This window comes from Azospirillum sp. NS33 (assembly GCF_059703765.1).
The window spans coordinates 1-55,987 of the sequence record NZ_BAAKJB010000010.1 but is presented as its reverse complement, the minus strand read 5'-3'; the positions used below and the strand labels follow the sequence as shown (position 1 = coordinate 55,987).

55 protein-coding genes (1 of these 55 cut by a window edge) are annotated in these 55,987 nt (G+C 71.3%); 26 read left to right on the top strand and 29 right to left on the bottom strand.

The window, feature by feature from the left end; all coding sequences use genetic code 11:
* The 11 genes in view from urtB to ureG are tightly spaced (at most 49 nt apart) and all read left to right on the top strand, a layout consistent with a single transcriptional unit that may run on beyond the window.
* A protein-coding gene (gene urtB / locus AC6H2I_RS11105) for an urea ABC transporter permease subunit UrtB (RefSeq protein ID WP_497500692.1) crosses the window boundary here: on the top strand, nucleotides 1-220 show its 3' portion. It extends 1,403 nt beyond the left edge of the window; 220 of the gene's 1,623 nt are visible here — the last part of the coding sequence; its start codon lies beyond the left edge, outside the window; it ends in the stop codon at nucleotides 218-220.
* 49 nt (nucleotides 221-269) lie between these two features.
* Nucleotides 270-1,409, top strand: coding sequence for an urea ABC transporter permease subunit UrtC (urtC, locus tag AC6H2I_RS11100; RefSeq protein WP_497500691.1), 1,140 nt, complete (start codon nucleotides 270-272; stop codon nucleotides 1,407-1,409).
* Between the two features lie 19 nt (nucleotides 1,410-1,428).
* On the top strand, nucleotides 1,429-2,223 hold the full coding sequence (urtD, locus tag AC6H2I_RS11095; RefSeq protein ID WP_497500794.1) for an urea ABC transporter ATP-binding protein UrtD: 795 nt from the start codon (nucleotides 1,429-1,431) through the stop codon (nucleotides 2,221-2,223).
* 4 nt (nucleotides 2,224-2,227) lie between these two features.
* The gene (gene urtE, locus AC6H2I_RS11090) at nucleotides 2,228-2,923 is read left to right on the top strand and encodes an urea ABC transporter ATP-binding subunit UrtE (RefSeq protein ID WP_497500690.1); all 696 of its coding nucleotides are present in this window, start codon (nucleotides 2,228-2,230) and stop codon (nucleotides 2,921-2,923) included.
* A 16-nt stretch (nucleotides 2,924-2,939) separates the two neighbouring features.
* Nucleotides 2,940-3,824: an urease accessory protein UreD gene (locus tag AC6H2I_RS11085; RefSeq protein WP_497500689.1), complete on the top strand. Its 885-nt coding sequence runs from the start codon at nucleotides 2,940-2,942 to the stop codon at nucleotides 3,822-3,824.
* Between the two features lie 16 nt (nucleotides 3,825-3,840).
* Nucleotides 3,841-4,143 (top strand): urease subunit gamma, encoded by a 303-nt coding sequence (locus AC6H2I_RS11080; protein WP_497500688.1) that lies wholly within the window; start codon nucleotides 3,841-3,843, stop codon nucleotides 4,141-4,143.
* Nucleotides 4,144-4,152: 9 nt separating this feature from the next.
* Nucleotides 4,153-4,458, top strand: a complete 306-nt coding sequence (locus tag AC6H2I_RS11075; RefSeq protein ID WP_497500687.1) for an urease subunit beta — start codon at nucleotides 4,153-4,155, stop codon at nucleotides 4,456-4,458.
* A 23-nt stretch (nucleotides 4,459-4,481) separates the two neighbouring features.
* Nucleotides 4,482-6,191: an urease subunit alpha gene (gene ureC / locus AC6H2I_RS11070; RefSeq protein WP_497500686.1), complete on the top strand. Its 1,710-nt coding sequence runs from the start codon at nucleotides 4,482-4,484 to the stop codon at nucleotides 6,189-6,191.
* A 14-nt stretch (nucleotides 6,192-6,205) separates the two neighbouring features.
* A complete protein-coding gene (gene ureE, locus AC6H2I_RS11065; RefSeq protein ID WP_497500685.1) occupies nucleotides 6,206-6,718 on the top strand; it encodes an urease accessory protein UreE in 513 nt (170 codons plus the stop codon).
* Nucleotides 6,708-7,436 carry an urease accessory protein UreF gene (locus AC6H2I_RS11060; RefSeq protein ID WP_497500684.1) on the top strand — a complete coding sequence of 243 codons (729 nt, stop codon included), beginning with the start codon at nucleotides 6,708-6,710 and terminating at the stop codon, nucleotides 7,434-7,436. Before ureE ends, AC6H2I_RS11060 begins: the two co-directional genes overlap by 11 nt.
* Entirely contained in the window at nucleotides 7,433-8,080 is a 648-nt protein-coding gene (ureG, locus tag AC6H2I_RS11055; RefSeq protein WP_497500683.1) for an urease accessory protein UreG, read from the top strand. The genes AC6H2I_RS11060 and ureG overlap by 4 nt, the downstream gene beginning before the upstream one ends.
* Here ureG and AC6H2I_RS11050 read toward each other — a convergent pair.
* The 7 genes from AC6H2I_RS11050 to AC6H2I_RS11020 form a co-directional block, all read right to left on the bottom strand.
* Nucleotides 8,046-9,185: an ABC transporter ATP-binding protein gene (locus AC6H2I_RS11050; RefSeq protein ID WP_497500682.1), complete on the bottom strand. Its 1,140-nt coding sequence runs from the start codon at nucleotides 9,183-9,185 to the stop codon at nucleotides 8,046-8,048. The genes ureG and AC6H2I_RS11050 overlap by 35 nt on opposite strands.
* A 5-nt stretch (nucleotides 9,186-9,190) precedes the next feature.
* Complete coding sequence (locus AC6H2I_RS11045) at nucleotides 9,191-10,039, bottom strand: carbohydrate ABC transporter permease (RefSeq protein WP_497500681.1); 849 nt, start codon at nucleotides 10,037-10,039, stop codon at nucleotides 9,191-9,193.
* Nucleotides 10,040-10,930, bottom strand: a complete 891-nt coding sequence (locus tag AC6H2I_RS11040; protein ID WP_497500680.1) for a carbohydrate ABC transporter permease — start codon at nucleotides 10,928-10,930, stop codon at nucleotides 10,040-10,042.
* Nucleotides 10,924-12,234 (bottom strand): ABC transporter substrate-binding protein, encoded by a 1,311-nt coding sequence (locus tag AC6H2I_RS11035; RefSeq protein ID WP_497500679.1) that lies wholly within the window; start codon nucleotides 12,232-12,234, stop codon nucleotides 10,924-10,926. The genes AC6H2I_RS11040 and AC6H2I_RS11035 overlap by 7 nt, the downstream gene beginning before the upstream one ends.
* 84 nt (nucleotides 12,235-12,318) lie before the next feature.
* Nucleotides 12,319-12,786: an L-2-amino-thiazoline-4-carboxylic acid hydrolase gene (locus AC6H2I_RS11030; protein WP_497500678.1), complete on the bottom strand. Its 468-nt coding sequence runs from the start codon at nucleotides 12,784-12,786 to the stop codon at nucleotides 12,319-12,321.
* Complete coding sequence (locus AC6H2I_RS11025) at nucleotides 12,783-13,958, bottom strand: M20 aminoacylase family protein (protein WP_497500677.1); 1,176 nt, start codon at nucleotides 13,956-13,958, stop codon at nucleotides 12,783-12,785. Before AC6H2I_RS11025 ends, AC6H2I_RS11030 begins: the two co-directional genes overlap by 4 nt.
* Before the next feature lie 154 nt (nucleotides 13,959-14,112).
* Nucleotides 14,113-14,799, bottom strand: a complete 687-nt coding sequence (locus AC6H2I_RS11020) for a CBS domain-containing protein (RefSeq protein WP_497500676.1) — start codon at nucleotides 14,797-14,799, stop codon at nucleotides 14,113-14,115.
* Between the two features lie 258 nt (nucleotides 14,800-15,057).
* Between AC6H2I_RS11020 and AC6H2I_RS11015 the strand changes: the two genes are divergently transcribed.
* The 5 genes from AC6H2I_RS11015 (at nucleotide 15,058) to AC6H2I_RS10995 (ending at nucleotide 21,543) form a co-directional block, all read left to right on the top strand.
* Nucleotides 15,058-16,407 carry an aspartate aminotransferase family protein gene (locus AC6H2I_RS11015; protein ID WP_497500675.1) on the top strand — a complete coding sequence of 450 codons (1,350 nt, stop codon included), beginning with the start codon at nucleotides 15,058-15,060 and terminating at the stop codon, nucleotides 16,405-16,407.
* Between the two features lie 68 nt (nucleotides 16,408-16,475).
* Entirely contained in the window at nucleotides 16,476-17,306 is an 831-nt protein-coding gene (locus AC6H2I_RS11010) for a beta-keto acid cleavage family enzyme (protein ID WP_497500674.1), read from the top strand.
* A gap of 127 nt (nucleotides 17,307-17,433) precedes the next feature.
* Entirely contained in the window at nucleotides 17,434-18,417 is a 984-nt protein-coding gene (locus AC6H2I_RS11005) for a TAXI family TRAP transporter solute-binding subunit (protein ID WP_497500673.1), read from the top strand.
* 94 nt (nucleotides 18,418-18,511) lie between these two features.
* Entirely contained in the window at nucleotides 18,512-21,121 is a 2,610-nt protein-coding gene (locus tag AC6H2I_RS11000; RefSeq protein WP_497500672.1) for a TRAP transporter permease, read from the top strand.
* Entirely contained in the window at nucleotides 21,118-21,543 is a 426-nt protein-coding gene (locus AC6H2I_RS10995; protein ID WP_497500671.1) for a universal stress protein, read from the top strand. Before AC6H2I_RS11000 ends, AC6H2I_RS10995 begins: the two co-directional genes overlap by 4 nt.
* A 3-nt stretch (nucleotides 21,544-21,546) precedes the next feature.
* Here AC6H2I_RS10995 and AC6H2I_RS10990 read toward each other — a convergent pair whose 3' ends face one another.
* From AC6H2I_RS10990 to AC6H2I_RS10970, 5 genes are all read right to left on the bottom strand, one after another.
* Complete coding sequence (locus tag AC6H2I_RS10990; RefSeq protein ID WP_497500670.1) at nucleotides 21,547-22,176, bottom strand: ABC transporter ATP-binding protein; 630 nt, start codon at nucleotides 22,174-22,176, stop codon at nucleotides 21,547-21,549.
* Between the two features lie 52 nt (nucleotides 22,177-22,228).
* Nucleotides 22,229-22,945, bottom strand: coding sequence for an ABC transporter permease (locus AC6H2I_RS10985; protein WP_497500669.1), 717 nt, complete (start codon nucleotides 22,943-22,945; stop codon nucleotides 22,229-22,231).
* A 35-nt stretch (nucleotides 22,946-22,980) separates the two neighbouring features.
* Entirely contained in the window at nucleotides 22,981-23,997 is a 1,017-nt protein-coding gene (locus tag AC6H2I_RS10980; RefSeq protein WP_497500668.1) for an ABC transporter substrate-binding protein, read from the bottom strand.
* 106 nt (nucleotides 23,998-24,103) lie between these two features.
* Complete coding sequence (locus tag AC6H2I_RS10975; RefSeq protein WP_497500667.1) at nucleotides 24,104-24,406, bottom strand: DUF3072 domain-containing protein; 303 nt, start codon at nucleotides 24,404-24,406, stop codon at nucleotides 24,104-24,106.
* Between the two features lie 83 nt (nucleotides 24,407-24,489).
* A complete protein-coding gene (locus AC6H2I_RS10970; protein ID WP_497500666.1) occupies nucleotides 24,490-24,807 on the bottom strand; it encodes an HWE histidine kinase domain-containing protein in 318 nt (105 codons plus the stop codon).
* Between the two features lie 98 nt (nucleotides 24,808-24,905).
* Between AC6H2I_RS10970 and AC6H2I_RS10965 the strand changes: the two genes are divergently transcribed.
* Nucleotides 24,906-26,075 carry a hypothetical protein gene (locus AC6H2I_RS10965; protein ID WP_497500665.1) on the top strand — a complete coding sequence of 390 codons (1,170 nt, stop codon included), beginning with the start codon at nucleotides 24,906-24,908 and terminating at the stop codon, nucleotides 26,073-26,075.
* Here AC6H2I_RS10965 and ychF read toward each other — a convergent pair.
* The 3 genes from ychF to AC6H2I_RS10950 form a co-directional block, all read right to left on the bottom strand.
* Entirely contained in the window at nucleotides 26,065-27,165 is a 1,101-nt protein-coding gene (ychF, locus tag AC6H2I_RS10960) for a redox-regulated ATPase YchF (RefSeq protein ID WP_497500664.1), read from the bottom strand. The genes AC6H2I_RS10965 and ychF overlap by 11 nt on opposite strands.
* An 88-nt stretch (nucleotides 27,166-27,253) precedes the next feature.
* Nucleotides 27,254-28,396, bottom strand: a complete 1,143-nt coding sequence (locus tag AC6H2I_RS10955) for a GGDEF domain-containing protein (RefSeq protein ID WP_497500663.1) — start codon at nucleotides 28,394-28,396, stop codon at nucleotides 27,254-27,256.
* Between the two features lie 139 nt (nucleotides 28,397-28,535).
* Nucleotides 28,536-31,865, bottom strand: coding sequence for a transglutaminase family protein (locus tag AC6H2I_RS10950; protein ID WP_497500662.1), 3,330 nt, complete (start codon nucleotides 31,863-31,865; stop codon nucleotides 28,536-28,538).
* A gap of 304 nt (nucleotides 31,866-32,169) precedes the next feature.
* On the opposite strand from AC6H2I_RS10950, the gene AC6H2I_RS10945 reads away from it, so the two are divergent.
* The 4 genes from AC6H2I_RS10945 to AC6H2I_RS10930 all read left to right on the top strand — a co-directional run bounded on the left by AC6H2I_RS10945 (nucleotide 32,170) and on the right by AC6H2I_RS10930 (nucleotide 35,911).
* A complete protein-coding gene (locus AC6H2I_RS10945) occupies nucleotides 32,170-33,069 on the top strand; it encodes a hypothetical protein (RefSeq protein WP_497500661.1) in 900 nt (299 codons plus the stop codon).
* A gap of 88 nt (nucleotides 33,070-33,157) precedes the next feature.
* Entirely contained in the window at nucleotides 33,158-34,288 is a 1,131-nt protein-coding gene (gene lptF / locus AC6H2I_RS10940; RefSeq protein ID WP_497500660.1) for an LPS export ABC transporter permease LptF, read from the top strand.
* 12 nt (nucleotides 34,289-34,300) lie between these two features.
* A complete protein-coding gene (locus tag AC6H2I_RS10935; RefSeq protein WP_497500659.1) occupies nucleotides 34,301-35,308 on the top strand; it encodes a glycosyltransferase family 9 protein in 1,008 nt (335 codons plus the stop codon).
* 105 nt (nucleotides 35,309-35,413) lie between these two features.
* Nucleotides 35,414-35,911, top strand: coding sequence for a flagellar biosynthesis regulator FlaF (locus tag AC6H2I_RS10930; protein WP_497500658.1), 498 nt, complete (start codon nucleotides 35,414-35,416; stop codon nucleotides 35,909-35,911).
* 130 nt (nucleotides 35,912-36,041) lie between these two features.
* Here AC6H2I_RS10930 and AC6H2I_RS10925 read toward each other — a convergent pair whose 3' ends face one another.
* The 4 genes from AC6H2I_RS10925 to AC6H2I_RS10910 all read right to left on the bottom strand — a co-directional run bounded on the left by AC6H2I_RS10925 (nucleotide 36,042) and on the right by AC6H2I_RS10910 (nucleotide 43,643).
* Entirely contained in the window at nucleotides 36,042-38,084 is a 2,043-nt protein-coding gene (locus AC6H2I_RS10925; RefSeq protein ID WP_497500657.1) for a flagellin family protein, read from the bottom strand.
* A complete protein-coding gene (flgK, locus tag AC6H2I_RS10920; protein ID WP_497500656.1) occupies nucleotides 38,081-39,490 on the bottom strand; it encodes a flagellar hook-associated protein FlgK in 1,410 nt (469 codons plus the stop codon). Before flgK ends, AC6H2I_RS10925 begins: the two co-directional genes overlap by 4 nt.
* A 107-nt stretch (nucleotides 39,491-39,597) precedes the next feature.
* A complete protein-coding gene (locus AC6H2I_RS10915) occupies nucleotides 39,598-41,982 on the bottom strand; it encodes a flagellar hook-basal body complex protein (RefSeq protein WP_497500655.1) in 2,385 nt (794 codons plus the stop codon).
* Nucleotides 41,983-42,143: 161 nt separating this feature from the next.
* On the bottom strand, nucleotides 42,144-43,643 hold the full coding sequence (locus AC6H2I_RS10910; protein ID WP_497500654.1) for a tetratricopeptide repeat protein: 1,500 nt from the start codon (nucleotides 43,641-43,643) through the stop codon (nucleotides 42,144-42,146).
* Between the two features lie 55 nt (nucleotides 43,644-43,698).
* Between AC6H2I_RS10910 and AC6H2I_RS10905 the strand changes: the two genes are divergently transcribed.
* Together AC6H2I_RS10905 and AC6H2I_RS10900 are read left to right on the top strand one after the other, a co-directional pair.
* On the top strand, nucleotides 43,699-44,031 hold the full coding sequence (locus tag AC6H2I_RS10905; protein ID WP_497500653.1) for a DUF1491 family protein: 333 nt from the start codon (nucleotides 43,699-43,701) through the stop codon (nucleotides 44,029-44,031).
* Nucleotides 44,028-44,549 (top strand): hypothetical protein, encoded by a 522-nt coding sequence (locus AC6H2I_RS10900; protein ID WP_497500652.1) that lies wholly within the window; start codon nucleotides 44,028-44,030, stop codon nucleotides 44,547-44,549. Before AC6H2I_RS10905 ends, AC6H2I_RS10900 begins: the two co-directional genes overlap by 4 nt.
* Here the strand turns inward: AC6H2I_RS10900 and AC6H2I_RS10895 are convergent.
* The gene (locus AC6H2I_RS10895) at nucleotides 44,495-45,073 is read right to left on the bottom strand and encodes a hypothetical protein (RefSeq protein WP_497500651.1); all 579 of its coding nucleotides are present in this window, start codon (nucleotides 45,071-45,073) and stop codon (nucleotides 44,495-44,497) included. The two genes, AC6H2I_RS10900 and AC6H2I_RS10895, sit on opposite strands and share 55 nt — an antisense overlap.
* A 177-nt stretch (nucleotides 45,074-45,250) precedes the next feature.
* On the opposite strand from AC6H2I_RS10895, the gene mazG reads away from it, so the two are divergent.
* Nucleotides 45,251-46,066, top strand: a complete 816-nt coding sequence (gene mazG / locus AC6H2I_RS10890) for a nucleoside triphosphate pyrophosphohydrolase (protein WP_497500650.1) — start codon at nucleotides 45,251-45,253, stop codon at nucleotides 46,064-46,066.
* Here the strand turns inward: mazG and AC6H2I_RS10885 are convergent.
* Nucleotides 46,063-46,956, bottom strand: a complete 894-nt coding sequence (locus tag AC6H2I_RS10885; RefSeq protein ID WP_497500649.1) for an alpha/beta fold hydrolase — start codon at nucleotides 46,954-46,956, stop codon at nucleotides 46,063-46,065. The two genes, mazG and AC6H2I_RS10885, sit on opposite strands and share 4 nt — an antisense overlap.
* Nucleotides 46,957-47,055: 99 nt before the next feature.
* Here AC6H2I_RS10885 and AC6H2I_RS10880 point away from each other — a divergent pair, with 99 nt between their 5' ends.
* The gene (locus tag AC6H2I_RS10880; protein ID WP_497500648.1) at nucleotides 47,056-47,430 is read left to right on the top strand and encodes a winged helix-turn-helix transcriptional regulator; all 375 of its coding nucleotides are present in this window, start codon (nucleotides 47,056-47,058) and stop codon (nucleotides 47,428-47,430) included.
* A gap of 75 nt (nucleotides 47,431-47,505) precedes the next feature.
* Here AC6H2I_RS10880 and AC6H2I_RS10875 read toward each other — a convergent pair whose 3' ends face one another.
* The 8 genes from AC6H2I_RS10875 to trkA form a co-directional block, all read right to left on the bottom strand.
* Nucleotides 47,506-48,333, bottom strand: a complete 828-nt coding sequence (locus AC6H2I_RS10875; protein ID WP_497500647.1) for an inositol monophosphatase family protein — start codon at nucleotides 48,331-48,333, stop codon at nucleotides 47,506-47,508.
* On the bottom strand, nucleotides 48,330-48,869 hold the full coding sequence (locus tag AC6H2I_RS10870) for a hypothetical protein (protein WP_497500646.1): 540 nt from the start codon (nucleotides 48,867-48,869) through the stop codon (nucleotides 48,330-48,332). Before AC6H2I_RS10870 ends, AC6H2I_RS10875 begins: the two co-directional genes overlap by 4 nt.
* Before the next feature lie 148 nt (nucleotides 48,870-49,017).
* Nucleotides 49,018-49,281: a hypothetical protein gene (locus AC6H2I_RS10865; RefSeq protein WP_497500645.1), complete on the bottom strand. Its 264-nt coding sequence runs from the start codon at nucleotides 49,279-49,281 to the stop codon at nucleotides 49,018-49,020.
* 104 nt (nucleotides 49,282-49,385) lie between these two features.
* Nucleotides 49,386-50,645 carry a GTPase HflX gene (gene hflX / locus AC6H2I_RS10860; protein ID WP_497500644.1) on the bottom strand — a complete coding sequence of 420 codons (1,260 nt, stop codon included), beginning with the start codon at nucleotides 50,643-50,645 and terminating at the stop codon, nucleotides 49,386-49,388.
* A gap of 52 nt (nucleotides 50,646-50,697) precedes the next feature.
* Nucleotides 50,698-50,946, bottom strand: a complete 249-nt coding sequence (gene hfq / locus AC6H2I_RS10855; RefSeq protein ID WP_029007945.1) for an RNA chaperone Hfq — start codon at nucleotides 50,944-50,946, stop codon at nucleotides 50,698-50,700.
* Nucleotides 50,947-51,014: 68 nt separating this feature from the next.
* Entirely contained in the window at nucleotides 51,015-51,662 is a 648-nt protein-coding gene (locus AC6H2I_RS10850; RefSeq protein WP_497500793.1) for an HAD family hydrolase, read from the bottom strand.
* Between the two features lie 110 nt (nucleotides 51,663-51,772).
* Nucleotides 51,773-52,651 (bottom strand): D-amino-acid transaminase, encoded by an 879-nt coding sequence (locus tag AC6H2I_RS10845; protein WP_497500643.1) that lies wholly within the window; start codon nucleotides 52,649-52,651, stop codon nucleotides 51,773-51,775.
* Nucleotides 52,652-52,686: 35 nt separating this feature from the next.
* Nucleotides 52,687-54,063, bottom strand: a complete 1,377-nt coding sequence (trkA, locus tag AC6H2I_RS10840; RefSeq protein WP_497500642.1) for a Trk system potassium transporter TrkA — start codon at nucleotides 54,061-54,063, stop codon at nucleotides 52,687-52,689.
* Between the two features lie 517 nt (nucleotides 54,064-54,580).
* On the opposite strand from trkA, the gene AC6H2I_RS10835 reads away from it, so the two are divergent.
* The coding region (locus tag AC6H2I_RS10835) for a heparin lyase I family protein (RefSeq protein ID WP_497500641.1) at nucleotides 54,581-55,987 on the top strand (1,407 nt) is incomplete at its 3' end.

Sequence of the window (55,987 nt, the reverse complement as noted above, 5' to 3'; positions counted from 1 at the left end):
CTACATCATCGACAGCTTCATGGTGGTGGTGTTCGGCGGCGTCGGCAGCCTGTGGGGGGTGCTGGCCGGGGCCATGAGCCTGGGCATCCTCAACAAGATCCTGGAGCCCTACGCCGGCGCCATGCTCGGCAAGATCCTGGTGCTGGTCTTCATCATCCTGTTCATCCAGAAGCGTCCGCGGGGCCTGTTCGCCCTGAAGGGCCGCGCGGCGGAGGCGTGAGAATGTGGAACCTCGTCGAGTTGGGCGCCGCTGCGGAGGAGGGGCGCCCATGGGCCCGCTGACCTCGCGCCTGATGGCCCTGGAATCGCGCCGGGGCTGGTCGGTCTTCGTCGGGCTGCTGGCGGTGTCGGCCGTGCTGGTCCCGGTGCTGCACCTCGCCATGCCGCCCGACAGCGTGCTCCACGTGCCCGACTACATGCTCAGCCTGCTCGGCAAGTACCTGTGCTTCGCCCTGCTGGCGCTCAGCCTCGACCTGGTGTGGGGCTACGCCGGCGCCCTGTCGCTGGGCCACGGCGCCTTCTTCGCGCTGGGCGGCTACGTCATGGGCATGCACCTGATGCGCCAGATCGGCGACCGCAGCGTCTACGGCAACGCCGACCTGCCGGATTTCATGGTGTTCCTCAACTGGAAGGAGCTGCCCTGGTACTGGTGGGGCTTCGACAACCCGCTGTGGACCGTGCTGATGATCGTCGCGGTGCCCGCCGCTCTGGCCTTCGTCGTGGGCTGGTTCGCCTTCCGCTCGCGCATCACCGGGGTGTACTTCTCGATCATCACCCAGGCCATGACCTTCGCCCTGATGCTCGCCTTCTTCCGCAACGAGATGGGCTTCGGCGGCAACAACGGGCTGACCGACTTCAAGGACATCCTGGGCTTCCCGATCCAGTCCGACGCCACGCGCGTCGCGCTCTACGTCGCCTCGGTGGTGATGGTGGCGGCGGGGTACCTGGTCGCGCGGTTCGTGGTGGTGTCCAAGCTGGGCCGGGTGCTGATGGCGATCCGCGACGCCGAGAGCCGGGTGCGCTTCCTGGGCTACGACGTCACGGCGGCCAAGCTGTTCGTCTTCACCCTGTCGGCGGCGCTGGCCGGCATCGCCGGGGCGCTCTACGTTCCCCAGGTCGGCATCATCAACCCGTCGGAGTTCTCGCCGGCCCAGTCCATCGAGGTGGCGATCTGGGTCGCCGTGGGCGGCCGCGGCACGCTGTTCGGCGCCATCCTCGGCGCCTTCGCGGTCAACGGCGCCAAGAGCGTCCTGACCGGCGTGGCGCCGGAGATCTGGCTGTTCTTCCTGGGCGGCCTGTTCCTGGCGGTCACCCTGTTCCTGCCCAAGGGCATCATGGGCCTGTGGGCGCAGTTGCGCGCAAAGATCGGGGAGGGCGTCCAGCATGTGGCGCAGAAGCACCGTGCCTGAGGGCGACGGCACCATCGCGATGGAGGCCCCGGCGCGCGGCCGCGCGCGGCGCGGCGGCCGGTCACCGGCCCAGGCCGCCGGCACCATCCTCTATCTGGACGGCGTCACCGTCAGCTTCGACGGATTCCGCGCCCTCAACAACCTCAGCCTGGTGATCGCCAAGGGCGAACTGCGCACCATCATCGGCCCCAACGGTGCGGGCAAGACGACCATGATGGACGTCATCACCGGCAAGACCAGGCCCGATCTCGGCCACGTCGTCTACGATGCCGACACCGACCTGACCCGGCTGGACGAGACGCGGATCGCCAACCTGGGCATCGGCCGCAAGTTCCAGAAGCCGACGGTATTCGAGCATCTGACGGTGTTCGAGAACCTGGAACTGGCGCTGCGCTGCGACCGCGGCACCTTCAAGACCCTGTTCTTCGTGCTGGGCGGCGCGCAGGCGCGGCGCATCGACGAGATCATGGGGCTGATCGGCCTGGGCGACCGCCGCGATTTCAAGGCCGGGGCGCTCAGCCACGGCCAGAAGCAGTGGCTGGAGATCGGCATGCTGCTGATGCAGGAGCCGCAGATCCTGCTGCTGGACGAGCCGGTGGCCGGCATGACCGACCACGAGACCGAGCAGACCGCCGACCTCATCCTCGACATCAACCGCGACCGCTCGGTGGTGGTGGTGGAGCACGACATGGAGTTCGTGCGCCGCCTCGGGGCCAAGGTCACCGTGCTGCACGAGGGCTCGGTGCTCGCCGAGGGCTCGCTGGAGACGGTGCAGCAGGACCACCGCGTGATCGAAGTCTATCTGGGGCGCTGACCGCATGCTGACCGTCGACAACGTGCACCTCTACTACGGCGCCAGCCACACCCTGCGGGGCGTCTCGCTGGCCGCGCCCAAGGGCAAGGTGACCTGCCTGCTCGGCCGCAACGGGGTGGGCAAGACCAGCCTGCTGCGCGCCGTCCTGGGGCTGGAGCCGATCCGCCAGGGCACCATCGACTGGGAGGGCACCGACGTCGCCAAGATGCCCACCTACGAGCGGGCGCGGCGCGGTATCGCCTTCGTGCCCCAGGGCCGCGAGATCTTCCCGCGCCTGACGGTGCTGGAGAACCTGCAGACCGGCTTCGCCACCCTGCCGGCCCGGGAGCGCTCGATCCCCGACGAGATCTTCGCGCTGTTCCCGGTGCTGAAGGACATGCTGAAGCGACGCGGCGGCGATCTCTCGGGCGGCCAGCAGCAACAGCTGGCCATCGGCCGCGCCCTGGTGACCCGGCCGCGCCTGCTGATCCTCGACGAGCCGACGGAGGGCATCCAGCCCTCCATCATCAAGCTGATCGAGGCGGTGATCCGCACCCTCGCCCAGCGTGGCGACATGGCGATCGTGCTGGTGGAGCAGTATTTCGAGTTCGCCCGCGACCTCGCCGACCGCTACGCCGTGATGGACCGCGGCGAGATCGTGCTTGCCGGGGAGGCCGGCGACATGGTCGAGTCCGAGGTGCGCAAACACCTGACGGTTTGATCGTGCTTTCAATAATTTGCCTGACCTTGCCGGGGCCGGCGCGGTGATGGACGCGCGGCTGCGCGAGGCACCCGCCCGCCTCACCATCCACGGCACCGCCGAGGTCGCGTACGCCGCGGCCGCGGGCGGGCGCGTCCGGCTGGCCCACCTCTACCACCACGACCCGCTGCGCTTCCTGTTCCCGACGCCGGCGGCCGGCGACCCGCCGACCGCCGTCCTGGTCACCACGTCGGGCGGCCTGGTCGGCGGCGACCGGCTGGACGTGAGCGCCCGCGTGGGCGCCGGCGCGTCGGCGGTGGTGACCGCCCAGGCCGCGGAGAAGGTCTACCGCTCGGCCGGCGCCGACGTGCGCATGGACGTGGCGCTGGCCGTGGAGGACGGCGGCTGGCTGGAGTGGCTGCCCCAGGAGACCATCCTGTTCGAGGGCTCGCGCCTGCGGCGTGCCACCGCGCTGGACGTCGCGGCCGGCGGCCGGGCCCTGGCCGGCGAGCTGCTGGTGTTCGGCCGGCTGGCCCGCGGCGAGCGGTTCAGCCGCGGTCTCGCCCGCGACGCCTGGGAGATCCGCCGCGACGGCCGGCTGGTGTGGGCCGACGCCCTGCACCTGGACGGCGACATCGCCGCCCTGATCGACCACCCCGCCGGCTTCGCCGGGGCGACGGCCTTCGCCACCGCGGTCTATGTCGGGGCCGACGCGGCGGAACGGCTGGACACGGCGCGCGCCCTGCTGGAAGGTGCGGCGTCGCGCTGCGGTGCGACGGTGCCGGGCGACGGCGTTCTGGTGATCCGCTTCATCGGCGCCGACGCGCGGGCATTGCGCGAGGATTTCGGCCGCTTCTGGGCGGCGTTCCGGGGGGCGGCGGCCGGTCTGCCGGCCCGGCTGCCACGTCTGTGGCACGTGTGAGGATGGGGGACGAGCGATGAACCTGACACCGCGCGAGAAGGACAAGCTGCTGGTGGCCATGGCGGCCAGTGTGGCGCGCCGCCGCCTGGAGCGCGGCGTGAAGCTGAACCACCCGGAGGCGGTGGCGCTGATCAGCGATTTCGTGGTCGAGGGGGCCCGTGACGGCCGCACCGTGGCCGAGCTGATGCGCGACGGCGCCAGCGTGCTGACCGCGGAGCAGGTGATGGAGGGAATCCCCGAGATGATCCACGAGATCCAGGTCGAGGCCACCTTTCCGGACGGCACCAAGCTCGTCACCGTCCACAACCCGATCCGCTGAGGTGGCCCCATGATCCCCGGAGAAGTCTTCACCGCCCCCGGCGACATCGAGCTGAACGCCGGCCGCGCCACGACCACGCTGGACGTGGCCAACACCGGCGACCGGCCGATCCAGGTCGGCTCCCACTACCACTTCTACGAGACCAACGAGGGCCTCTCCTTCGACCGCGCGGCGGCGCGCGGCATGCGCCTGGACATCCCGGCCGGGACCGCGGTGCGGTTCGAGCCGGGACAGACCCGCAGCGTGTCCCTGGTGGCCTACGCCGGCCACCGCATCGTCCACGGCTTCAACGGCAAGGTCGAGGGCGCCCTCTGAGGGGCGCCGGCAGGAGGGCAACCATGGCACATCGCATCGACCGCGCGGAGTACGCCGCGCACTACGGCCCCACCGTCGGCGACCGCGTCCGCCTCGCCGACACCGACCTCGTCATCGAGGTGGAGACGGACCACACGGTCTATGGCGAGGAGGTGAAGTTCGGCGGCGGCAAGGTGATCCGCGACGGCATGGGGCAGGCCCAGACCACCCGCGCCGAGGGCGCCGTCGACACCGTCATCACCAACGCCCTGATCCTCGACCACTGGGGCATCGTCAAGGCCGACATCGGCATCACCGACGGCCGCATCGCCGGCATCGGCAAGGCCGGCAACCCCGACGTCCAGCCCGGCGTGACCATCATCGTCGGCCCCGGCACCGAGGTGATCGCCGGCGAAGGCAAGATCATCACCGCCGGCGGCATCGACGCCCACATCCACTTCATCTGCCCGCAGCAGATCGACGACGCGCTCTACAGCGGCGTCACCACCATGCTGGGCGGCGGCACCGGCCCGGCCGCCGGCACCAACGCCACCACCTGCACCCCCGGGCCGTGGCACATGGCGCGCATGCTCCAGGCGGCCGAGGGGCTGCCGATGAATCTGGGATTCTTCGGCAAGGGCAACGCCAGCCGCCCCGACAGCCTGCTGGAGCAGGTTCTGGCCGGCGCCTGCGGCCTCAAGCTGCACGAGGACTGGGGGACCACCCCCAAGGCCATCGACACCTGCCTCGCGGTGGCCGAGCAGACCGACATCCAGGTCGCCATCCACACCGACACGCTGAACGAGTCCGGCTTCGTCGAGAACACCATCGCCGCCTTCCGGGGCCGCACCATCCACGCCTTCCACACCGAGGGCGCCGGCGGCGGCCACGCCCCGGACATCATCAAGGTGTGCGGCCAGTCCAACGTGCTGCCGTCCTCGACCAACCCGACGCGGCCGTTCACCGTCAACACGGTGGACGAGCACCTGGACATGCTGATGGTGTGCCATCACCTGGACGGCCGCATCCCCGAGGACGTGGCCTTCGCCGAGAGCCGCATCCGCCGCGAGACCATCGCCGCCGAGGACATCCTGCACGACCTCGGCGCCTTCTCCATGATCGCCTCCGACAGCCAGGCCATGGGCCGGGTCGGCGAGGTGGTGATCCGCACCTGGCAGACCGCCCACAAGATGAAGGTGCAGCGCGGCCGCCTGGCCGAGGAGACCGGCGAGAACGACAACGTCCGGGTCAAGCGCTACGTCGCCAAGTACACCATCAACCCCGCGCTGGCCCACGGCATGGCCGCCCACATCGGTTCGGTCGAGGTGGGCAAGCTGGCCGATCTGGTGGTGTGGTCCCCGGCCTTTTTCGGGGTCAAGCCGGACATGGTGCTGAAATGCGGCACCATCGCGGCGGCCCCCATGGGCGATCCCAACGCCTCCATCCCGACGCCCCAGCCGGTCCACTACCGCCCCATGTTCGGCGCCATCGGCAAGGCGCTGACCGCCAGCGCGGTCACCTTCGTCTCCAAGGCGGCGCTGGACAGCGACCTCGGCCACAGCCTTGGCCTGTCCCGCACCCTGCTGGCGGTGGAGGGCTGCCGCACCATCACCAAGGCGGGGATGATCCACAACGCCGCGACCCCGCACATCGAGGTCGACCCCGAGACCTACGAGGTGCGCGCCGACGGCGCCCTGCTGCTCTGCGAGCCGGCCAAGGTGCTGCCCATGGCCCAGCGCTACTTCCTGTTCTGACGAAGGGACCCGCGATGCTACGCCGCGCCACCCGCGCGCTCGCCGCCGGATCCTGGGACGACTCCGCCCAGTCCGGCACCGTGACCCTGGCCTACGACGACCGCTTCCGCCGCCGGGTGCGGCTGACCGACGACGCCGGCGACCCGTTCCTTCTCGACCTCGCCCGCGCCGAGGTGCTGGCCGACGGCTGCGGTCTGGCGCTGGACGGCGGCGGCGTGCTCAGGGTGCGGGCCGCGCCGGAGCGGCTGGCCGAGGTGCATTGCCACGGCCCCGCGGCGCTCGCCCGCGTCGCCTGGCACCTCGGCAACCGGCACCTGCCGGTGGAGGTGGGGGAGGGCGTGCTGCGGCTGCCCTGGGATCACGTGATCGTCGACATGCTGCATGGGCTGGGCGCCCACGTCCACGAGGTGCAGGCGCCGTTCACCCCGGAGCAGGGGGCGTACGCCGGCGGCGGGCACGGCCATTCCGATGGGCACGGGCATTCCCACGGGCACGGGCATTCCCACGGGCATGGGCATGAGCAGTGACGTTCCGCCCCCTCTCCCGTGGCGGGGGCGGGACGTCGACGCGCTTCTCCGCCTCCTCGCCTGGTTGTCGCCGTCCTTCCCGACCGGGGCGTACACCTACAGCCATGGCCTGGAGGCGGCGGTCGAGGCGGGCATGGTGCGCGACCGCGTCTCCCTGGCGGACTGGGCCGGGTTCGTGCTGGAACACGGCGCCGGCCGCACCGACGCGGTGCTGTTCGCCGCGGCCCACCGGGCGGTGACGGACGGCGACGAGGCGGCCTTCCAGTGGGCCCTGGAGCGCGCCGACGCGCTGCGCGGCACCAAGGAGACGGCCCTGGAATCCGCGGCCCAGGGCACGGCGTTCCTCTCCGCCGTGTCCGCCGCCTGGCCGGTGCCCGGGCTGGAGCGCTGGCGCGCCCTGGTCGCCGACAGCGGCCGGCCGCCGGCCCACGCCGTCGCCGTGGCGCTGTGCGCCGCGCTGGCCGGCGTGCCGCTGGCCCCGGCGCTGGCCGGATTCCTCCACGCCGTGGTCGCCAACCTGGTGTCCGCCGGGGTCCGGCTGGTGCCGCTGGGCCAGACCGACGGACAGCGGGCGCTGGCGGCGCTCGAGCCGGTCGCGGCACGCCATGCCGCCTGGGCCGCGGCCGCCGGCCGCGACGACCTCGGCAGCCGGGCGCCGATGGTCGACTGGACCTCCACCTCCCACGAAACCCAATACACGAGGTTGTTCCGCTCATGACGCTCGCCGCCGCCCCCATCGAGAAGAGCCATTCCGGCCCCCTGCGCGTCGGCATCGGCGGTCCCGTCGGTTCCGGCAAGACCGCGCTGACCGATGCCCTGTGCAAGCGCATGCGCGAAGGCTGGGAGGTCGCCGCCATCACCAACGACATCTACACTAAGGAGGACGCCGAGTTCCTGACCCGCTCCGGTGCCTTGGAACCGGCGCGCATCCTGGGGGTGGAGACCGGCGGCTGCCCGCACACCGCGATTCGCGAGGACGCCTCCATCAACCTCGCCGCGGTCGACCAGATGGTGGCGAGGTTTCCCGACCTCGACCTCATCTTCATCGAATCCGGGGGCGACAACCTGGCCGCGACCTTCTCGCCGGAGCTGGCGGACATCACCATCTACGTCATCGACGTCTCGGCCGGCGACAAGATCCCGCGCAAGGGCGGCCCGGGCATCACCCGCTCCGACCTGCTGGTGATCAACAAGATCGACCTCGCCCCCCATGTCGGCGCCAGCCTGGAGGTGATGGACCGCGACGCCCGCCGGATGCGCGGCGCGCGGCCGTTCCTCTTCACCAACCTCAAGGTCGGTCAGGGGCTGGACGAGATCGTCCGCTTCATCACCACGGCGGGCGGCCTGCCGCTGCCGGCGTAACGCCGGCCGGGTGGCGGAGGCGGCGCGGCAGGGCGGTGCCGTCGGCGGTGAACAGATGGGCGCGGTCGGCGCGCAGGCCGACGCCCAGGGTGTCGCCCACCGCCGCCGCGGCGTCGCCGGCGAGCGCGGCGACGAACGGCTGCCCGTCCGCCAGCCGCAGGTGGCAATGGGTTTCCGCCCCCAGCCGTTCGACGACGGCGACGGTGCCCGACAGCACGGCGTCGCCATCCGCCGGCGGCCCGGTGTGCTGCGGCCGCACCCCGAGGGTGATCGGCTCCCCCGGCACCACCCCGTCCGCCGGGGCCGGCACATGCAGCAGGACGCCGCCGGGCAGGACGACGCTCACCACCGCGCCGTCGGCGGCGGCCACCGAGGCCGCCACCAGGTTCATGCGCGGGCTGCCGAGGAAGCCGGCGACGAAGCGGGTGGCGGGGTGGTGGTAGAGGTCCATCGGCGTCCCCACCTGCTCGACCCGGCCGGCGTTCAGCACGGCGATGCGGTCGGCCAGGGTCATCGCCTCCACCTGGTCGTGGGTGACGTAGACCATGGTCGTGCGGAGCTGCTGGCGCAGGGCGGCGATCTCGACGCGCATCTCCGCGCGCAGGCCGGCGTCCAGGTTCGACAGCGGCTCGTCGAACAGGAACACGGCCGGTTCGCGGACGATCGCGCGGCCGATGGCGACGCGCTGGCGCTGGCCGCCGGACAGCGCCTTGGGCCGGCGCTCCAGCAGGTCGTCGATGCGCAGGGTGCGGGCGGCGGCGCGCACCCGCTCGTCCACGGTGCGCCGCGGGGCGCGCGCCAGCGTCAGGCCGAACGCCATGTTCTCGTACACGCTCATGTGCGGGTAGAGGGCGTAGGACTGGAACACCATGGCGATGCCCCGGCCCGCCGGGGGCACGTCGTCCACCGGGCGCCCGCCGATCGACACGCTGCCGGCGTCCGCCTCCTCCAGCCCGGCGATGAGGCGCAGCAGGGTCGACTTGCCGCAGCCCGACGGGCCGACCAGAACCATGAATTCGTTGTCGCGCACCGCGAGGTCGATGCCGTGCAGCACCTCGGTGCGGCCGAACCGCTTGCGCACGCCGCGCAGCGCCACCTCCGCCATGGCCGCTAGCCCTTGACCGCGCCGGCGGTGAGGCCGGACACGATGCGGCGCTGGAAGACCAGCACCAGCACGATGAGGGGAACGGTGACGACCACCGACGCCGCCATGATCCGCCCCCATGGCAGCTCGTAGGCCGACGCGCCGGACATTAGGGCGATCGCCACGGGGACGGTGCGCATGTCGGCGGTCAGGGTGAAGGTGAGGGCGAACAGGAACTCGTTCCACGCGGCGATGAAGGCGAGCAGCCCGGTGGCCGCCAGCGCCGGGCCCAGCAGCGGCAGGAACACCCGCGTCACGATCACCCAGGGCGACGCGCCGTCGACCACCGCCGCCTCCTCCAGCTCCCGCGGCAGCTCGCGCATGAAGGTGGTGAGCACCCAGACGGTGAAGGGCAGGGTGAACAGGGTGTAGGTCAGCCCCAGCCCCCACAGGCTGTTGTAGAGGCCGAGGGCGCGGATCAGCTCGAACAATCCCGCCAGCACCGCAACCTGGGGAAACATGGAGACGGCGAGGATCGACAGCAGCAGCAGGCCGCGCCCGCGGAACGCCACGCGTCCCAGGGCGTAGGCCGCGGTCACCGACAGGGCCAGCGCCAGTGCGACGACTCCCGTGGCGACCATCAGCGAGTTGACGATCGACCGGCCGAAGGTCCGTTCGCCCAACACCGCCCGGTAGTTGTCCAGGGACGGCGCGGCCGGCCAGGCCTCGACGGTGAACAGCGCGCTGCCCGACGTCAGGGACGAGACGACCGCCCAGTAGAAGGGGAACACGGTGTAGAGAAGGATGACGCCGAGCAGCAGGAGGAAGAGGGCGCGCGCGGCGTGGCGGCCGGCGCGACGGCGCAGCGTTCCCATCTATCCCTCCTCCGCGCCGAGGCGCACGCGGCCCAGGGTCAGCGTCGCGACGGTGGCCAGGGCGACCACGCCGACCAGCGCGGTGGCCGCCGCCGAGCCGTAGCCGACGTCCTGGAAGTCGATGAGCTGCTGGCGCGCATACACCGACATCGACATGGTTTCCCGGCTGTTGCCGGTCAGCACGTACATCAGGTCGAACACCCGCAGCGCGTCCAGCAGCCGGAACACCACCGCCACCGTCAGCGCCGGCCGGATCAGCGGCAGGGTCACCCGGAAGAAGACGCGCACGGGGTGGACCCCGTCGACCCGCGCCGCCTCGTAGAGGTCGCGGGGCAGCATCTGCAGGGCCGCCAGGATCAGCAGGGTCATGAAGGGCGTGGCCTTCCACACGTCCACCAGGATCACCGTGGGCAGCGCCAGATCGGGGTCCGCCGTCCACGCCCTCGCTCGGTCGACCAGGCCGAGCGCCAGCAGCGCCTCGTTCACCACGCCGTAGAGGTCGTGGAACATCCAGCCCCACATCTGCGCGGACACCACGGTGGGGATCGCCCAGGGGATCAGCACCGCCGCCCGCAGCAGGCCGCGTCCCGGCATGCGGGCGTTCAGGGTCAGGGCGATGACCAAGCCGAGCACCGTCTCCAGCGCCACCGAGACGGTGGCGAACAGAACCGTGTTCCACACCGCCCGCCACCAGTCGGGGTCGCCGGCCAGCCACAGATAGTTCTCGGCGCCGACGAAGCGGTATCCGTCGAGCGTCCCCAGGGTGGCGTCGGTGAACGAGAAGGCGACGGTGCGCACCAGCGGCCAGGCCGCCACCACGGCCAGCACCGCCACCGCCGGGGCGAGGAACAGGGCGGCGGCGCGGCGGCGCTGGCGGGCGAGCGCTACCACCGGCCGCGCCGGCCCAGCCGCTCGAGCGCCCCGGTCAGCCCGGCCAGCCCCTCGGCGGCGGTCGCCGAGCCGGAGAGGACGCGGTGGACCGCCTGGAAGGTCTCGGCGGAGAGCTGGTTGTAGCGTTCGCCGGCGATCTGGGAGGGCCGCGCGACGGCGCCGCCGATGGCGCGCCCGAGCTCCACCACCACCGGGTTGGCGGCGCGCAGCTCGGCGTCGTCGTAGAGCGCCGGCCGGGTCGGGTTGTAGCCGCCCCTCATGGCCCGGCGCTTCTGCTCGGCGGCGGAGGTGAGGTGGCGCACGAGGTCGACCGCGGCGTCGGGGCTCGCGGTCGCGCGGTTGACCGCCAGCATCTGGCCGCCCAGCGCCCCGGTGTGCTTGCCCGCCGCGCCCCCGCGGGGCAGCGGGGCCACGCCCACCCGGCCCCTGACCGGGCTGTCGGCGGCGTTGGCCAGCGGCCAGGCGTAGGGCCAGTTGCGCATGAACACGGCGTTGCCGGACTGGAAGGCGCCGCGCGCCTCCTCCTCGGTGTAGTTGAGCACGCCGTCGGGGGTGATGGTGCCGACCCACCCCGCGGCGGTGCGCAACGCCTCCTCGGCGCGCGGGTTGGCGACGGTGACCGCGCCGTCGGCGCCGATGATGGTGCCGCCGCCGAAGCTGTCGATCCACTCCAGGGCGTTGACGGTCAGGCCCTCGTAGGCGCGGCCCTGCCAGACATAGCCCCACAGCCGCTCGTTGCCGGCGGCGCGCTCGCTCTCCTGGATCAGGCGCGCGGTCTCCTCCAGCTCCGCCCAGGTCCCGGGCACTGCCCGCCCGTGCCGTTCCAGCAGGTCCTTGCGGTAGTAGAGGAGGCCCATGTCGGTGAACCACGGCACCGCCACCAGGCGACCGCCCACCGTGGCGGTCTGCACCAGCGTCGGCAGGAAGGCGGCGAGGTCATCGCCGGCGATGCGGTCGGACAGGTCGAGAAAGCGGTCGCCCAGGATGCCCGGCCACACCACGTCGATCTGGAAGACGTCGATGTCGGCCGAGCCGGCGGCGAGGAGCTGCTGGTAGAGCGCGAGCTGGTCGGTGGCGCTCTTGGGGGTGGCGACGAAGCGCACCTGGTTGCCGGTGTCCCGGGCCCACGCCTCGGCACCCTCGCGGCAGAGCTGGTGGCCGATGCCCAGGGCCGAGCAGGCGATGGTCACCGTCGCCTGCGCCGCCGCCGGGCCCGGCACGCCGCCCAGCAGCCCCGCGGTGAGCAGCCCCGCGGTCAGCGCGGTGGCGGCGGCGAGCCGGCGGAGCGCGGCGTGGAGCGGCATGGCGGTCCTCCCGTGGCGTTGGGCGCCAAGGCTAGCTCCCCCCGCCGCCCCAAGCAGCCCCGACGTTTGGACAGGCCCTTCGGGCTACGTCTTCGGGTCCGTCTCGTAGGTGTAGCGGAAGTCGCAGTGGCTGGCGCCGGACATGATGGTCTGGGTCCGGGTCAGCGTGAGCTTGGGATCGTAGCCGGTGCAGAAGGCCCCGTCGCGGTTGCACGACAGGAGGTGGCCGATGTGCCCGAGCCCCATCTCCCGGTACATCTCGGCGTAGCGGCAGCGCGTGACGTCGAAGTCGAAATGGGCGTCGTCGCGCCGCTTGACCTCGATCCGCAGGGCGTCGTCCTTCTGCCACAGGGGGATCAGGTCCGCGTAGGTCTGGAGGTTGGTGTCGCCGTCGGCGAGGGTGCGGGCGTGGGCGATGGCAGCCTTCTCCACGGCGGCGCCCAGCACCTCCTGGGCGACGGCCGCGCCGAAGCGGGCGGCCATCTCCTCGTAGACCGGTTTCAGCACCTCCGCCTCGATGCGGCGGCGCTCCAGGATCGACAGCGTGGTCATGCGGCCTCCCCGGGCAGGACGGTCTCGGCCAGCCGCACCCAGTAGCTGGCGCCGATCGGCAGCAGCGCGTCGTTGAAGTCGTAATGGGGCGAATGCAGGTTGCGTCCGCCCTCCTGCGGGCCGGCCCCCAGCCAGACGTAGCAGCCCGGGCGCTCGTTCAGCATGAAGGAGAAGTCCTCGGCCCCCATGCTGGGCATCGGCTCGAGATCGACCGCGTCGCGCCCCACCACGCGGGCCGCGGCGGCCGTGGCACGCTCCGTCTCGGCGGCGCTGTTGACGGTGGCGGGGTAGCGCCGCTCGTAGCGCAGATGCGCCTCGACGCCGTAGGCGCTGGCGATGGCGGTGGCCACCTCGTGCATCCGCCGCTCCACCAGGTCCTGCACCTCGGGGCGGAAGGTGCGCGTGGTGCCGCGCATCACCACCTGCTGGGGGATCACGTTCCAGGTGTCGCCGGCGTGGAACTGGGTGACGCTGACCACCGCGGCGTCGACCGGGTGGACGCTGCGGCTGGGGATGGTCTGCAGGGCGCCGACGATCTGCGACGCCGCCAGCACCGCGTCGGAGCCGAGATGGGGCATGGCGGCGTGGGTGCCCTTGCCGTTCAGGGTCAGCTCGAAGATGTCGAACGAGGCCATCATCGGCCCGGGGCGCATGGCGATGCGCCCGACCGCCAGCCCCGGCCAGTTGTGCATGCCGTAGACCGCGTCGACGGGGAAGCGGTCGAACAGCCCCTGCTCGACCATCAAGCGTCCGCCGCCCTCGTTCTCCTCGGCGGGCTGGAAGATGAAGGCCAGCGTGCCCTTGAACGACGGCTGGCGGGCGAGGTGGCAGGCCGCCCCTAGCAGCATGGCGGTGTGGCCGTCGTGGCCGCACGCGTGCATCCGCCCGGGATGGCGCGAGCGGTGGGCGACGTTCGTCTCCTCGTGGATGTGCAGGGCGTCCATGTCGGCGCGCAGGGCGACCGCCGGGCCGTCGCCGTTGCGCAGGACGCCGACCACGCCGGTGCCGCCCAGCCCGCGGTGCACCTCCAGCCCGAAGGCCGTCAGCTTCTCCGCCACCACGTCGCCGGTGCGGTGCTCCTCGAACGCGGTTTCGGGGTGGGCGTGCAGGTCATGCCGCCAGGCGCGCATCTCCGCCTCCAGGGCGGCGACGCCGGGGACCACGTCAACCATCTCTCGACTCTCCCTTGTGCGGGCCCCGCGCGGGGGCCCGTCTCGGTTCCCTCTGGTGCGGAGCATATCCGCGCCGGGAAGGCGGAGTCGACGGTCGGCGGGGCGGCGGCAGGGCAGCCCTGGTGCCAGCCGGGCGCGGGGCCGCCGGACCGGGCTACTCGGTCCAGCGGTGGCGGTGCAGGTGGTCCTCGACGCCGCGCACGCCGGCGACGCCCTCGGCGGCGACGCGCAGGGCCTTGCGCTGCTCGTCGTTGGCGACCTCGCCCCACAGGTGGACGACGCCGTCGCCGACCACCACGTTGATCCGGCTGGAATCGATCCAGCCCTCACGCGACAGCTCGGCCGTCAGCGCGGAGCGGATCTCCTCGTCGCTGGCGACCGGCGGGGTCGGGTTGCCGTGGCGGTAGGCGACCAGGCCCTGCAGCAGGTTCGCACGGCTGACGATGCCGACGATGCGGCCGCCCGTGCACACCGGCACGCGCTTCACCCGCTCGCGCTCCATCAGGCGGGCGACCTCGGCCAGGTCGGTTTCCGGTTCGACGGAATGGACGTGCCGAGTCATCACGTCGCCAACCCGCCGGCCATGGGATTTCACGAAATCGGCGGCCCCGTCGCGGCCCCCGGTGAACATCTCCAGCCAGCGCGAGCGGCGCCGCTCGGTGCCGGTCTCGGCGCGGTGCAGAAGGTCGCCCTCGCTGACGATTCCCACCGCCCGCCCCTCGGCGTCCACCACCGGCACGCCGCTGATCCGGCGCTCCAGAAGCAGGGCGGCGACCTCGGCCACCGGCGTGTCGGCGGTCACCGTGATCACCGGCGCGGTCATGACGTCCTTGGCTTGCATGTCGTTTCCTCCGTGTCGGCCGGCGGACCGGCCTGTTGTTCACTTGGTATTCAGCATACCCAATACCAATCCTCCAAGACCAGAGGCGTGCGGCATACGGTCACAGCCTTGGTGGGCATAGACGCCCCTTCCATTCGGTCGAGGCCGCCGCGCCGGGTTGCCGGACCGTTTGGCGACGGGCTAGACTTTGCGCGAACAAGGACGCCGGCAACGGCGCCACGCGCGGCGCGCATCCGAAAGCCGGGAGGGGGCGAACGAGTGACACACGTCTTCCACCGCAGCCTGCGGTCGGAATATCCGGAGGCCGTGGCCGGCGATGGCATCCACATCGTCGACCGCCAGGGCGTCCGCTACATCGACGCCTCCGGCGGCGCGGCCGTCTCGTGCCTCGGGCATTCCGACGCCGCGGTGCGCGCGGCGATCCGCGACCAGACGGACCGCCTCGCCTACGTCCACAGCGCCTTCTTCACCACCGCCGCCGCCGAGGAGCTGGCCGCCGCCCTGGTCGGTGACGCCGCCCGCGAGCTTGGCGACGACCGCCTGCACGCGGTCTACTTCGTGTCGGGCGGATCGGAGGCGGTGGAGGCCGGGCTGAAGCTGGCCCGCCAGTACTTCCTGGAGGTCGGGCAGCCGTCGCGCCACCGCGTCATCGCCCGCCGGCAGAGCTACCACGGCAACACCCTGGGGGCGCTGGCGGTGGGCGGCAACGCCTGGCGCCGTGCGCCGTTCGAGCCGCTGCTGGCGCCGGCCACCCACATCGCGCCCTGCTACGACTACCGCGACCGCGGCGCCGACGAGACGCCGGAGGCCTATGGCCGCCGCGTCGCCGACGAGCTGGAGGCGGCGATCCAGGCCGCCGGACCGGAGACGGTGGCGGCCTTCGTGGCCGAGCCGGTGGTGGGCGCCACCCTGGGGGCGGTGGCGGCGGTGCCCGGCTACTTCGCCCGCATCCGCGAGATCTGCGACCGCCATGGCGTCCTGCTGATCCTCGACGAGGTGATGTGCGGGATGGGCCGCACCGGCACCCTCTTCGCCTGCGCCCAGGACGGCGTGGTGCCCGATCTGCTGACCATGGCCAAGGGGCTGGGGGCCGGCTACCAGCCGATCGGCGCGCTGATGGTGGCGCGCCCGGTGGTGGAGGCGGTGCGCCGCGGCAGCGGATTCTTCCAGCACGGCCACACCTACATGGGCCACGCCACGGCGTGCGCGGCCGGGCTGGCGGTGCGGCGGCGGATCGTCGAGGACGGGTTGCTGGGCGCCGTCGCCGCGCGCGGCCGGCAATTGCGGGACGAGCTGGCGGCGCGCCTGGGCGATCACCCCCACGTCGGCGACATCCGCGGCCGCGGCCTGTTCGTCGGCGTCGAGCTGGTGGCCGACCGGGCCACCAAGGCGCCCTTCGCGCCGGAGCGCGGGACCGCCGCCCGTCTCAAGCAGGCGGCCTTCGACCGGCGCCTGATGTGCTACCCCATGGGCGGAACGGTGGACGGCCGGCGTGGCGACCACGTACTGCTGGCGCCGCCCTTCATCGTCACCGCCGACGACATCAGCGCGATCGCCGAGCGGGTGAGTGCCGCCATCGGCGAGGCGACCGGAGAGGCCCCCCGATGACACCGCCCGCTGGCTCCGCCCCCGCCCCAGCCCCAGCCCCCGCCCCAGCCTCCGCCCCCCTGGTCGCGATGGTCGCGCCCAACGGGGCGCGCCGCACCAAGGCGGACCATCCCGCCCTGCCCATGACCCCGGCGGAGCTGGCGCGCGCCGCCGCCGAATGCCGCGAGGCCGGGGCGGCGCTGCTGCACCTCCACGTGCGGGACGCCGCGGGCCGCCACATCCTCGACGCCGATGCCTACCGCGACGCCCTCGCGGCGGTGCGCGGCGCGGTCGGCGACGCCATGATCCTGCAGATCACCACGGAGGCGGTCGGGCTCTACGACCGCCACCAGCAGATGGCGGTCACCCGCGCGGTGCGGCCCGAGGCGGTGTCCCTGGCGCTGCGCGAGCTGATCCCCGACGGCGACGCCGAGGGCGACGCCGCGGCCTTCCTGGAGGAGCTGCACCGCGCCGGCGCGCTGGTCCAGCACATCGTCTATTCCCGGGAGGACGCCGCGCGGCTGCGGGAGCTGTGCCGGCGCGGCGTGGTGCCCGAGGCCGCCCCGGCGGTGCTGTTCGTGCTGGGCCGCTACGGCACCGCCAGCGACGGGCGGCCGAGCGACCTCTGCGGCTTCCTCACGGCCTGGGGACCGGAGACCGGGGCGGAGGAGGGGGCAGGGGCGGGCGCGTGGGCGGTGTGCGCCTTCGGCCCGCGGGAGGCGGCCTGCGCCTCGGCGGCGGCGGCCATGGGCGGCCACGTGCGCGTGGGGTTCGAGAACAATCTCTGGCTGCCCGACGGGCGGGTGGCGGCCGGCAACGCCGACCTGGTCGCGGTGGTCGCCGGCGTCGCCGGCGCCATCGGGCGGCCGCTGGCGGACGCCGACGCGGCCCGCAGGATTCTGGCGCACCGCTCCCGGTAGCGCCGTTCAGACCGCCCCGGCGACGGGCGGCACACCGCCGCACCGCCCGCCGCGGGCGGGCGGCAACGACACGCACCGCCCGCCGCGGGCGGGCGGTCGGCAACGACGAAGACGAAGGGAGAGCACGATGACCATCACCACGCTTCTCGCCGGCACCGGACTGGCCGTGGCGCTCGCCGCGGGGGCCACCCTGGGCGCCGCCCCGGCGCAGGCGCAGCAGAAGTTCGTGACCATCGGCACCGGCGGCGTGACCGGGGTCTACTACCCCGCGGGCGGCGCGATCTGCCGCCTGATGAACAAGGACCGCAAGTCCCACGGCATCCGCTGTTCGGCCGAATCCACCGGCGGCTCCATCTACAATCTCAACGCCATCCAGCAGGGCGAGCTGGACTTCGGCGTGGTGCAGTCGGACTGGCAGTACCACGCCTACAACGGCACCTCCCAGTTCGAGGGCAAGAAGAACGACGGCCTGCGCGCCGTCTTCTCGCTGCACCCGGAGCCGTTCACGGTGGTCGCCCGGGCCGACGCCGGGGTGGAGAACTTCGTCGACCTCAAGGGCAAGCGGGTCAACGTGGGCAACCCCGGCTCCGGCCAGCGCGGCACCATGGAGGTGCTGATGAACGCCATGGGCTGGACCATGGGCGACCTCGCCCTGGCGTCGGAGCTGAAGTCGGCCGAACAGTCCCAGGCGCTGTGCGACAACAAGGTCGACGCCATCGTCTTCACCGTGGGCCACCCCAACGGCTCGATCCAGGAGGCGACGACGGCCTGCGACAGCACCCTGGTCGACGTCGCCAACGACTCCGTGAAGACCCTGGTGGCCGACAACCCCTATTACTCCGAGGCCGAGATCCCCGGCGGCATGTACCGCGGCAACGACGAGCCCACCAGCACCTTCGGCGTGCGCGCCACCCTGGTGACCTCGGCCGACACCCCCGACGACGCGGTCTACGCCCTGACCAAGGCGGTCTTCGAGAACTTCGCCGACTTCCAGCAGCTCCACCCCGCCTTCGCCAACCTGCAGAAGGAGCAGATGACCGAGGCGTCGCTCTCCGCCCCGCTGCACCCCGGGGCCAAGCGCTACTTCGAGGAGGCCGGCCTGCTGAAGTGACCGCGTGACCGTCCAGGACCGGCCCCGGCCGTCCCCGCGGACGGCCGGGGCCGGTGCCGCCGCCCTTGCCTGAAGCCGCCGGGAACGCACCGCCATGAGCCAGGACAGAGCCGAGGCCGCGGCCTCGAGCGAGGAGTTGCAGGATCTCGTCGCCCAGGCCGACACCGGGGCGCGGACGCCGCCCGGCGCGGCGGGCAGGGCGCTGATCGCCATCGCCCTGGCGTGGTCGCTGTTCCAGCTGTGGTACGCCTCGCCGCTGCCGTTCATGCTGAACCTCTTCATCCTGAACGACACCGAGGCGCGCGCCATCCACCTCGCCTTCGCCGTGTTCCTGGCCTTCACGGCGTTTCCCGCGTTCAAGCGCTCGCCACGCCGCTCGGTGCCGCTGGCGGACTGGCTGCTGGCGGCCGCGGCCGCGGCGTGCGCCGCCTACATCTGGCTGCTCTACGCCGAGCTGTCGCGCCGGCCCGGCCTGCCGACCACCACCGACCTGGTGGTCGGGGTCGCCGGCATGGTCCTGCTGCTGGAGGCGACGCGGCGCGCGCTGGGACCGCCGCTCATGGTGGTGGCGCTGGTGTTCCTCGGTTACACCTTCCTCGGCCCGTGGATGCCCGAGGTGATCTCCCACCAGGGCGCCTCCCTGACCAAGGGGGTGACCCACTACTGGCTGACCACCGAAGGCGTCTTCGGGGTGGCGCTCGGCGTCTCCACCAGCATGGTCTTCCTGTTCGTGCTGTTCGGCGCCCTGCTGGAGCGGGCCGGTGCCGGCAACTACTTCATCCGCGTGGCCTTCTCGTTGCTCGGTCACATGCGCGGCGGCCCGGCCAAGGCGGCGGTGGTGTCGTCGGCGATGACGGGGCTGATCTCCGGCTCCTCGATCGCCAACGTGGTGACCACCGGCACCTTCACCATCCCGCTGATGAAGAAGGTGGGCTTCTCTGCCGAGAAGGCCGGCGCCGTGGAGGTCGCGTCCTCGACCAACGGCCAGCTCACCCCGCCGGTGATGGGGGCGGCCGCCTTCCTGATGGTCGAGTTCGTCGGCATCTCCTACACCGAGGTGATCAAGCACGCCCTGCTTCCGGCGCTGATCTCCTACATCGCGCTGGTCTACATCGTTCACCTCGAGGCGTCGAAGGCTGGCATGAAGGGCCTGCCGCGGCGCCGTACGAGCACCCTGTTCCAGAGCCTGCTGTCCTTCGCCACGGTGTTCGTCGGGCTGCTGGTGCTGGGCGCCCTGGTCTACTACGGCGTCGGCTGGACCAAGGCGGCGTTCGGCGATTCCGCCGCCGCGGTCCTGTCGGTGGTGGTGCTGGTGGCCTACGGCGGCCTGCTCTGGTACGCCACCCGCTATCCGGAACTCGAGGTGACGGAGAATCTGGCGGAGCTGCCGGAGCCGGGGCCGACCGTCAAGGCCGGGCTCTATTTCCTGCTGCCGGTGGCGGTCCTGGTGTGGTCGCTGACGGTGGAGCGGCTGTCGCCCGGCCTCTCGGCCTTCTGGGCCACGATGTTCATGATCGGCATCGTCGTCACCCACCGGCCGCTCAAGGCGCTGATCCGCGGCCAGGGCGACACCGGCGCCCAGTTCGCCGGGGGCTTGCGCGACCTCTTCGACGGGCTGGTGGCGGGCGCACGCAACATGATCGGCATCGGCGTGGCCACCGCCGCCGCCGGCATCGTCGTGGGCACCGTCACCCTGACCGGCATCGGCCTGGTGATGACCGAGTTCGTGGAGTTCGTCTCCGGCGGCAACCTCATGCTGCTGCTGCTGTTCACCGCGATCATCAGCCTGATCCTCGGCATGGGGCTGCCGACCACGGCGAACTACATCGTGGTCTCCACCCTGATGGCGCCGGTGATCGTCAACGTCGGGGCCGAAGCCGGGCTGATCGTGCCGCTGATCGCCGTTCATCTCTTCGTCTTCTATTTCGGCATCCTCGCCGACGACACGCCGCCGGTCGGGCTGGCCGCCTTCGCCGCGGCGGCGATCGCGCGGGGCGACCCGATCAAGACCGGCCTGCAGGGATTCGCCTACGACATCCGCACGGCCATCCTGCCCTTCCTGTTCATCTTCAACACCGAACTGCTGCTGATCGGGGTCGACGACGTGTGGCACGCGCTGTTCGTCTTCGCCGCCGCGGTGGTGGCCATGCTGACCTTCGCCGCGGCGACCCAGGGCTGGTTCCTCACCCGCACCCGCTGGTGGGAGGTGGCGGCCCTGCTGCTGGTGGCGTTCACCCTGTTCCGCCCCGGCTTCTGGATGGACATGATCGTGCCGCAGTACCGGACTCTGCCCGGCGCGCAGGTCTTCGAGATTGCCGGGAGCCTGCCCGAGCGCGGTCGCCTGCGCCTGCACGTCACCGGCGAGACCCTCGAGGGCGATCCCGTGGACAAGGTGTCGGTGCTGTCGCTGGGGCCGCCCGGCCCCGGCCGCGAGCGGCTGGAGCGGGCCGGCCTGTTCCTCGGCGCGGGGGAGGGCGGCGCGGTGGTCGTCGACCGCATCGGCTTCGGCAGCCCGGCGGAAGGCGCCGGGTTCGACTTCGACTACGAGGTCCGCGGCATCGTGGTGGAGGCGGACCGGCCGCCCAAGCACCTGTTCTACATTCCGGCCCTGCTGCTGCTGGGCGTGGTGGTGTGGGCGCAGCGCAGCCGGCTGCGCGACGCCCGGCCGGAGGGACCCCTGGCCGCACGAGGAGAGACGCCATGAAGGACATCCTGGTGGCCGTCGACGTCGACGCCGACGTCGACTGGCGGACGACGCTGCCGGCCGCGCTGCGCCAGGCCGAGGCGACGGGGGCGCGCCTCCACGTGATGACCGTGCTGCCCGATTTCGGCATGAGCATCGTCGGCCAGTTCTTCCCGGCGGGCCACCGCAAGGACATGAGCGACCAGGTGATGAAGCGCCTGCACGAGCGGGTCGCCGCGGTGGCGCCGCCCGGCGCCAAGGTCCAGCACATCGTCGCCGAGGGCAGCGTGTACGAGGCGGTGCTGCGGATGGCGGAGACCACCAGGGCCGACCTCATCGTCCTGGGGGCGCACCGGCCGGAACTCAGCGACTACCTGCTGGGCCCCAACGCCGCGCGCATCGTGCGCCACGCCAAATGCTCGGTCCTGGTGGTGCGGGAGTAGCCATCACCCGCCCAGCCGCCGGACGAAGGCCTCCACCGCCGCGGGCCCGCGGTCGGGCAGGTCGACGGCGACGTCGCGCACCACGCTGGCCGGGGCGCCGCCGAGGAAGACGATGCGGTCGGCCAGGGCCACCGCCTCGCGCAGGTCGTGGGTGACCAGCAGCACCGTGGCCGGGCGCCGCGCCAGCAGGGTGCGCAGCAGGTCGCGCAGCCGCCCGGCCGTCGCCGCGTCCAGCGACACGAAGGGCTCGTCCAGCAGCAGCAGCTCCGGTTCCACCAGGAAGGCGCGGGCCACCGCGACGCGGCGCTGCATGCCCAGGGACAAATGGTTGGGGAAGACGTCGCCCTGGCCCTCCAGGCCGACCGCCGCCAGCATGGCCTCGATGCGGGCGTCCGCCCCCGGGGCGCCGGCCGGCAGCGCCAACGCCAGGTTCCGGCGGACCGTGCGCCAGGGCAGCAGGCGCGGCGTCTGGAACACCGCGGCCAGCGGACCCGGCGGCCGGACGATGGTGCCGTCGAAGCGGTCGTCCAGGCCGGCCACCAGATTCAGCAACGTGGTCTTGCCGCAGCCCGACGGACCGGCCAGCGCCACCACCTGATGGCGGGCGACCACCACCTCCAGGTTCCGCAGCACCGCCTTGGGGGGACGGCCCGGATACCCCTTCGCGGCGACGGCGATCCGCAGCCTACCGTCGCCAGCGGCCGATGCGGTGCTCGACGGGCTGGAGCACGCCCCATTCGATGACCTGGACCACCAGGATGAAGGCCACCGCATAGGCGAGGATCGTGGTGACGTCGAAGAGCTGGAAGTGGACATGGAGCTGAAACCCAACGCCGTTGCTGCGGCCGAGCAACTCGACCACCAGGACGATTTTCCAGATCAGGGAGAGGCCGGAGCGCGCCGCCGCCAGCAGGAACGGCGCCAGTTGCGGCAGCACGACGTGGCGGAACGTGCGCCAGGGGCTGAAGCGGAAGACCCGCGCCATGTCCCGCAGCTCCGTGTCCAGGGTGCGCGCGCCCTCGCGCAGCACGACCGCCACGTTGGGGATCTTGCTGGCCGCCACGGCGGTCAGCGCCGCCACCTCGCCCAGCCCGAACCAGACGTAGCACAGGATGATCACCACCAGCGCCGGCAGGTTCAGGAAGAACAGCAGCCAGCCGCCGAACAGCCGGTCGAGCAGGGCGGAGCGGCCGAGCGCGACGCCGGCCGCGGTGCCGATCGCCAGGGCGAGGACGAAGCTGGCGGCGACCCGGGCCAGGGTGATGGCGATGTGGTGCAGCATGTCGCCGCGCGCCAGGTCCACCACCATGGTTTCCAGCACCGCCAGCGGCGGCGGCAGGGTGCGGTCGCCGGCGGCCAGCGCCGCGACCTGCCAGGCCGCCACCAGGAGGACCAACGACACGCCATGCTGCCACAGCCGCGCCACCGCCCCCGGCCTCACCCGCCGCCGGCCGGGATGGCCGGACCCGGCCAGAACGTGCCCGCGGGCAGCGCGTCCGCGTCGCCCACCAGGTCCCGGCCGCCCAGCCGTGCCATCAGCGCGAACAGCCGTTCGGCCGCCGCCTTCTCCGCCGCACCCCAGCGCTGCGGAACGCCGGCGCGGTAGCCGGCGCGCAGGGCGGCGAAGGTGGCGTCGTCCTCCGCCCGCATCGCCGGCCGCACCTTTTCCCAGGCGGCGTCGGACGACACCAGGATCGCCTTGGCCTGGAGGCTGGCGGTGAAGAGGGACTGGACGAGTCGTGGATTGGCCTCCGCCCAGGCCTGCCGGAAGACGAAGCCGATGCCGGGCACGGCGACCCCGCCGCCGGCCAGGGAGTCCGCCGCCGCCTCGACGCCGGCGAGGCGGCGGAAACCCCTGGCCTGCAGGCGGGCCGCGTAGTGCCAGAAGGTGAGCACGGCGTCGAGATGGCCATCCTCGGCCTGACGGCTGAGCAGGGGAGGGGCGGCGTACACAGGGGTGGCCGCCACCGCCGGGTCGATGCCATGGTCGCGCAGGGCCAGCGCGCGGATCAGCAGCCAGCCCTTGTCGAGGGGGCCGCCGGCGACGCCGATGCGCCCTCCCGCCAGGTCGGCCAGGCTGCGCGCCGGCGAGGACTCGGGCACCATCACCGCGCCCACCGCCGTCGACCAGGGCAGGAAGCTCAGCACCTCCCCGTCGGCGCGCTGGCGGGCCGTCCACAGCCAGTCGCCGACGATGACGTCGACGCTGTCGCCCAGCAGCGCGATCTTCCCGGCCTCCGGGTTGGCGAGGTCGAGCACCTCCAGGGTGAAGCCGTTGGCCCGGTCCAATCCCTCCGCCCGCAGCGTGTCGATCTCCCACGCCACCGTGCCGAACTTGAGCAGGCCGATGCGGACCACCGGCGGGTCCGCCGTGGCCGGCACCGTCCACAGGGCGGCGAGCAGCAGCGCGGCGAGCGCGCGGCGCAGCCGGCGAACCGCGGTCCGCACCTCCATCTGTGTCCTCCCCGGACCCGTTGGCGTCGTCGTTTCGTTGCAACGAAGTGTGACGGACCGCGGCGGGCGGCGGTATTCGACTTTCGCACGGCTTCGCCCGGGGGCGTCAGCCGCCGCGGCCGGTCTTGTCCTGCAGCGCGTCGATGCGCTGCGACGCCTCGGCCTTGGTGAGACCGGGATCGAACGGCGCGCCGGCCTCCTCGCTCAGGGTCTTGAGGTAGGACGCCTGGGCGCCGGTCATCGGCTCGTCGCCGGTGGTCCAGTCCTGCGGCGCCTTGTCGCGGTTGGAGAAGGTGGCGCCGCCCTTGGGATGGGCGCGGTCGGGATGGGCGCCGTCGGGATGGGCGCCGTCGGGATGGGCGCGATCGGGATGGTCGGCGTCGGAACGGCTGTCGTGGCGCGCGGTCATCGGCAAGGCACTCCGGTCGTGGATGAACATATGAAGAACAGATCATCCTCGGCAGGGTTCCGCCCGACCCGCCGCCCGCCGGTTCACCCGCGAACGCAGGTGTCGGCGCAGCGGACTTGCCACTCCAGGCCCTCGGGGCGGTAGGCGATGCGCACCTCGGCGCCGAGGGCCCGGCGCACCATCCGGTCGAGTACGGTGGTGGCCGGCACGGTCAACCCCAGGGACGGGCCGCGCAGGCGGATGCGGTCACCGACCAGATCGTCGACGTTGGCGAGTTGGGAACGCACCAGAACGCGGACGTCGACGCCCGTCCACGGGTCGTTGACCGGCAGGTCGTGGCTCGCGGCGAGCGGGCCGACGCGGCGCCCGAGGCGCTCGAGAAAAGTCTCTGCCGCCGCCACACGCGGAATCAGGGCGTGCCGTCCGTGCGCCGTTGCCGTCGCCGGCGGTTATCGGTGTACCATGGCGGCCGACCAAGCGGTGTGCCCGGAGGTGAGCGGTGTCCAGTCTCGATCACGCGCACCGGGCCATCGCGGTGGCCTCGTGTCTGACGGCCCTCGACCGCGACGGCATCGCCCGCGCCGTCGCGCTGGCCGAGCCGTTCCTGCCCGAGCCGCTGCCGGAGGTGGGGCCGCACAGTCTGGCCGTGATCGCCGGCCAACCGCCCCTGACCGCGCGCGAGCGCCTCGCCGCGGCCCTGGAGCCGGCGGTGGTGCGCGTCTTCCTGCCGGCGCTGCGCGACGCGGTGGTGAGGGCCATCGACGGGCGCCCGCTCGTCCCCGGCAGCCCCGGGGCGATCGACAGCGCCGCGGCGTTCCGGGCGCTCGGCGCCTGGATCGGCCCGCGCCGGGCCCACCCGGTCACCCGGCTGCTGGGGGTCGAGATCAGCAAGGCCATCCTGGTCCGCGCGACCGAGTGCACGGGGCACGTCAGCGACCTTCTGGAGCGCAGCGACTATCCCGACCTGACCGCCCTGTCGGCCGACCTGCTGCGCCTGGACGGCTTGCGCTGGCTGGCCGAAACGCTGGGCGACGGGCGGGCGCAGGAGGCCATCGCCCACCTGTCCCGCCGCATGGCGCGGGTGACGCTGACCCGGGCCAGCGCCACCATGCAGGCGTTCCTCGCGCAGCGCGACCTGCTGACCCTGTTCGACAACGCGGGGGTGGTTTCCCAGGTCGACAACCTCATCGTCATCACCCTGCGCGTGCTCGACGCCCTGGCGGACGGGGAGGAGGAGACCACCCCTTTCGTGCCGACCGCCGAGGAGGAGGCGCTCGACCAGTTCCTGCGCACCCTTGCCGCGTTGGGCGACGCGCTGCTGCGCATGCTCGCCGCCGCGGCCGGCCAGGCGGGGCGGGAGTCGTTCTATTCGAGCCTGCTGCGCCAGGTGGACTGCGTCATGCGGATCGCCGCGCACCTGCGGCACGGCGCGCGGCCGCAACTCCTCGACGACGTCGAGCGGCGCCTGCGCACGCGGCTGGCCGCCCTGGCCGCGGACACCGCCGCGCGGCTCGCGACTGCCCTTGCGGACGGTCCCGGCCCGGAGAGCGACCGCCTGCTGACCCAGGCGGCGGAGCTGTGCGCCACCCTCGACCGCCTCGGCCTGCTGGCGGAGGCGGGGCCGCTGGTGGTCCGGCTCCGGGCGGCGCGGCCGCAGCCTACACGTTGAAGCGGAAGTGGAAGATGTCGCCGTCCTGGACGACGTACTCCTTGCCTTCCTGCCGCATCTTGCCGGCGTCCTTCGCCCCCTGCTCGCCGCCCAGGGTGACGAAGCTGTCGAAGTCGATGGTCTCCGCACGGATGAAGCCGCGCTCGAAGTCGGTGTGGATCGCGCCGGCCGCCTGCGGCGCGGTGGAGCCCTTCGTCACCGTCCAGGCCCGCGCCTCCTTCGGCCCCACCGTGAAGAAGGTGAGGAGTCCGAGGAGGCCGTAGCCGGCCCGGATCAGCTTGTTCAGCCCGGTCTCCTCCAGCCCCATGGAGTCCAGGAACTCCGCCTTTTCCGCGGCATCGGCGAGCTGGGCGACCTCGGATTCGATGGCCGCGGAGATCACCACCGCGGCGGCGCCCTCGGCCGCGGCCTTGGCCGCGACCAGCTCGGAGAAGCGGTTGCCGGTGGCCGCCGACGCCTCATCGACGTTGCACACGTAGAGGACCGGCTTGGCGGTGAGCAGCATGAGCTGGCGGAACAGCGGCAGGTCGTCCGCGGAGACCGGCACCACCCGGGCTGGCTTGCCGTCCTGCAGGACCTTCAGGGCCCGTTCCATCAGCTCGGCCCGGGCCTTGGCGTCCTTGTCGCCGCCCTTGGCCTTCTTCTGCAGGTTGGTGATCTGGCGCTCCAGGCTGTCCATGTCGGCCAGCATCAGCTCCGTCTCGACGACCTCGGCGTCGCGGATCGGGTCGATGCCACCCTCGACGTGGGTGACGTCGTCATCCTCGAAGCACCGCAGCACATGAACGATGGCGTCGACCTCGCGGATGTTGCCGAGGAACTGGTTGCCCAGCCCCTCGCCCTTGGAGGCGCCGCGGATCAACCCGGCGATGTCGACGAACTCCAGTTGGGTCGGCACCGTCTTCTGGCTCTTGGCGATGGCCGCGAGCCGGTCGAGGCGCGGGTCGGGCACGCCGACGCGGCCGACGTTCGGCTCCTTGGTGCAGAAGGGGAAGTTCGCCGCCTCGGCCGCCTGGGTGGCGGTCAACGCGTTGAAGAGGGTCGACTTGCCGACGTTGGGCAGGCCGACGATGCCGCAATTGAATCCCATGGGAATCTTCGATCATGCTGAGGTCCGGACGGGGCGCTTTATCCTATGGTCGCCGCCAAAGCGCAAACGAGAAGTGGCCGGGCGTCGGTTACGCGTCCTCCGCCATGGCGGCGGCCTCGCCGACGCAGACCTGGTTGCGGCCCGCCTTCTTGGCCGCGTAGAGCCGCCGGTCGGCCACCGAGAAGAGGCTGCGGAAGTGGGCCGCCTCGTCCGTCACCTCGGCGACGCCGATGCTGACGGTGAGGTCGAGGAAGGCCCCGTCGGCCAGCGCCATCGGTGTCTCCTCAACCAGGCGGCGCAGCGTCTCGGCGACCGCGTGGGCCTCCGGCAGGGCGGCGTCGGTCAGCGCCAGGGCGAACTCCTCGCCGCCCAGCCGGCCCAGCATGTCGGTGCGTCGGATGCTGGCCTTCAGGAGGTCGGCAAGGTGGCGGATCGCCGCGTCGCCGGCGTCGTGGCCGTGTTCGTCGTTGATCCGCTTGAAGTGGTCGACGTCGAAGATGAGCAGGCTGAACGGGCGCCCGGCACGCTGCGCCCGGGCCAATGCCGTGTCGAAGCGGGTCTGGAAGCCGCGCCGGTTCAGCACCCCGGTCAGCGGGTCCGTGTTCGCCGCGGCCTCCAGGGAGCGGTAGGTGTCGGAGCGGCTGAGCTCGTAGTAGAACACCAGGAACGCGGTGACCAGCGACGCCCCGGCGGTGTTGGCGAGGGCGATCCAGTCGAAGCTGTGCGGCCCGCCGGTCAGCACCGAGTGGACGAGCCCGGCGAACAGCACGGTGTAGAAGCCGACCGCCACGTAGAGGCCGCGGCGCACGCCGAGCATGAATCCGGGAATCGCCGGGTAGAGGGGCACCCACACCAGCACGGATTCGCCGGCCCGGCCGTCGTGCACCATGACGAGGATCATCAGCGCGACGATCAGCGACAGCATCAGCATGGCCCGGTCGATCCGCCCGGTGTGGCGCAGGACCACCAGCACACCGCACAGGGCGGCGGCCGCCGCCGCTTCGGCGACCGCGTGCTCCCAGTAGCCCGTCAGGAGGAGGTCGAAGGGGACGAAGGCAAGGTTGACCGAGATCCCGCAGATCAGCATCGCCTCGGCCATGGCGTACCGCCGGCGCAAGACGGGGTTGGCGCCGCGGTACCGGCCCCGCGCGACCGCGGCCTCGCTCCAGGACGTGACCCGCCGGTGCACGCGTTCCGCCAGCCTTCTCTCGACCTCGTTCAGCCGCTTCACGCCTCAGCTTCCTGCGGTGGGGGCCGGCGGCCCGACGGGGGACCGGCCGCGCTACCCATACTCGGGTACGCATCCGACCGCAGCAATATTCGACGGCCTTCGGTTCGCCACCGCCGGCGGCCCGCCGGCGGTCCGCCGTCTAGCGCCGCAGGTCCAGCGTCATCGGGAACTGCGGGTTGCGGTCCTCCGCCACCACCTCCATCGGGCCGGGGGTGTGGCCGAACGGGAAGAAGCGGGCGAGCCGCCGCCCCTCCGCCTCGTTGGCGTTGACCGGGAAGGTGTCGTAGCTGCGGCCGCCCGGGTGCATGACGTGGTAGGTGCAGCCGCCCAGGGAGCGCCCGCTCCAGGTGTCGACGATGTCGAACACCAGCGGCGTGTGCACGGGAATGGTGGGATGCAGGCAGGTCGGCGGCTGCCAGGCCCGGTACCGCACGGCGCCGACGAACTCCCCGTCGATGCCGGTGGGGGCCAGCGGCACCCGGCGGCCCTTGCAGGTGATGGCGTAGCGCTGGTCGATCAGCCCGGACACCTTGACCTGCACCCGCTCGACCGAGCTGTCGACGTAGCGCACCGTGCCGCCGCCGCCCGGCTCCTCGCCCAGCACGTGCCAGGGCTCCAGCGCCATGCGCAGCTCCAGGGTGATGCCGCGCTGGGTGACATGGCCATAGGTCGGGAAGCGGAAGGCGATGTGGGGGACGAACCACGAGTCCTGGAAGGCGAAGCCGTGCGCCCGCAGGTCCTCCAGCACGTCGGCCATGTCGGCGGCCAGGAAGTGGGGCAGCATCCAGCGGTCGTGCAACTCGTTGCCCCAGCGCACCAGGCGGCCCTTGTAGGGCGCCGTCCAGAAGCGCGCGACCAGCGCCCGCAGGAGGAGTTGCTGGGTCAGGCTCATCTGGGCGTGCGGCGGCATCTCGAAGGCACGGAACTCCAGCAGCCCGAGCCGGCCGGTGGCGGTGTCCGGCGAATACATCTTGTCGATACAGAACTCCGCCCGGTGGGTGTTGCCGGTGATGTCCACCAGGAGGTTGCGCAGCACCCGGTCGACCAGCCAGGGCGGGCAGTTGCCCTGGGCGGCGGCCTCGTCGATCTGCCGGAAGGCGATCTCCAGCTCGTAGAGGGAATCGTCGCGGGCCTCGTCGATCCGGGGCGCCTGGCTGGTGGGGCCGATGAACAGGCCCGAGAAGACGTAGGACAGGGCGGGGTGGTTCTGCCAGTAGGCGATCAGGCTGCGCAACAGGTCGGGCCGGCGCAGGAACGGGCTGTCGGCGGCCGTTGCGCCGCCCATCACCACGTGGTTGCCGCCACCCGTGCCGGTGTGGCGCCCGTCGATCATGAACTTCTCGGTGCCGAGGCGGGCCAGCCGCGCCTCCTCGTAGAGCGCGTCGGTGTTGCGCACCAGCTCGTCCCAGGAGTGGGCGGGATGGATGTTGACTTCGATCACGCCGGGGTCGGGCGTCACGGCCAGGGCGTTCAGCCGCGGGTCCTTCGGCGCGGGATAGCCTTCGAGGATCACCGGCATGTCGAGATCGAGGGCCGTGGCCTCGATCTCGGCGATCATGGCGACGAAATCGTCCAGGGTGTTCATCGGCGGCAGGAAGATGTAGATGCGCCCCTGGCGCGCCTCCACCGTCAGCGCGGTGCGCACCACCCACCATGCCGACGCCCCGTGCTCCGGCACCTCGGTGCGGACCTCGGCCATGGGCCGGTGGGTGCGCGGCTCCAGCGGCCCCGGCTTCGGCGCCTCGAAGGCGCGCTGGCGCAGCGGAACCGGGTTGGGCGGCAGCGGCGGGCGCGGTTCGAAGGGATCCGGATCCCAGCTGTAGGGATAGTCCTGGGGCGCCGTCCAGGGCAACGAGTCCAGCGGCAGGCGCAAACCCACCGGGCTGTCGCCGGGGATCAGCAGCAGGCGTTCCTGGCGCAGCGGCCAGGCGCTCGACAGCCACACCGGCCCCTCCGGCGTGATGCGCCGGCTGATCGGCAGGACGAAGCCGACGGGCTGGTCGAGGCCGCGCGAGAACACCTGGACCAGGCGGGCCCGCTCCTCCCGGTCCTCCAGCTTGCTGTCGAAGGGATCGACGTTGACGGGAAGCTGCGCCTCCTTGCGCAGGTAGTGCCAGGGGTCCTCATAGGCGGACACCACCAGGGACGGGTCGATGCCCAGGCGCTTGGTCAGGCCGGCCAGGAAGCGCCCCGCCTCGGCGCTGCCGTGGCCGTAATCCTTGTCCTCGCGCGCCAGCAGCTCGGCGTTCTTCCACAGCGCCACGCCGTCGCGGCGCCAGTAGGCCGCCAGCGCCCAGCGGGGCAGCGATTCGCCGGGGTACCACTTGCCCTGGCCGAAGTGCAGCAGCCCGCCGGGTGCGAAACGGTGCATCAGCCGGTGGATCAGGTCGCCGGACAGCCGCCGCTTGTCGGGGCCGACGGCGGTGGTGTTCCATTCCGCGCCGTCCATGTCGTCGACCGAGACGAAGGTCGGCTCACCCCCCATGGTCAGGCGGACGTCGTTGTCCCGCAGCGCGGCGTCGACCTCGTGGCCCAGCGCCTCGATGGCCGCCCACTGGCGGTCGGTGTAGGGCTTGGTGACGCGCGGCGCCTCCTTGATGCGCGTCACCGCCATGGCGTGGGCGAAACTCACCTCGCATTCGTCCACCATGCCGCTGATCGGCGCGGCGGAGGTGGCGTCGGGCGTGCACGCCAGGGGGATGTGACCCTCGCCGGCGAGCAGGCCCGAGGTGGGGTCGAGGCCGACCCAGCCGGCACCGGGCAGGAACACCTCGGTCCAGGCGTGCAGGTCGGTGAAGTCCTGCTCCGGCCCCGACGGGCCGTCCAGGGCCTTCTGGTCGGCGGTGAGCTGGATGAGGTAGCCGGACACGAAGCGCGCCGCCAGGCCGATGTGGCGCAGGATCTGCACCAGAAGCCACGCGGAGTCGCGGCACGACCCGGTGCGCAGCTCCAGCGTCCGCTGGCAGCTCTGGATGCCCGGTTCGAGGCGGATGACGTAGCCGATGTGCTCCTGCAGGCGCTGGTTCAGGGCGACCAGGAAGTCGATGGTGGTCACCGGCGTGCGCGGGATCCTCGTCAGGTACTCCGTCAGCAACGGGCCCGGTTCCTCCGTTTCCAGGTACGGGCGCAGCTCCCGCTCCAGCCAGGGCTCGTAGGTGAAGGGGCAGGTCTGGGCCTTCTCCTCGAGGAAGAAGTCGAAGGGGTTGATCGCCGCGATCTCGGCGACCAGGTCGACCTCGATGCTGAACTGCCGGGTCTTTTCGGGAAAGACGAAGCGGGCCTGGTAGTTGGACTGCGGATCCTGCTGCCAGTTGAGGAAATGGTCGCGGGGCGTGACGCGCAGCGAATAGGACAGGATCGGTGTTCGGCAATGGGGCGCGGGGCGCAACCGGACGATCTGTGGACCCAGGTTGACAAGGCGGTCGTAGTGGTAGGTCGTCTTGTGGTTGAGAGCGACGTGGATCGCCATGCTGTCCCATCCCCTGCCTGCGGCGCCCCCGGTCGACGGGGCTTCTGCGGGAACCGTAACACTTTCGCAGTGAGCGGGGCAGGGGAAGGATGTTGCGCTGCGCAAAACACAGTGGCACGCCGGCAACGCCCGCGGGCGCCGCGCCGTCGCCGGCAACGCGGCGCTGGCGCGGCACGGGTTATCAGCGTTAAGAAATCATGTCCATGCCGGTCCCGGGGCGGTGCGCCCGGGTGGCCGGCCTGGCGTGCCCTTGCCCCGTCAACCCCCGGCCGGCCGCGGGGTGGCCCGGAGTTCCGGTCGTCCCATGGTGTTGCTCTCCCCCCAATCGGCCTCGCCCCCGTCGGCGTCCGGCGACGGCGCGCGCGGGGTCGTGCACGGCAAGTACTTCAACCTGAATCCGCTGCCGCCGCCGCCCGACGTGCTGGGCAACCCGCTGGTGGTGCCGAACCTGCCGACCCACAAGCTGCCCAAGGAGACCTGGCGCAGCCGCCTCGGCCGGATGATGGCGCAGCTCCACATCGGGCGGCAAACCGCGGAGGCGCGGCTGCGCTGGAAGCTCCGCGACATCATCGCGTCGGTGCTGGTGTCGGTGTCGTCCGGCGCCAAGGGGGGCGGAGCCCAGAAACGCAAGGGCGGCGGCGTGCCCGTCGTGATCGTCCGCCATCCCTACCATCTGCGCCACGTGTTCGACATGCTGCCGCAGCTTCCCGAGGGGCTGGCGGCCGAACGGCGCTTCATCGAGTTGATCGCCAACCGCATCCTGCGCAAGTACGGCGAGCAGATGAGCCTCATCAAGGGAAGCCCCTTTTCCTTCGAGAACGAAGCGAAGGAGTACTTTTATGCGGGGTTCCGCCTGGAGCGCCAGATCAAGCAGATCACCAGCCCGGACGAGAGGTTCCTCGCAGTGCAAAATATCTACACGGCGTATTTTCATGGGAGAAATTATTATTACTACGCGCTGCTGCGGCGCGAGAAGATGACGCCGGAGAACAAGCTGTTCATGCTGTTCGCCCGCGCCAGCTATTTCATGTCGCGGATCGACTGGAGCGGCCAGCTCGTGGACAAGCCGGTGCCGCGCCTGCTGCCCAAGCGCTCCGAGATGATGTTCTATCTGCAGCGGGACAAGGTGGTGCTGCAGCGCTACCGCGGGGAGGCCGACTTCCAGAAGCAGGTCAAGGGCGTGCTCGAGGCGTTTCCCGAGTGAGAACGCCGGGCCGCGGGCGCATTGTGCTTGACCCGCGGCGCCGGCGTCGTCAGCTTCACCCCCGTCCATTGGCGGGCACGGGACGGCGATGAAGCGACTTGAGCGGTACCTGTTTCGAAACCTGCTGGTGGCGACCCTCTACTCCACCGCCGGCCTGACCGTCACCATCTGGCTCAGCCAGTCCCTGCGTCTCATCGAGATCGTGGTCGAGGCCGGCGCGCCGCTGCGCCTGTTCCTCTGGTTGCTCCTGCTGACGGTGCCGACGTTCCTGGGCATCGTGCTGCCGATCGCCCTGGTGGGGGCGATCCTGTTCACCTACAACCGCCTCACCCAGGACAGCGAACTGGTGGTCATGCGGGCCGCCGGCGTCGGCCCGCTGGCGCTGGCGCGGCCGGCCGTCGGGCTCGGCGTGGGCGTGATGGTGGTGGTCTACGCCCTGAACCTGTGGGTGACCCCGGCCGCCCACCGGGAACTGGTCCGGATGGAATACACCGTGCGCAACGACTACTCGCAGCTCCTGGTGAGGGAGGGCGTGTTCAACGAGGTCGGCGACGGTGTGAGCGTCTATGTCCGCGAACGCGACGGTGAGGGCAACTACCACGGCGTGCTCATCCACGATTCCCGGGACCCGGAGCGGCCGGTGACCGTCATCGGCGCCCGCGCGGTGATGGTGCAGGGCGACGCCGGCGCCCGGTTCGTCGTCTTCGACGGCAACCGCCAGGAGATGGAGCGGGCCACCGGCAAGCTGTCCCAGCTGTTCTTCGACCGCTACGCGGTGGACCTCAAGGTGTTCACCGACGCCGTCGAGGAGCGCTTCCCCGACGTGCGCGAACGGTCGACCGGCGACCTCGTCGACCCGCCGGCGGACCTGGCGGGCGACGGCCGGACGCTGCGCGAGCTGCAAGCCGAACTGCACCACCGGCTGTCGTCGCCGCTGCTCGCCCCGGCTTTCGTCCTGCTGGCCCTGGCCTGCCTGCTGTCGGGCGAGTTCAACCGGCGCGGCCAGTCGGGCCGGGTGACCGCCGCGGTGCTGCTGGTGGTCGCACTGCAGGCCGCGGCCCTCGCCCTCAACAGCGTGGCGTCCAAGATGCCGGGCTTCATCCCGACCATGTACCTGCTTCCGCTGCTCGCCCTCGCGCCGGCCGTGTGGGGGCTGGCCCACGGGCGCGGCGGCCCCGCCGGGCGGCGGCGCGGCCACGCCGCGGTGCGGGCGGGTTGAGGCGCTGCGGGCGTGCGCATCCTTTTCATCACCTCCAACCGGATCGGCGACGCCGTGCTGTCCACCGGGGTGCTGGGTCACCTGGTGGACAGCCGTCCCGACGCCCGCTTCACCGTGGTCTGCGGACCGGTGGCGGCCCCGCTGTTCCGGGCGACGCCCCGGCTCGACCGGCTCGTCCCCATGGCCAAGCGGCGGTGGGCGGCCCACTGGCTGGCGCTGTGGGCGCAGTGCGTCGGCACGCGCTGGGATCTGGTCGTCGACCTGCGCAACTCGGTGGTGTCGCGCCTGCTGCTGAGCGGCGGCGTGCGCAGCCACGCCCGCACCCGCGGCGTGGTGCACAAGGTCGTCGAGATCGGCGCCGTTCTCGGCCTCGATCCGCCGCCGCCGCCCCGCCTGTGGCTGGACCCGCCGGCGCAGGCCGCGGCGGACGCGCTGGTGCCGCCGGGATCGCCGATCCTCGCCATCGGGCCCACCGCCAACTGGACCGGCAAGGAATGGCCGGCCGGCCGCTTCGCCGAGCTCGCCGGCCGGATCACCGCGCCGTCCGGGCCGCTCCCCGGCGCCCGGGTCGCGGTCTTCGCCGCGGCGTCGGAGGTGGCCCGCGCGCGCCCCGTGCTCGACGCCCTGGGGGGGGCGGCCCTCGACCTGACCGGGCGCACCGACCCCCTGGCCGCCGCCGCCTGTCTGCGACGGGCCGCGCTCTACGTCGGCAACGATTCCGGCCTCATGCACATCGCCGCCGCGGTCGGCACGCCCACCCTCGGCCTGTTCGGCCCGGGCTACCCGGAGGTGTATGCGCCCTGGGGGCCGCACGCCCGCGCGGTGACCGGCACGGTGCCGCGGCCGGCGCTGCTGGAGCGGCGACGGGCGGCGGCGACGGACCTGATGGACGGCATCACCGTGAACGCTGTCGAATGCGCGGCGGACCAACTGTTGCGCGGGGTGCCCGCCGCCGCGGAACGTTGTGACGAAGACGTGGCAAATGCCGCTCAATCATGGGCGGCCGGCCCCTCAAGTTGACATCGGGAGCCGGATCCCTGAATATCCGGATGCCACGGCCGGTGACGTCAGGACATCGTGTCAGGACCTGTCGTGTTCACCCGTACTGGCCCCAAGGGGTAAGGAATGAAGCCGACTCCGAAATACGTTAGCCGCCCGGTATCGGACGATGCGCGTGACGTGGAGGCATGGGCGCTGGCCGAGGCGGCGCGCCGCCTGATCGACGCCAGCCGTCAGCCGGACAACGCCGACGCCCTGCAGGCGGCGCTGCAGCTGAATCAGCGCCTGTGGACCATCTTCCAGGCGGCGATCAGCGAGGACGACTGCCAACTTCCCCACGACCTGCGCACCAACATCGCCGCCCTGTCGCTGATGGTCGACCGGGAGACGATGGCCCGGCTGGCGGATCTGGACGGTGGCAAGCTGGAGCGCCTCATCGAGATCAACCGGTCGGTGGCCAGCGGCCTGTCGCAGCGGGTCGAGGGCGAGACGCCGGCGGCCGAGGCGCCGGGCGCTCCGGCCCAGCAGACGGCGCCGCCCCGTGCGGTGCCCCAGCCCCAGCCGCAGCCCCGTTCCGGCGGCCAGGACGGCCAGCCCCAGCAGCCCCTGCGCATTTCGATCTGAGGGCCGGCCGGCCCCCCCAACCACAAAAGGCGCGCCGGGCGGCGCGCCTTTTGTCGTTCCTCGGTCTTGCCGGCCCCTCGGCCGCCGGCTGCCATGCCCCCCTTTCCGGGGGAGGCGGCGGGGTGCCGGGTCAGGCGATGTAGTTCAGCAGCGAGAGCTGCTGGCTTCGCCCCGCCACGGTGTAGGCCGCTTCCAGCGTGTTCATCTTGGTGCTGAGGCGGGCGGCGACCTCGGTGGGGTCAATCCCCTCGATGCTCGCGATCTGGTCGACGACGCCGTTCATCTTGTCCTTGTGGGCGTCCTTCTTCTGCTCCAGCGTCGACAGGTCGGACGCCACCTTGGCGTGGACGGAGCGGACGGAGTCCAGCGCCTCCGACATGAGCTGGCGCGACTTGTCGATGTACTCCTCGTACTGGCCGGGGTTGGAGGCGGCGACCCGCGCCATGCGGAAGGCCTGCACCAGCGTCTGGAACGCGGGATCGGTGCTGACCACGCCGTACTCGATGCTGTAGCCGTCCTCCACCGTCACCCGCGACTTGTCCCAGGCTTTCGAGTTCGTGCCGGAGTTCATGTACTCCGCGTCGTAGAAGGGCAGCTTGGGGTTGCCCACATAGGGGACATCGGTGATGGCTGTGGCCTCCACCGGCAGCGTGGCCACCGTCATGGTGTTGTCGATGTTGCCGTTGATGGCCTGGGCGGTGGTGCTGAACAGGCGGGTCTTCGACGGATGCGCGGCGGGCAGCGTGTCGGTGCTGGTCAGGGTGATGACCCCGCCCGCCTGGGTCATGGTCACCGGGGGCGCCGGGGACGTTGCGCTGAACTGGGTCTGGAGTTGGCCCGCCACCGCGGTCACCGTGGTGATGCCGGCGGCGTAATCCTGCGCGCTCACCGTGTAGCGCACCGTGTACTCCTCGTAGACCGGCAGGTCGCGGGGGACGTCGGGATTGCTGTTGTAGTACTTCTGGTTGAACGGATCGTCCTTGTCGCCGACCGCGACCGTGAATTCGAAGGTGTCGCCGATGTCGACGCCCGACCCGGTCAGCGAGAAGCGGTCGACCTGCTGCACGGTGGTGCTCGGGGCGGTGATGGTCGAGGGCTCCGACGCGGAGTTGTCCACGGTCTGCGAGTTGACCACGCGGGCGTCGAGGGTGAACGGCTCGCCCTGGTCCTTGGCGATGAAGGTGATGATGCCGTTCTGCATCGACACCAGGATCGGCAGCGGCGGGTCCTCCGCCTGCATCTGGTTCGACAGGGTGGAGGCGATGAAGCTGATGCTCTTGGGGTCGCCGGCCTGCACCTGGTAGCTGTAGGTCTTGCCGTTGAGCGTGATCTCGTAATAGTCCTCGGCCTGCACGGACTGGCCGTTGAAGGTGATCTTGCTGTGTTGCTTGCCGGCCATGAGGTCGGTCACCGGCTCGGTGGCGAAGCGCGAGCCACCGAACAGGAAGCGGTCGCCGAACCGCTCGTTGAGGAGCTGCTGCATCTCGCGCAGCGCCCCTTCCACGCGCTCCAGGGTCTGGTTGGCCTGGGGCCAGGAGACCGTGAAGCTGCTGGAGCCGGCCGCCGACAGCTTGTCGAAGCTCAGGTTCAGCACCGCCCCGTCGCCGGGACCGCCGGCCATGGTGAAGTTGTAGCCCTCGCCGTCGGTCGGCGGCACCCGGTTGAGGTTGAGGGTGCGCACGGAGCGCCCGCCCAGCCCGTCGGTCACCTCGATGTCGAAGGTGCCGTTGGCACCGGTGGCCGAGGGCGTGGCGGTCACCGTGTAGCGCGCGTTCTGGGTGAAGCTCGACGCGTCGATGTTGACGCGGGTCTGCATGCCCTCGGGGGTGTCGTTGTAGGGGGCGGTGAGGCTGGGCGGCCCGGGGTTGAAGGGCATGAGGTTGTTGCTCTGCCAGTCCGACGCCATCTGCTCCAGCGACGTCAGGACCGTGTCCGTCGCCTTCACCCGCGGCAGCGCGCTGTCGATGTTCTGGACGTAGTTCTCGCGCTTGACCAGCTCGGCCCGCAGGTCCAGCAGCTTCTGCGTCTCCGGCCCGTAGGCCTTGAGATCGATGGATTTCGTGCCGGTCGTCATCTGCCGGGACAGGTCGTCCACATTGTTCTGGGCGGTCGAAAGGGTCCGGACCATCCCCAGATACTTGGCGTAGCTGCCAACCTGCGTGATCGTGCTCATCGGACGATGGCCTCCAGCGCGTCAAACATCGTGTTCGTCACTTGCATGACGCGTGCCGAAGCGGCGTAGCTGGTCTGGAGCTGCTGGAGCATCGCGATCTCCTCGTCGATGTTCACGCCGGTGTAGCTGGCGTAGCGCTCCTCCAGCAGCTCCTTGGAGCTCTTGTCGTAGCCGTACGCGTTGGCCACCGTCTTGGCCGCGGACATCCACTGCCCGGTGATGTTGCTGGCCATCTGGTCGTAGGTGGCGTCGGTCACCCGAAGGCCGTCGGCAGACAAGGTGCGCCCCGGCGCGTTGATCGCGGTGACGACGTCCTTGATGGCGGCGTGCTTTATGCTCGCTTCATTGTTGAGCAGCGTGGCGTTGACAGCGAGGGTGAAGCGGTCCGTGCCGATGAAGAACTTGGTGTCTTGTTCGCCATCGGCCACGGGGCGGGCGTTGTCATAGGCGTCGGCGAAGCTGGTGGGCTCACCGGGCTTGGTCGCCGCGGTGAACGCCTCGGCGTAGGCGTCGAGCTGGGAGCGCAGCTTGCGGATCACCTCCGAGGCGGGGTCGGCGCTCACCGGCAGCGGCGGGTCCTGGAGGGAGCCGTCGCGGATCATGTTGTACTGGGCGCCGATGCGGCCGTCCTTCATCTGCTCGGTGACGTCCTGGACCTTATTGCCGATCGTCAGGTTGATCTTGCCGCCGTCGAAGGAAAGATTTGCCGGGGTGGCGTCGACCAGGGCCAGCCCCGACGGCGTGAACAGGGCGACGCGGCCGTCCGGCCGCTCGATCGTGCGCACGCCCACCAGCTCGCTGATCTGGCGGATCAGGCCGTCGCGCTTGTCGGCCACCTCGTTGGCGGCGTCGCCGTAGCTGCGCAGGGACACGATCTCGTTGTTCACCTTGTCGACTTCGGACAGCAGGGTGTTGAGATCGTCCAGCGAGGTGCCCAGGTCCTTGCGGATCTCGCGGTCGAGCGCCTCGACCCCTTCCGAGACGCGGCGGATCTCCGTGGCGAAGGTGTTGGCGGCCTGGACCAGCTGGTAGGAGGCGACCTCGTTTTCCGGCGTCGTCTCCAGGGTGCGCCAGGCCGCCGAGAACTCGCTGGCGTAGGTGTTGAGCAGGGGCTGGCCGGCGGTGGTGCGCAGAAGGTCGCCCAGCTTGGTCAGGTAGGTGTCCTGCGCCTTCGACTTGCCCTCCTGGGCGGTCAGCTGCTCGACCTGCGCCTTCAGCCCGTTGTCCATCTCGCGGCGGTATTCGGCCGTGACCACGAACCCGCTCTTGTCGACCATCTGCTGCAGCGTGTGCCGCGTGCGGTTGGGGTCGTCGGCGCGGGCGACGTTGTCCGAGACCAGCTTCACATTGGCCTGGACCGTGCGCAGACCAGCGGTCGCGCTGTTCAGGGCTGAGAAGAGGGACATGGCCTGTGGACCTTTCGTCGGGTGGGGGCCGGAGGGGCATCAGCGCCCCGTCCGGACGATCGCGGAGATCGTCCGGGGGCGTGGCGCCGGACCGCCGGTCAGGAGGATCAGCGCTTCAGGCCGAGCACTTCCTGAAGCATCTCGTCGGACGTCGTGACGATCTTGGTGTTGGCGGAGTAGGTCCGCTGGGTGACGATCAGCTTGGTGAACTCGTCGGCGATGTCGACGTTCGAGCCCTCGATGCTGTTGGCGATCACCGCGCCGGCGCCGTTGGTCTCGGGATCGTTGAAGTTGGGCTTGCCCGCCCCCTCGGTCTCGATGAACACGCCGCCGGCCTCGCGTTGCAGGCCGTTGGGATTGTTGAAGGTGATGATCGGTACCCGGGCGATGACCTTGCTTCGTCCGTTGTCGTAGTTGACCACGACGTTGCCGTTCTCGCCGAACACCACGTCCTTGAACTGGCCGCGTGGCGCACCGTCCTGGACGAACTGGGTGACGTTGATCTCATCCCCCGCGTACTGGGTGATGCCGCCGGGTCTCTGGAACTGGCCCATGTTCAAGGTGACGGTCTGCGGCCCGAAGCCGTAGTTCACGACGAAGGAGATGGTGGCGTCGCTGCCCGCCCCCTGGGTGGCCGAACTGACCGCGGTGCCGGTGCCGACCAGGGCGGTGCTGACCCCGGTCAGCGTGCCGACGTTCTCCGGGCTGGTGCCGAAGGTCAGGCCGATGTGGGCCGGCGTCTGTCCGATCACCGCGGTCTGCTGCAGCGAGAACTGGTCGGCGGCGTCGCCGTCCGGCGTCTTGGAGATGATGGTGATGACGCCGCCCTGGGCGGTCGCCGTCACCGGCAGCGAGGTGTTGGAGTTGATCTTGTTGGCCAGGGCGGCGGTGATGTCCTCCATGGTCATCTCCTCGCCCGTCGTGGAGTAGGTGACGGGCGTGCCGTTGACCGACAGGGAGTACAGCGTGCCGACGTCGCCCGGCGTGCCGGTCAGCGTCACCGTGCGCTGCTGGCGCACGCCGGCGACGTTGGCGATGGAGAACGCGCCGGTCAGGGTGTTGGCCGCGCCCGAGGAGTTGGAGACGCCGGCCGAGCTGTTGGCATCGAACGAGCCGCCGGCCACGTTGTCCTGGATGGTCAGCACGCCACCCGCCGACGTGGCCGTCACGTTCAGGCCGGTCGCCGCGTTGATGCGGTTGGCCAGCTCCTGGGTCACGCCGGTGATGTTCGAATAGGTCGAGTAGGTCTGGGCCGTGACGGTCACCGACACGGTGGTGTCCTGGCCGTTGTTCTGCACCCGGATCTGGAAGACGTCGCCGATGTCGATCTGCGACTGCGGGAAGCTGAACTTCTGCGACTGGCCGGCCGAGGCGGTGGCGGCGGTGTTGGTGGGCCCGGTCACCGTGTTGTTGACCGGCGACACCGACTGGATCTCCTGGCTTACCTTGAACGGCGTGCCGGCGTTGCGGGCGACCAGGCGGATGACGTTGCCGTTCACCAGCGTCGCCATCACCGGGGAGGCGGGCGAGGCGGAGTTGAGCTGGTTGGCCAGCGCACCGGCCAGCGCCGTGTAGCTGCGCACCTGCGACACGTTGTCGGCGGTCACACGGTAGCTGTAGGTGGTGCCGTCCACGTTGATGCTGTAGGTCTCGCCGACGCGGATGTTCGCCTGTCCGTTGGTGGTCTGACCGGCCACCGTGACCGTGTTGACCTGGGCCACCGGCGTCACGCCGTCGATGTTCTGGCCGAAGGTCACCGTGGCGGGATAGCCGGCGAAGGTGCCGTCCACCGGCCTGGCGCTGGAGCCCGGCGCGTCGACGGCGAGGCGCCAGTTGTTGGCTCCCTGCTGGCGCCAGTCCAGGTTGATGGTGCGCGGGTTGCCCTGGGTGTCGAAGATCTGGATGGAGGAGGTGGGGATCGCCACGCCCGCGGCCGGGGTCGCCGGAAGGTTCGCGGACAGGTCGATCTCGGTGGTCGGCGTCGGCCGGTCGGTCAGGGTGTTGACCTGGATCGGCTTCACCTGGTCCTTGCGCAGATCGCCGGTGATCTCGTCGGTGACCCAGCCGTTGAGCGCGAAGCCCGCGCTGTTCACCAGGTACCGGTTCTTGTCCAGCTCGAAGTCGCCGGCGCGGGTGTAGTAGGTCGAGCCGGCGTCGACGGTGCCCGTCTGGGTCTGCACCGGCCGGTTGCCGTTGTCCACGCCCAGCTTGGTGACGCTGAAGAAGCCCTGGCCCTGGATGGCGATGTTGGTCGGGCTCTGCACCTGCTGCAGGTTGCCCTGGATGTTGTTCATGAACACGGGTTTCGCGGTCACGCCGCCGGGCGAGTGCAGGCGCTGGTTCGATTGCAGGACCAGGGTCTCGAACGCGGTGTTGACCCGCTTGTAGCCGGTCGTCGACGCGTTCGCGATGTTGTCCGAGATGTGGCCGAGCGCACGCGACTGCGCGTTCAGGCCGAGGACGGCGGTTGTCATCGAACCGAAGATGCTCATGGCCGCGGAACTCCACGCAAAGGGCAAGACGTATCTGCCCATCGTGAAAGCAAACGCGGTGCCACCGTGCGGGCGACCTTCAACGCACTGAAAAACAAGGAAACGTCGCCACGCCCTTGACGCGGACGGCCGGTTCTTGCCGGCCACCGGGAAGTTTTGGCCTAGCGCCCGCCGGGTCCGCCGGGCGGGGCGGGAGTGCGTTCTTGCCGGGCGGCCAGCGCCCGCAGGACGGCCGCCACGGTGGCGGTGACGGTCGCCCAGTCGCCGGGACGCGCCTGGCGGAACAGGCGCAGCGTGGGGTACCAGGGGCTGTCGGCGCGGTCGATCAGCCAGCGCCAGTCCGGCGCAAAGGGCAGCAGCAGCCAGGCCGGGCGGCCCAGCGCGCCGGCCAGGTGGACCGCCGCGGTGTCGACGCAGATCAGCAGATCGAGGGTGGTCAGGATCGCCGCGGTGTCGGCGAAATCCCGCACGCCGCCCACGGGATCCAGCACCGGGCCGGCGGGCGGGCGGGGCAGGGCGGTCAGGGCGGCGCGGGACGGGCCGGTCTGCAGGCTCACGAAGCGCACCCCCGGCACCGCCAGAAGCGGGGACAAGGCGGCGGCTGGGATCGAGCGGTTGCGGTCGTTGCGGTGGCTCGGGTTGCCGGCCCACACCAGGCCGACGCGCAGGTCGCGCCCCGGCCCGATCTCCCGGTCGAGACGGTCGCGCCAGCGCAGCACGTCGCCGGCGGCGGCGGCGAGGTAGGGGACGGTGGCCGGAATCGACCAGGCCTCCGTGGCGAACGCGCGGGGAAGGCTCATCAGCGGGCAGTGCCGGTCGTGGGCCGGCGGCACGCCGTCGTCGCGGCGCGCGACCACCGCGACGCCGGGGCCGAGGCCGGCGGACATCAGGCGCACCAGCAGCGGCTGCACCTCCAGCACGACCCGGCCGCCCCGGGCCGCCGCCAGCGGGGCGTAACGGGCGAACTGGATCGCGTCCCCAAAGCCCTGCTCGCCGTGCAGCAGCAGCGTGGCGCCGTCCAGGGCCTCGCCCCGCCAGGGCGGGGAGGGCAGGCGCCGCCACCGCCATTCCAGCTCCTCCCAGCCGGCGGCGAAGTCGCCCTGCACCAGATGGGTGACGGCGAGGGCGAGATGGGCATCGGCGTGGTCGGGCCGGCGCGCCAGGGCGGCGCGCAGGCAGGTGGCGGCGTCCCGGAAGGCGCGGAGGTCGCGCAGAGCCGTGCCGAGGTTGACCAAGGTGTCGACGTCGGCGGGCTGGAGGCGGTGCGCCCGCCACAGCCACGGGAAGGCCGCGTCGTACCGGCCGAGGGCGTGGAGGGCGGCGCCGAGGTGGGCGAGCCCCTCGCCGTGCCCGGGGTCGAGGGCCAGGGCACGGCGCAGCGTCGCCACCGCCGCGTCGGGCCGGTTTTCGGCGCGCAGGGCGCCGCCGAGATGGCCGCGCACCGCGGCGGACTCCGGGGCGCTGCGGCACGCCCGGCGCAGCCACCGCACCGCGTCCGCCGGGGCGCCGCGCTGGGCCGCCACCACGCCCACCAGGTCGAGGGCCTGGGGCGACGCCGGATCGACCGCCAGGGCGTGGCGGTAGAGGGAGAGGGCGGCGTCCAGGCGGCCGGCCATATGGTGGTTGACGGCGCTGTCGAGAACGTCCAGGAGTGACCGCATCGCCTTTCTCTACACGCCACCGCCGGACATGGCGAGCGTTACCGCGGGACACGCCATGGACGACCGCCTGCCCACCAGCCTCTGGGTGATGGGGCACATCCGCGCCGCCGACGCCCAGGGCGTCACCATGATGGTGCTGCGCAAGGGGGATCCGTCCCGCGGCACGCTGATCCTCAAGCTGAACCGGCTCGACGGCACCTTCGTCGTCCTGGTCCAGGTCCGCCGCGACGAGCGGCTGGTGTGGTCGCGGGCGACCGGCGCCGACCCGGTCGACGAAGCCACGGCCGACGCCTACATCGGCCGCCAGACCAAGTACGATCCCGACCTCTGGGTCGTCGAGGTGGAGGACCGGCAGGGCCGCCACTGGTTCGAAGGGGCGGTCGTGTGAGACCCGGCGACGCGCCGTCGCCGTCGCCGGCCGCGGTCCGCGCCGTGGCGTGCCTGCCGTTGGCGGGAACGGCGGCGGGGTGGGGCGGGGCGCTGCTGGTCGAGGCCAGCGGGTGGCGGGCGGCGCTTTTCGCGTCCGACCCCCGGTTGGCCCGGCTGGTCGACCGGGTGTTCGAGATCATCATGTTCTCGACGGTCGGGCTCTTGCCCTACCTGGTGGTGCTCGCCTGGGTGTGGTGGGCGGCCGGCCGCTGGCCGTGGCCCCGGCTGCGGCGTGCCCTCTGGGTCGTTCCGCTGGTCCACGCGGCGCTGACCCTGGCGCTCGTGGAACTGGCGCTCGGTGACCTGCTGGTCCGGGACATCGCCGTGGCGCACCAACTCCAGAGGGCGGGCGGCATACTGCTGTGGGTCGCCGCGTTCGGGTACGGGTACGTGGCGCTTGCACGGCTGGTTCTGCGCGCGGTCTACGGCGACTGGCTCTCCGCGGCGCGGCGCACGACGTCCGCGGCGGAGCAGTGATCGACGCCGTGGCCGATGATGCAGACCTCGCCGGACCGATAGTCCCATTCCAGGTGACCGGCGTAGGTCTCGCCGTCCTCCCGCCAGTGGCCGAAGTTGTCGAGCGGATCGATCACCGCTGTGATGCCGTCGGCGGTCCAGGTCACCGGATGCCGGCGGGTCGCGACCGCGTCGAGATCGTCGGGCGATCGCCCGTCGTCGATGGCCTCGTCCCGGGCCGCAATCGTCATCAGGACCATGGTGGCCCCGGGACAGGCTTGCTCCGCCTCGGGCGGCGAGAGCGGCGCGGCGGCCGTGCCGGGCGTCCTGGCGTCGGCCTGCTGGCCGATGGCCAGGACCGCCCGGCCATCACGGCACGCCACCGCCGCCCCATGCCGTCCATGGACGAGGATCTGTCCGCCGTCGCTCCCGGTCTGGGCCGCGGCGCGACCCGATGCGGCCATCAGACCGGCCGATGCGGCCATCAGACCGGCCACGGCCAGCATGGCGACCGCCAGGCCAGACCGGCTCCCCTGCTCGCTCATGATCGTTATTTTCCATAATCATGCTTATATGACTTTTCGTCCCGAGCGATCGGGACCGCCCGCGTCGACCCAGTCTCGCGGCCGGGCGACCCCGTCGGCAAGCCTTTCCTGAGGGTGCACGGTCGTCTAAGGTCGCGGGCGTCCCGGCGATCGCCCCCATCATCGAGTGCGAGAATCATGGCCCGCAACATCACCCGCCTGCTCGACGTCATGGCCCGCCTGCGCGATCCCGACGGCGGCTGCCCCTGGGACCTGGAGCAGACCTACCGCACCATCGCCCCCCACACCATCGAGGAGGCGTACGAGGTCGCGGAGGCGATCGAACAGCAGGACATGGCCGCGCTCAAGGACGAGCTGGGCGACCTTCTGTTCCAGGTCGTCTACTACGCCCAGTTCGCCCGCGAGGACGGCCACTTCGATTTCGACGACGTCGCCGGGGCCATCACCGACAAGATGATCCGCCGACATCCTCATGTGTTCGGTCCCGAGGAGGTGAAGACGGCGGCCCATCAGACGTCGCGGTGGGAGGAGCACAAGGCGGCCGAGCGCGCCGCCAAGGCGGCCGCCGAGGGGCGGGCGCCGTCGGCGCTGGACGGGGTGACGACGGGGCTCCCTGCCCTCACCCGGGCGTTGAAGCTGCAGCGCCGGGCCGCCCGGGTCGGCTTCGACTGGACCGAGCCGCGCGACATCCTCGACAAGATCGAGGAGGAGGTCGGCGAGCTGCGGGCGGAGATGGACGGGGGCGGCGGGCCCGAGCGGGTCGCCGACGAGCTGGGCGACCTGCTGTTCGCCCTGGTCAATCTCGCCCGCCGCCTCGACGTCGACCCCGAGGGGGCGTTGCGCGGCACCAACGCCAAGTTCGACCGCCGCTTCCGCCGCGTCGAGTCCCTGCTGGCGGCCGACGGCCGGACGCCGGACGGGTCGACGCTCGAGGAGATGGAGGCGCTCTGGCAGCGCGCCAAAGGCGAGGAGCCGGGGCGCGGCCGGGGTTAGTCCGGCGCGTGTGACCCCAGCGTCTCGATCCAGGCGATCATCGCCGCATTCACGTCCTCAGGGCGGTCCTGCATGATCCAGTGACCCGCGTTCGCCCAGACGTCGACTCGCGAGCGGCGGTCCGAGAAGCACCTGCGTATCCGGCCAGCTTGCGCCCCGTCACGGCACAAGTGGTAGACAGGCACCTGGAGACGTCGCAGGAACGTTTCGCTTTCAGGACCGACCCCGACTTGGTCGCCGCCGATGAACAGGGGTGCGAAGGTCTCTTTCACGACGTGGGCCGGCATGCCCTGCACCCTTCGCGCGTGCCAACGTCGAAACGGTGCGGGGGTCGAGGAGTCGTAAAAATCCGCGAACAGCGCTGGAGCGACAGCGCCCACATCGCCGGTATGGAGGTCTTGGGATACCCGCCGGAAAAGGGGGGCAAGGTCCGCCGAGAAGCCCAGGGCCCCGTCCACGGAGATCACGGCGTCGACGACATCGGGCCGCTTGGCCGCCAGCCGTGCCGCGACCTGTGCCCCCATGGAATGGCCGATCATGATGAACGGTTGCCCCCTGTATCCGGAGTCGATCAGGGTTTCGATGTCTGACACGAAATGCTCGGGGCGATAGTGGCCGGACGGCATGACTTCGGAGCGGCCATGGCCCCGCAGATCAACGACGACCGTGCGGTAGCGGCGTTCCAATGCCGGAAGTTGCCAACTCCAATCATGACCATCGGCCGTCCAACCATGCAGGAGCATGACGGGGCGCCCGCTGCCAGCCTCGGTGACGAACAGATTCGCGGCCGATGACGGCGCCGCGAGGGTCTGCGCAGGAAACGCCGTGGCCGCCATCGTGGCGCCACTGGATGCCAGAAAGCGTCGTCGGGTAAACCATTGCTTGCTCATGCCTCGCACTCCTTCTCCCGGCTGGACGGGAAGGATATACGATGGAAACCTACGTTCAATTACGCACCTGGACGTGCGTAAGTATACTGGAGGATATCTGTGCGGACTGATGTCGATCCCGTCTTTTTCGCCGACTGCGCCGCCCGCTCGTTCTTCGACCAAGTCGCCAACAAATGGTCGGTCATGATCTTGACGATCCTGATCGAGAAGCCGACCCGATTCAACGAGATGAAGCGCAGACTTGAAGGCGTGACTCACAAGGCTCTCACGCAGGCCTTGCGCCGTCTCGAGCGAAACGGCCTGATTGAGCGACGGGTGCTGGCGACCTCGCCGGTGGCGGTGGAATACTCCATCACGGATCTGGGGCGCACGCTGCAGGTGCCGTTCGGCGCGGTGTACGACTGGTCGATCAAGCATCTGGACGACATCGAAGCGGCGCAGCGGCGCTACGATGCCACAATCGCCTTGCTCTGACCCCTCGCTTTTCTGCTTTCGGACCACGGCGGCAGGCACCGGAGGGACGCCGCAAAGGCAACGGAGGTGCTGGCGTCAGCGGGCGTCGATGCCGCCGAACAGGTGGTCGCGCAGGCGGGTCCAACTCGCCGCGTCGGGCGCCATCAGCAGGCTGCCGCCGAACTGCGTGGGCCGGTAGGGCGTGCCGTCCACCAGGGCCGCATGACCGCCGGCCTCGGCGTGGAGCAGGACGCCGGCGGCGTGGTCCCACGGCATCAGCCGGTGGTAGGCGGAGCAGTGGTAGGAGCCGTCGAGCAGGCGCAGATACTCGTGGGCGGCGCTGGCCAGGCAGGTGACCCGCCCCAGCCCCTGGATGCGCTCCCTGAGCTGCCGTCCCAGGCCCTCGTCGCAGAAGCGCGTGGAGATGGCGCCGATCATCGCGCCGGGATCCACCGGCGCGGCGACGCGCAGGCGCCGTCCGCCCATCCAGGCGCCCTGCCCCTTCGCACCCATGGCGGTGCGATCGCCGAGGGGGTCGTGGATCCACCCCGCCAGGGTCTCGCCGCCCCGGACATAGGCGACGATCACCGCGAAATTCGGCCGTCCGGACGCGAAGTTGAGCGTGCCGTCGACCGGGTCGACCACCCACACCGGGGCCGCGCCGCCGAGGCGGTCAAGCACCCCCCGGTCGGCCGCCACCGCCTCCTCCCCCACCACGACGCTGCCGGGCACCAGGGCCGGGAGTCGGCGGGCCAGGGCCCGTTCCGCGGCCTCGTCGGCGATGGTCACCAGGTCGTCCTGGCGGGTCTTCTGGCGCACCTGACCGGCGGTCAGCGTGCGGAAATAGGGAAGGATCTCGGTCTCGGCCACCTCGGCGAGAATGGCGGCGACGAGCTCGAGATCGGGCAGCGGGTCGGTGGTCACGGTCGGGGTGCAGCCTTCTTCGGGGTGGGGTCGAGGGACATGGTGGCGTTGCCGTCCTTGGGCTGCTCGGGCAGCAGGATCTTGCCTTCCAGCCCGGCGTCCCGGATCGCCTCCACCAGGGCGTCGTAGGTCGCCTTGTCGGCCGCCGGGTCCGGGGCGGGCGGGGTGCCGCCGGTCAGGGCGCCGGGCTTCGCCGGGTCCCGCGGCGATCCCGGCGGCAGCGGCTCCGGCACCGCCGGCGCCTGCGCGGCGGCGGGCGGCGGCGGGGGTGGCGGCGGTTCCCACAGGCGGAAGCAATCGGTGAAGGTCGGCTCCTGACACCGCTCCAGAAGGTTCCGGGCGTCCGGGGCCAGCACCATCGGGGCGGCCGGCGCCACCGAGAGTTTGGGCGGCGGCGGCGGCAGCGGCGCCTCGGGCGGCGGCGCGTCGAGCGGCGGCACGTCGAACGTCCCGGCCGGCTGCGCCCGCGCCATCGACACCGCGGGAAGCGCCGCGGCGAACAGGGCAGCCAGAATGGTGGCGGGAACGCAGCGCACGATGAGGAACCTGAACCCGGACGGTCCGGGGCGGCGCGCCCACGGCCAAGGGGGACCAGTATGCCGGCCGCCGTGGGAGCCGGCCACAGACAATTGCGCGACACACGGCGGAGGCTTCGTCTCCGCCCTGCCCGCCCGCCTTCCCGCCCTACCCCGCCCCGTGGGCCATCCAGGCGGCCATCTCCCGGCGCACGGCGGCGATCTTGCCGTGCTCCACGGGGTCGCGCTCCCGACGCTCCTGGGCAAGCATCATCCCCAGGAGGCGGGCGCGGCCGCGCTGGTCCCGCGACAGCTCGCGCAGCCTGAGCAACGCGGCGCCCGGCGACAGGCGCTCGTGGCGGGCGACCAGCGTGACCTGGTCGGCCAGGAAGGCGGTGATGGAGAAGCGCCCCGGATCCGTCTGCAGCCGCATGCCCACCGCATCCTCCCGCCTGTGATCCGGACGTCCGCAGTGTACGACCCCGGGCCGCGGCTGTGCAGCCGGCGGGGGCGCGGCCGATCGCCGTGCCCCCGCCGTCACGGTGCCAGGAAGCGCTTCTCGAAGCGGGCGAGGTCGGCCGGGTCCAGGGCCACGTGGATGTGCGCCTGGTTGTCGTCGTCACGGCGGTCCAGCACCTCGCCGCGGTCGTAGAGCCACGCCAGCGCGGCGCCGTCGCCCAGGTCGACGGCGAGGTCCACGACCTGGCGCGCCGCGTTCATGCGCCCGTCGAGCAGGGCGTCGAGAGCGTCGATGCCCTCCCCCGTCGCGGCGGAGATCGCCACCCGGCGCGGGTCGCGCCGGGACTGGGCGAGGATGGCGCCGCGCGACTCCTCGTCCAGGCGGTCGACCTTGTTGAGCACCTCGATCACCCGGTCGTCGCCGCCGGGGTCCACGCCGATCTCCTCCAGCACCGTCTCGACGTCGCGGCGCTGCGCCTCGCTGTCGGTGTGGGAGATGTCGCGGACGTGCAGGATGATGTCGGCGGCGTCCACCTCCTCGAGCGTGGCGTGAAAGGCGGCGACCAGGGCGTGCGGCAGGTCGGAGATGAAGCCGACGGTGTCGGAGAGGATGACCTTGCGCCCCGACGGCAGCGTGACCTGGCGCATGGTCGGGTCCAGGGTGGCGAACAGCAGGTCCTTGGCGAACACGGAGGCGTTCGCCAGCCGGTTGAACAGGGTCGACTTGCCGGCGTTGGTGTAGCCGACCAGGGCCACCACCGGATAGGGGACCTTGGCGCGCGCCTTGCGGTGCAGCCCGCGGGTGCGTCGGACCTCCTCCAGCTCCTTCTTGATCTTGACGATGCGGTCGCCGATCAGCCGGCGGTCCATCTCGAGCTGGGATTCGCCGGGGCCGCCCAGGAAGCCGAAGCCGCCACGCTGACGCTCCAGGTGGGTCCACGACCGCACCAGGCGCGAGCGCTGGTAGGTCAGTGCCGCCAGCTCCACCTGCAACTGGCCCTCCCGCGTGCGCGCCCGCTCGCCGAAGATCTCCAGGATCAGGCCGGTGCGGTCGATGACCTTGGCCTTCACCCCCTTCTCCAGGTTGCGCTGCTGCACCGGCGACAGGGCGTGGTCGATGATCAGCAGGGTGGCGCCGGTCTCCTCGACCACCTCGGCGAGGTGCTCGACGGTGCCGGAGCCCAGCAACGTCGAGGGGTGCGGCCGCTGCAGCCGCACGGACTCGGCGCGCACGACCTCCAGGTCGATGGCGCGGGCGAGGCCGACGGCCTCTTCCAAGCACGCCTCCGGCTCCCGCCCGACTCCTGTGGCGGAGTCGCGCAGGACGGGGTGCACCACGAGGGCGAGGCCGGAGCCGTGCGGCTTCCGGGCGTCGCCGTTTTCAGAGGAATCAGTCGCTCTCACCTTCTTTGGGCGGCTCGAATAGTTGGATTGGATGCGCCGGCATCACGGTCGAGATGGCGTGCTTGTAGACGAGTTGCGAATGCGCGTCTCGCCGCAGCAGTACCGAAAAGTTGTCGAACCAGGTGATGATGCCCTGCAATTTGACGCCGTTGACCAGGAACACGGTAACGGGAGTCTTGTTTTTGCGGACGTGGTTTAGAAAGACGTCCTGCACGTTTTGACTTTTTTCGGACATTTTATTAGGCCCCTTTGTTCGACATTCTTGGGGCTCCTGACCGGAGCCCGCTCCCTGCTGCGTATGCGTCACCGAGGCTGGACCTGGCTGCGGTACATACCGGCTGATATGGTATCGCCCAAGCGCCGCACCAAGCCATCCAGTGCATGGCACGTATCATATCGGTGGGCCGGCGGAAAGCGGCCAAATCCCTCGCCCGGCGCGTCTCCGACCTTTATCGGGACCAGCCCGGCCCCGTGGGCGCATTCCATGTCGATGTCGGCGTCGCCGACGAACCACACCTCGGCGCCGGGCGCGATGCCCGCCGGCTCCAGGGCCAGGTGGACGGGCGCGCAGTGCGGCTTGTCGTGGGCCGCGTCCTGGGCACCGACCAGGCGGCCGAACAGCCCGCTCCACCCCAGCGCCGCGGCCTCGGCGCGCAGGAAGCCCCCGTTCTTGTTGGACACCACCGCCTGGTACACGCCCAGCGCGGCGACGCCGCGCAGCAGCGTCTCGGCGCCTGGCAGCGGCCGCAGATGCTCCAGGTGATGGGCGGCGAAATAGGCGTAGAAGACGTCCCGGGCCTCGGTCCAGCGGCCGCCGAACAGCCGCGGGAAGCTGTCCCGCAAGGACTGCTTGATGCGGTCGCGGGCCTCCGCCTCGCTCCACGGGGCCTGACCGAAGGCCACCAGGGTGTGGTTGAGGGCGGCCCGCACGGTGCCCCAGTTGTCGACCAGCGTGTTGTCCCAGTCGTAGAGAACCGCCCTGGGAAGGCGGCCGGGATCGACGGGGGCCGCCCGGGGACCGGGGGCGGGCGGCGCCCCGGCGGCGGGCGGCGGGCAGCCGGTCACCGGCCGCTCCCCGGGCCACGCACGGGTGCGGCCTCGCCGAGATAGGCCCGGCGCAGCATGGTGGTGACGGGGCCGGGGCGGCCGTCGCCGACGGGGCGGTCGTCGATGCGGGTGACCGGCAGCGCGAAGGTGGTCGCCGACGACAGGAACGCCTCGCGCGCGGCGTAGGCTTCCTCCACCGTGAACGGCCGCTCCTCCACCGGCACGCCGGCGGCGCGGGCCAGCCGGAGCAGGGTCTGGCGGGTGATGCCGTTGAGGATGCGCGTGCTGGGCTCGCGGGTCACCAAGCTGCCCTGGCCGGTGACGATCCAGGCGTTGGACGAGCTGCCCTCGGTGATGGTCCAGTCCGGGTCGATCATCCACGCCTCGTAGGCGCCGGCGGCGCTGGCGCGCTGCTTGGCCAGCACCTGCGGCAGCAGCGCCACCGACTTGATGTCGCGCCGCGCCCAGCGGATGTCCGGGACGGTGACCACCCGCACGCCCTCCTCCACCTGTGCGGGCGTGGCGAAGGCGGCCATCCGCCGCGTCGTCATCACCAGGGTGGCGGGCGTGCCGGCGGCGGGAAAGCGGAAGTCGCGCGGCGCCACCCCGCGGGTGACCTGCAGGTAGAGGGTGCCGTTGCGCAGCCCGTTGCGACGCACCAGCTCGGCCATGACCATCACCAGCACGCGCGGCGCCAGCGGTTCGGCGATGCGCAGCTCGCCGAGGCTGCGGCGCAGCCGGGCCAGATGGCCGTCCAGGTCGGTGAATGCGCCGTCGATGACGGTGACGACCTCGTAGACCCCGTCGGCGAACTGGAACCCGCGGTCCTCCACGTGGACGGCCGCGAGGGCATGGGGGACGTAGCGGCCGTTGACGTATGCCCATCGTGCCATGGGTCGTTTCTATTCCTTGCGGGGCGGGAGGGGGATCAGAAGAACTCGAGGCGGACGGCGAACATCTTCTCCACCTTCTTCACCTGCCCGACGGCGGCCAGGATGATGACGCGGTCCTTGGGCTTGATGACCGTGGACGGGCGGGGGATGACCACCTCGTCGCCGCGGACGATGGCGCCGACGATGACGCCCGAGGGCAGCTTGACCTCCTTCAGCGGGGTGTTGATGACCGCGGAGGTTTCGAGCGCCTCGGCCTCGATGATCTCGGCGAAGCCCTCGCGCAGGGAGTGGACGGAGCGGATGCGGCCGCGCCGCACGTGCTGCAGGATGGTCGACACGGTGATGGCGCGCGGGCTGACGATGGCGTCGACGCCCAGCGGCGTCACCAGGGCCGAGTAGGTGGTCTTGTTGATCAGGGTGATGGCCCGCTGGCAGCCGTAGCGCTTGGCCAGCAGCGAGGCGAGGATGTTGCCCTCGTCGTCGTTGGTCACCGCGACCACGGTTTCGGTGGCGCGGACGTTGGCCTCCTCCAGGATCTCCGGGTCCAGCGCGTCGCCGTGCAGGACCATGGTGCGGGTCAGGCGCTGCGCGACATACTGGGCGCGCACCCGGTTCACCTCGATCATGCGGGCCGACACCTGGGGGTGCTTGTCCTCGATCTCCTCGGCCAGGCACAGGCCGATGTTGCCGCCGCCGAGGATGATGATGCGGCGCGCCTCCCCCTCCTCGTGGCCGAAGGCGGCCATCGCCCGGCCGAGGTGGCGGGTGTCGCACACGAAGTACACCTCGTCGCCCGGCAGCATCTGGTCGTCGCCGGTCGGGATGATCGGCCGGTCGTTGCGCACGATCGCCACGACCTCGATGTTGAGGTCGGGGAACAGGCCGGTGAGCTGGCGCAGCGGGGTGTTGAGGATCGGGCAGTTGTCGGTGCACAGCACCCCGATCACGCGCACCTTGCCGTCGGCCAGCGGGATCATGTCGAAGGCGCCGGGGACGTGCAGGCGCCGCGAGATGGCCCGCGCCACCTCGATCTCCGGCGAGATGATGACGTCGATCGGGAGATGGTCGCGCGAGAACAGGTCGGCCCAGATCGGCTTGAGATAGGACTGGTTGCGCACCCGGGCGATCTTGGTCGGCACGTTGAACAGGGAATGCGCGACCTGGCACGCCACCATGTTCACCTCGTCGGCCTGGGTGACCGCGATGATCATGTCGGAATCCGCGGCGTTGGCCGATTCCAGGACATCGGGGTGGGAGGCGTAGCCGACCATCGCCTGGACGTCCAGGGTGTCGCCGATCCGCTGGATGAGCTCCGCCGACTGGTCGATGACGGTGACGTGGTTGCCTTCCGAGGCGAGGTAGCGCGCGATGTTCGAGCCGACCTGGCCGGCGCCGCAGACGATGACTTTCATGGCCCCCGTTCCGGGTGTCCCCCAACCTGTCGCCGCGTCCGATCCCGTTCGGCAGCCGGCATGGACGGCCGACGTTACCACCAAGTGTGCGGTGCGCCAACGCGGGAAAGCTGGGAGCGAACGGACCGGCCGGCGGCCCGGATGGTGCGTCGGCCCCCCCGCTTTACGGTTTCGTGACGTCGGGAACGGGGGCCGATGGCGTGCGGTTCGCCGGAATTCGGTGTTTTCCTAAAATTCTACGCAAACATGTCCGACCTTGGCCACAAGCACCTGGCGTAGGGTCCACCTCGCAAACGGAGCTTGTCGGGACCGGCGCCGCACACGAGCCCACGTGGAGAGGGCAGTTCGTCGCCGTCCGTTGGTTGAAGAGCCTGCACCCAGCCCCGCTGGAATTCCGGAAGATCCCGGTGGTGGCGCAGGTCTTTTCGGAACCCCCGTTGCGCGTCGACGCGCAACGGGCCGGTGGTCTCGACGCCAAGGCTCTCTCCATGCGTGGAATTCACTGGAGACGCCAGACATGTCCGATACCGGTCTTCTCTTCAACGCCGACTTCAACAGCGATTCGGCGATCACGTCGATGGGGTTCAAGTACTCCGGCAACCCGTCCTCCATCGTCTCGATGGACGGCGAGCGCGGGGTCAAGCTGACCCTCGACCACTACGGCGCCAACAGCTACAAGTACCGCACGGAAATCCAGCCCAACAAGCTGCCCTCGTCGGACTTCACCAGCGGCATGTTCGCCAAGATGGGCGGCGAGTTCTGGTACGGTGTCAGCACCTACATGCCCGACAGCTGGTCGCAGGTCGACCGCTCCGACACCATCATCACGCAGTGGCATGCCCAGCCGGACTCCGGCAACCCGCCGGTGGCGCTGCAGACCAAGTACGTGAACGGTGAGCAGCACTACAACCTGATCATCCGCTCCCATCCCTCCGCCGACGGCACCAGCGGCTTCAAGTACATCAAGCAGTTCGACCTCGGCAAGATCGACGGCGACATCGGCGAATGGGTCGACTGGGCCTGGCACATCAAGTGGTCGCCGAGCGGCGACGGCTTCCTGGAGCTGTACAAGAACGGCGAGAAGGTCGTCGATTTCGACGGCGGCACCTGCTACGTCGACGACGCCGGCCCCTACCTGAAGATCGGCCTCTACAAGTACGACTGGCACTCCAGCAGCGACACCGGCCCGGACAGCCGCACCCTCTACGTCGACAACATCCGCGTCGGCGACGAGACCGCGAGCCTGGCGACGGTGTCTCCGGACGGCGCCCCGGGTCCCACCGATCCCGACACCGGCACCGGCGACACGCCGACCGCGCCGCCGCCGGCGGGTGACGCCACCGCCATCATCGGCACCGCCGGCGACGACATGCTGAGCGGCTCCTCGGGGGCCGACGCCCTCGACGGCGGCACCGGCACCGACTTCCTCGACCTGTCCAAGGACGCCACCGGCTGGACGGTCGACCTGGCCGCCGGCACGGCGGACGGCGGCGGCGCCAACGTCGACACCGTCCGGAACATCGAGAACGTCATCGGCTCCACCGCCGCCGACGCGCTGCTGGGCGACGCCGGCGCCAACAAGCTGCGCGGGATCGAGGGCGACGATGTCATCGACGGCCGCGCCGGTGACGACGTCCTGGCCGGCGGCGCCGGCAGCGACACCGTCTACGGCGGCCAGGGTGCCGACCTGATGTACGGCGGCGGCGACGGCGACCTGCTGTACGGCGGTGCGGGCGACGACACGATCATCGCCGACGAGGGCGCCGACACCGTCCTTGCCGGGGCCGGCACCGACACCGTGACGCTGGGCGCGGGCGGCGACACCATCGTCGTCGAGGGCCTTGGCCTGGGCACCGATCGGGTCACCGACTTCGCCACCGGCGAGGACGTCCTCGACCTGAGCGCCCTGCACGCCACCCTGGTG

Bases quoted from the DNA above. Each gene is read 5' to 3' on its own strand.
- AC6H2I_RS11045 (WP_497500681.1), bottom strand. From the start codon at position 10,039: ATGGGAACGCTGCGCCGTCGCGCCGGCCGCCACGCCGCGCGCGCCCTC.
- AC6H2I_RS10925 (WP_497500657.1), bottom strand. From the start codon at position 38,084: ATGAGCACGATCACGCAGGTTGGCAGCTACGCCAAGTATCTGGGGATG.
- mazG (WP_497500650.1), top strand. From the start codon at position 45,251: ATGGCCCGCAACATCACCCGCCTGCTCGACGTCATGGCCCGCCTGCGC.
- AC6H2I_RS10915 (WP_497500655.1), bottom strand. From the start codon at position 41,982: ATGAGCATCTTCGGTTCGATGACAACCGCCGTCCTCGGCCTGAACGCG.
- flgK (WP_497500656.1), bottom strand. From the start codon at position 39,490: ATGTCCCTCTTCTCAGCCCTGAACAGCGCGACCGCTGGTCTGCGCACG.
- AC6H2I_RS11025 (WP_497500677.1), bottom strand. From the start codon at position 13,958: ATGGTTGACGTGGTCCCCGGCGTCGCCGCCCTGGAGGCGGAGATGCGC.
- urtC (WP_497500691.1), top strand. From the start codon at position 270: ATGGGCCCGCTGACCTCGCGCCTGATGGCCCTGGAATCGCGCCGGGGC.
- ureG (WP_497500683.1), top strand. From the start codon at position 7,433: ATGACGCTCGCCGCCGCCCCCATCGAGAAGAGCCATTCCGGCCCCCTG.
- trkA (WP_497500642.1), bottom strand. From the start codon at position 54,063: ATGAAAGTCATCGTCTGCGGCGCCGGCCAGGTCGGCTCGAACATCGCG.
- AC6H2I_RS10895 (WP_497500651.1), bottom strand. From the start codon at position 45,073: ATGAGCGAGCAGGGGAGCCGGTCTGGCCTGGCGGTCGCCATGCTGGCC.
- AC6H2I_RS10865 (WP_497500645.1), bottom strand. From the start codon at position 49,281: ATGCGGCTGCAGACGGATCCGGGGCGCTTCTCCATCACCGCCTTCCTG.
- AC6H2I_RS11030 (WP_497500678.1), bottom strand. From the start codon at position 12,786: ATGACCACGCTGTCGATCCTGGAGCGCCGCCGCATCGAGGCGGAGGTG.
- AC6H2I_RS11020 (WP_497500676.1), bottom strand. From the start codon at position 14,799: ATGCAAGCCAAGGACGTCATGACCGCGCCGGTGATCACGGTGACCGCC.
- AC6H2I_RS10930 (WP_497500658.1), top strand. From the start codon at position 35,414: ATGAAGCCGACTCCGAAATACGTTAGCCGCCCGGTATCGGACGATGCG.
- AC6H2I_RS10845 (WP_497500643.1), bottom strand. From the start codon at position 52,651: ATGGCACGATGGGCATACGTCAACGGCCGCTACGTCCCCCATGCCCTC.
- ureE (WP_497500685.1), top strand. From the start codon at position 6,206: ATGCTACGCCGCGCCACCCGCGCGCTCGCCGCCGGATCCTGGGACGAC.
- AC6H2I_RS11060 (WP_497500684.1), top strand. From the start codon at position 6,708: ATGAGCAGTGACGTTCCGCCCCCTCTCCCGTGGCGGGGGCGGGACGTC.
- AC6H2I_RS11050 (WP_497500682.1), bottom strand. From the start codon at position 9,185: ATGGCGGAGGTGGCGCTGCGCGGCGTGCGCAAGCGGTTCGGCCGCACC.
- urtD (WP_497500794.1), top strand. From the start codon at position 1,429: ATGGAGGCCCCGGCGCGCGGCCGCGCGCGGCGCGGCGGCCGGTCACCG.
- AC6H2I_RS11000 (WP_497500672.1), top strand. From the start codon at position 18,512: ATGAGCCAGGACAGAGCCGAGGCCGCGGCCTCGAGCGAGGAGTTGCAG.
- AC6H2I_RS11035 (WP_497500679.1), bottom strand. From the start codon at position 12,234: ATGCCGCTCCACGCCGCGCTCCGCCGGCTCGCCGCCGCCACCGCGCTG.
- AC6H2I_RS10945 (WP_497500661.1), top strand. From the start codon at position 32,170: ATGGTGTTGCTCTCCCCCCAATCGGCCTCGCCCCCGTCGGCGTCCGGC.
- urtE (WP_497500690.1), top strand. From the start codon at position 2,228: ATGCTGACCGTCGACAACGTGCACCTCTACTACGGCGCCAGCCACACC.
- AC6H2I_RS10980 (WP_497500668.1), bottom strand. From the start codon at position 23,997: ATGGAGGTGCGGACCGCGGTTCGCCGGCTGCGCCGCGCGCTCGCCGCG.
- AC6H2I_RS10910 (WP_497500654.1), bottom strand. From the start codon at position 43,643: ATGCGGTCACTCCTGGACGTTCTCGACAGCGCCGTCAACCACCATATG.
- ychF (WP_497500664.1), bottom strand. From the start codon at position 27,165: ATGGGATTCAATTGCGGCATCGTCGGCCTGCCCAACGTCGGCAAGTCG.
- AC6H2I_RS11010 (WP_497500674.1), top strand. From the start codon at position 16,476: ATGGTCGCGCCCAACGGGGCGCGCCGCACCAAGGCGGACCATCCCGCC.
- AC6H2I_RS10950 (WP_497500662.1), bottom strand. From the start codon at position 31,865: ATGGCGATCCACGTCGCTCTCAACCACAAGACGACCTACCACTACGAC.
- hfq (WP_029007945.1), bottom strand. From the start codon at position 50,946: ATGTCCGAAAAAAGTCAAAACGTGCAGGACGTCTTTCTAAACCACGTC.
- AC6H2I_RS10975 (WP_497500667.1), bottom strand. From the start codon at position 24,406: ATGACCGCGCGCCACGACAGCCGTTCCGACGCCGACCATCCCGATCGC.
- AC6H2I_RS11075 (WP_497500687.1), top strand. From the start codon at position 4,153: ATGATCCCCGGAGAAGTCTTCACCGCCCCCGGCGACATCGAGCTGAAC.
- ureC (WP_497500686.1), top strand. From the start codon at position 4,482: ATGGCACATCGCATCGACCGCGCGGAGTACGCCGCGCACTACGGCCCC.
- AC6H2I_RS11080 (WP_497500688.1), top strand. From the start codon at position 3,841: ATGAACCTGACACCGCGCGAGAAGGACAAGCTGCTGGTGGCCATGGCG.
- lptF (WP_497500660.1), top strand. From the start codon at position 33,158: ATGAAGCGACTTGAGCGGTACCTGTTTCGAAACCTGCTGGTGGCGACC.
- AC6H2I_RS10885 (WP_497500649.1), bottom strand. From the start codon at position 46,956: ATGAGCAAGCAATGGTTTACCCGACGACGCTTTCTGGCATCCAGTGGC.
- AC6H2I_RS10905 (WP_497500653.1), top strand. From the start codon at position 43,699: ATGGACGACCGCCTGCCCACCAGCCTCTGGGTGATGGGGCACATCCGC.
- AC6H2I_RS10995 (WP_497500671.1), top strand. From the start codon at position 21,118: ATGAAGGACATCCTGGTGGCCGTCGACGTCGACGCCGACGTCGACTGG.
- AC6H2I_RS11005 (WP_497500673.1), top strand. From the start codon at position 17,434: ATGACCATCACCACGCTTCTCGCCGGCACCGGACTGGCCGTGGCGCTC.